This window comes from Paenibacillus sp. 22594 (assembly GCF_052044425.1).
Taxonomy (GTDB): Bacteria; Bacillota; Bacilli; order Paenibacillales; family Paenibacillaceae; genus Paenibacillus_AQ.
The window spans coordinates 804,072-861,742 of sequence record NZ_JBQENA010000002.1; the positions used below are offsets into that span (position 1 = coordinate 804,072).

Consider the following 57,671-nt stretch of genomic DNA (forward strand, 5'->3'; position numbering starts at 1 on the left):
TGGACTTTCGCCTGTAGCCGCACTAGCCAGCCTTAACAAAGTAGCGGCAGCCAAGGCAACAGATATGCGTTCGAACAATTACTTTTCCCACACGTCTCCAACGTACGGATCACCTTTTGACATGATGTCTTCATTCGGTGTGACTTACCAGTATGCAGGTGAAAACATCGCCATGGGACAGAAAACACCTCAGGAAGTCATGACCGCTTGGATGAACAGCACCGGGCACCGGGCTAACATTCTTAGTGCGAATTTCAATTATATCGGTGTCGGTTTTGACAATAACTACTGGGTACAAGAGTTCATCGGCAAGTAAGCTTCAATTATTGCAAAGCGCAACGGTTCCTGGTTCTATCCCAGGAGAAACCGCAGCAATCTCAGCAGATAACCGTTCTCCGGCACAGCCGGGGAGCGGTTTTTTATCTTTCTCGCTGAAACGGGTCCTGTCCATAAAAGGACGGAATAGCTGTTACTACTTGCAATCAGTATTTGCAAATTGAACATAGAAGAATTATGTTTATCTACATAGTTAAGAAGTTTGTAAAAGATGGAACAATACAGAATAGAACGGCACACGGAGGGATAGCTTTGAACGATTCCAAATGGACCTGGCGTGCAGTCAGCTTGATTTCCATAGCGGCTACAATCATTTTACTCGTCGGGTTTGTGTATGCGGTAAAAGATGTGCTGTACCCAAAAGGAGAAGCGACACTAACCATTCTCCCGGAGCAGACCGCTGCTCCAGTCTCCGCTACCGGAGAAGCGATCAGAATAGTGGCATTAGGCGATTCCCTGGCCAAAGGAACAGGCGATAATGAAGGCAGCGGGTACGTGAAGCGCACGTTAGACGGCTTGACAGCAAAAGGAAGCAAGACGAGTCTGATCGGCAATATGGGGATCAACGGTCTGACAACAGCAGGACTGCAGAGCAAGCTGCAGCAGGAAGGTGTGAAATATGCGCTTCGCCAGTCTAACGTGATACTTGTGTCCATAGGCGGGAATGACCTTTTCAGAGGGTCTGACCTTTTGGGAAGCGGCAGTGAAGGCCAGCAAATTGCGACACCGGATACGGAAAGTCCGGAAGTTGGAAGCATGGAGGACGGTACTCGTGAAAGTACAGGTGCTGGTATCGCAGAAGGGACTGAAGAAATAACTCCTGAATCCCTGCTGTCAGCATTGCCTGAAGCGGCTAAACGGCTTAATACCATTCTCGAACGTATTTCAGAGATTAATCCTGAGGCGCAGATCTATTATCTGGGGCTCTATAATCCATTTGGAGACGTTCCTGAGCTGCTCGTGCCCGGTAATCAAGCGGTAACAGCCTGGAATAACGCGGCGATGGATATTATTAATAAGCATAGCAACATGACGCTTGTTCCAACCTTTGATTTGTTCAACCGGCATCTGGGCAAGTATCTGTCGAGCGATCATTTTCACCCGAATGGCGACGGTTACCAGCGGATAAGTGAGCGGGTCATGCAGGCATTGCAATAAGAAAGGGGCTGCAAGGATGATGACGACAAACTCAGGAGACGGCTCCGGTACGGTAGTGCTGTCAGTCGACGGTGTCCGCAAAAAGATAGGTCGCAAATGGATTATTGATGATGTTACCTTTGATGTGCGTGAAGGTGAAATATTTGGTTTTCTCGGTCCGAATGGGGCTGGCAAAACGACGACTATCCGCATGCTGGTAGATTTGATCCGCCCCAGCGAAGGGAAAATCACCGTATGCGGCTACAACGTGAACCGCGAGCCCGAAAAAGCACTGCAATATGTCGGTTCCATTGTAGAGAATCCGGAGGTCTACACCTATCTGACCGGATGGGAAAACCTGCAGCATTTTGCCCGGATGCAGCCGGGTGTGGGTAAGGACCGTATCGCCGAGGTAGTCGATATTGTCCGGCTGGACCAGAGGATACACGACAAGGTAAGCACGTATTCACTCGGCATGCGCCAGCGGCTGGGTATTGCCCAGGCGCTTCTTGGACGCCCCCGGCTTCTGATTCTGGACGAACCCACGAACGGGCTGGATCCCAAAGGAATCAAGGAACTGCGTGAGTTCATCCGGCGGCTGGCCGATGAAGGTCTTGCCGTATTTGTCTCCAGCCACCTGCTGAGCGAAATTCAGCTGCTGTGCGACCGGGTTGCGATTATCAGCAAAGGGCGGGTGCTCGCCGTGGGCGGAGTCGATGATCTGGTTGCCCAGAGCTCGCCATATGTGCTATGGGAACTGGATCCGCTAAGCCGAGCCAAGAAGCTCCTTGGCGGCCGCCCGGATATTTCAATACTGGAGCTGGATGAAGTGACTCTGGATGATTCCGTTATTGCCGGAATGGGGGCGAATTCCCTGATCACTGTGATGGAAGAGGATTTGATTCCGGAGATTGTAGCCGTACTCGTTACAGATGAGGTGGAAGTACGGGCCGTGCATAAAATCAACCCTACACTGGAACAGCTATTCTTGAAGCTAACGGAAGGTGAAACTATTGACTAACCTGATGCCGCTCATCCGCAATGAGTGCCTGAAGATTATTAAAAAGAAGCGTTTCTACATTATTCTGCTCATTCTGCTTGTCCTTGTGCCTATGTTTACCTACGCGCAGATGCGGATTGCCGAGCGCAGCCGGGATAAGTTTAACTCGGACTGGAGGCTGGAGATTCAGCAGCAAATCACAGATAATCAGAATTCACTCGGCAGTGATCGGATACCCGAGGAGTGGAAGTCTTACCGGAAAATATTTGTCCAGCAGCTGCAATATTATCTGGATCACGATGTGAATCCGAATGAGCCTAGCGGAGTTACCTTCACCCGTGAGTTTCTGGACAATTCGGTATCCTTGTTTATTCCGCTGCTGATTATGGCTGTAGCCTCCGATTTGGTCTCTGGAGAGCGGACCACCGGAACCATCAAAATGCTGCTGACCCGGCCGGTGAAGCGCTGGAAGGTGCTATTCAGCAAAATGGCGGCGCTGCTGATGTTTGTCTCGCTGATTGTGCTCTCGACTTTTCTGATCAGCTATCTCGTTTCGGGCCTTGCTTTTGGCTATAAGGGATTTAATGTCCCTGTTTTTACGGGGTTTCAGCTGAATGGAGATACAGTGGATATGTCTACCGTGCATGCAGTGCCGCAATGGAAATATTTGCTGATGCAGGGCGGGCTGATCTGGTTCGTGAGTGTAGTTGTTGCGCTCCTGGCTTTCATGGTATCGGTACTCGTGCGAAGCACAGCCGCGAGTATTGTAGTGATGATGGCGGCACTGATTGCCGGCACCATATTGACAAATATGGCTTCAGCGTGGACTACGGCCAAATATTTATTTATGGTCAACCTGGGCTTGACCGGCTATTTGTCCGGATCGCCCGCCCCTATTGAGGGGATGACACTGTCCTTTTCGATGGGGGTGCTGGCCGTTTGGGGAGTTCTTTCGGTGATCATTTCATTCGCCGTCTTTACGAAACGGGATATTTTGAATTAGAATGTACAAAGTGAACCAAAACGTTTGTTTGCATTTCGCAGATAGAGAAAGAAGGAGGAGCATGAATGCTCGAACAGATCGATATGTTTGCAAAAGTCTCCAAGAACGGCGATACCGCCCGGACTGGATACGATGCTGACGACATTCAGGTGCTCGAAGGTCTGGTTGCAGTACGCAAACGGCCCGGCATGTATATCGGCAGTACGAGTTCCTCGGGACTACACCATCTGGTATGGGAAATCGTTGATAACGCCGTAGATGAGCATTTGGCCAAATTTTGCTCGAAAATTGATATTACACTCCGCAAGGACGGCTCGGTGACCGTAATCGACAATGGACGCGGAATTCCGACCGGCATGCACAAGACAGGAGTGCCCACACCGCAGGTGGTATTCACTATTCTGCACGCGGGGGGCAAATTCGGAGGCTCAGGCTACAAGAAATCCGGCGGTCTGCACGGCGTGGGAGCTTCAGTAACCAATGCCTTGTCCGAGTGGCTGGAAGTAGAAATATACCGGGATGGCAAAATTCACCGGCAGCGCTTTGAATATTGGGTGGACAAAAAAGGCAAGGAACATGTCGGTGAGCCAGTGACCGGACTTGAGGTTTTGGGGAATACAAATAAGACCGGATCGAAGATCACCTTCAAGCCGGATATTCGTGTCTTTCCAAACGGTATAGCCCTGAACTATGATACGCTGGCAGAACGGGTGCAGGAGATCGCTTTTCTGAACTCCGGGCTGCGCATTAATCTGACGGATGAACGCAGCGGACGGCAGGATGAATATTTTTATGAAGGCGGGGCCAGCCAGTTCGTACAATTCCTCAACGAGGGCAAGGACGTACTGCATGATGTGATCCATTTCAGCTCGGAAAAGGACGAAATTGAGGTTGAAGTGGCACTACAGTACAATGCCGGGTATACGGAAACTATTGCTTCTTTCGTGAACTCGATTCCTACCCGCAGCGGCGGCACGCATGAGACAGGCTTCAAGACCGCCTATACCCGGGTTCTGAATGATTATGCCCGCCGGACTCAGCTGCTTAAGGAAAAGGACAAGAACCTCGAGGGTAATGATCTGCGCGAAGGCATGATGGCAGTTATCAGTGTCAAGATGTCCGAGGTGGAGTTCGTCGGCCAGACGAAGGACCAGCTCGGAAGCGCGTCTGCCCGCAGTGCTGTAGATTATATTGTATCTGAGAATATGGCACGTTTTTTGGAAGAAAATCCGCAGGTGGCACAGAGCCTCCTGAAGAAGTCGATTCAGGCCTCCAGGGCGCGCGAAGCTGCGCGCAAGGCACGCGATGAAATTCGCAGCGGCAAGAAACGCAGTGAAAGCTCGAACCTTGGCGGCAAGCTGTCGCCTGCACAGTCCAAAGATGTGACACGTACTGAACTGTTCATCGTCGAAGGTGATTCTGCCGGTGGTTCGGCCAAGCAAGGACGGGATTCCAAGATTCAGGCGATCCTGCCACTGAAGGGCAAACCGATGAACTCGGAGAAGGCCAAGCTGCTGGATGTGCTCAAGAACGACGAATTCAAGGCCATCATTTCCACCATCGGTGCGGGAATCGGACCGGAATTTGCCGTAGAAGACAGCAATTATTCCAAGATTATTATCATGACCGATGCCGATACCGACGGTGCACATATACAGGTGCTGCTGCTGACCTTCTTCTACCGGTATATGAAGCCGCTCATTGATGCCGGCAAAGTTTTTATCGCCCAGCCGCCGCTGTACAAGCTGACGCGCAAATCGGGCAAACTTGAGACCGTGCGCTATGCTTGGAGCGACGAGGAGCTGGCGAATTACCTGAAGGAATTCGGTAAGAATTTCGAGCTGCAGCGCTACAAAGGACTTGGCGAAATGAACCCTGATCAGCTGTGGGAGACCACGATGAATCCGGAGTCACGCAATTTGCTCCAGGTGCAGATCGAGGACGCTGCTAAGGCGGAGCGCCGTGTATCCACGCTGATGGGTGACAAGGTCGACCCGCGCAAGCGCTGGATTGTGGAGAACGTCGATTTTACTGAGATTGAGGAATAGCAAGAGCGGCAGGATATCTAAGAGGTGCTGCGATTTGCGCGGGATTGGTTATGTATAGCGGTAGGTGACGATTACTTCCGCTGTTTTTATTTTTTGGTGATCCTTTTATGCGAAGCAAAAGGGAACATTCTCTGGTTTTGTCAATGCCAGGTTCTACAGAGTAAAGCGAAGCTTATTGGGTGGAAAGTAACGGAGGGGAAGTTTGGAACTGGAGGAGCGCTAGCGTCCGCCTTTATGTTTGGATTTCTACCGCTTAAAGCGGTTAAAAATCAGGAAATCCAAACCTAACAGCGGCCGTAAGTCCAAACATTCTCCGTAGTTACGCCGGACACCAATCAGCCCAGGTTTACCTTTGAACATTTCAGGCAACAAATCCTGAAGAATTTCCAGCAGCGTAGCAGACAGGTATCACCAATAATTAAAACACGGACAGATTGAGGAACAGAAGGTGAGCGAATGAGCAGTTTATCAGAACAGTTTTTACCGGCTTTTCTGGAAGAGGTCGTCGGTGACCGATTTGGCCGGTATTCCAAATATATTATTCAGGACCGGGCGATTCCGGATGTTCGCGACGGGCTGAAGCCTGTACAGCGCCGGATTCTGTATGCCATGTATGATTCCGGTAATACCCCGGACAAGCCGTACCGCAAGTCTGCTAAGACGGTTGGGGACGTTATGGGGAATTATCATCCGCATGGTGACTCTTCCATCTACGAAGGTATGGTGCGGATGGCTCAGCCCTGGAAGATGGGCCACGTGCTTATAGACGGCCACGGGAACTGGGGCTCGATGGACGATGATCCGGCAGCAGCGATGCGTTATACAGAAGCGCGGCTATCGCCAATCGCGATGGAGATGATGCGCGATATCGAGAAGCGTACAGTGCTGTTCAAGGATAACTTTGACAACACGGCCAAAGAGCCGGTGGTGGTTCCATCCCGTTATCCGAATCTGCTGGTTAATGGGACCAGCGGCATTTCGGCCGGCTTTGCGACGGAAATTCCTCCGCATAATCTGCGCGAGGTGATTGACGCGTGCATCGCAGTCATGCAGAAGCCGGATATTGAACTGGAGGATATCATGACCTTTATCAAAGGCCCTGATTTTCCGACAGGCGGCACGATTATGGGCGGTGACGGCATCATGGATGCTTACCGCACTGGCAAAGGGCGCATTTACTTACGCTCCAAGACGGAGATTGAGACACTTCGGGGCGGGAAGCAGCAGATTGTGATTACCGAGGTACCGTTCCAGATCGTCAAATCCCGGCTGGTCACTTCAATGGAGAATATCCGGCTGGAGAAAAAGATCGAAGGCATCGCCGAAGTCCGTGATGAGAGCGGACGTGATGGCCTGCGGATCGTAGTCGAGCTCAAGAAGGAGGCGGATGCCCAGGGTATCCTTGCCTATCTGCTCAAAAAAACAGACCTTCAGGTCACTTATAATTTTAACATGGTGGCTATTGTCAACAAGTCTCCACAGCAGCTTGGTCTAAAAGCCATCCTGGAGGCTTATATTGCCCACCAGCGCGAGGTGGTTACCCATCGCACGCGGTTCGATCTGGAAAAAGCAGAGGACCGTGCCCATGTGCTGGAAGGGCTAGTTAAAGCGCTGAACATTCTGGATGAGGTCATCGCCGCCATCAAAGCGTCGAAGAACCGCCAGGATGCCCAGAACAATCTGGTCTGGATGTTCGGTTTCAGTGAAAGACAGGCAGACTCCATTCTCACCTTGCAACTGTACAGATTAACCAATCTGGAGATTCATTCACTCCAGAAGGAGCTGGACGAGATGCACGCGCGCATCGCTGTTCTTCAGGGTATTCTGGACAGTGATAAGAAATTGATCGCTGTCATCCGGAAAGAGCTTATCGAAATCCGCGACAAATACGGTATAGACCGCCGCTCCCTCATTCAGGGTGAAGTCGAGGAGCTTAAGGTCAGCCTTGAAGTGCTCGTGAACGCCGAGGATGTCCTTGTAGCTCTTTCGGCTGACGGGTACATCAAGCGTACCGGTATGCCATCCTTCACACGTTCGGGCGGTGAACGACATGCTTCGGGCGTGAAGGAAGGCGACCATATCATCAAGCTGATGGACCTCAATACCCGGGACAGCCTGCTTGTGTTCACCCGTAAAGGGCAATATTTCCTGTTGCCGGTGCATCAGATACCGGAGTTTAAGTGGAAGGATCCCGGAACAGCGATTGTGAACGTGATAGCTCTTGCCAAAGGCGATGGAATTGTCAGCATTCTTCCAGTCGGCAATATGGAGGATACCCAGGCCAGCCTGGTCTTCATCACCCGTAAGGGGCAGGTGAAGCGTACCGAGCTCAAGGAATACTCCACGAGCCGTTCAGGGGCCGTTGCAGCATGCAAAGTGGCTGATGGGGATGAGATCATCACAGTGGCGCTAAGCAGCGGTGACAAGGAGATCGTGCTGGTGACCCGGGAGGGCATGAGCATCCGCTTCCGTGAGAGTGAAGTGAACCCTATGGGCCGTGTCGCCAGTGGGGTAAGAGGAATTCAATTACGTGAAGGAGACGAAGTGGTCTCTTGCTTCTGGGTCAGTGAAGATGAAGGCGAAATCCTGTCGATAACCGAAATTGGCTATGCCAAACGTACCCTGCTGCTGGATTACCCATCGCAGAGCCGTGGCGGAAAAGGGATGCCAACCTTTGAATTCAAAGAGGGCAAGCGAGTCCGTCCGAACGGCAGCAGAATCTCAGGTGCCTTCTATTGCCGCGAACCGCTTGAACTGGTGGCAATAACCCGCGATGGATCGACGTATACCTTCTCCTCTGAATCGGCTCCGCTCAGCGAACGGCGTTCGATAGGCAAGCAGCTGGTAGCGATTGAGAAAAAGGACGAGATTGTCAGCCTTTTTCCGGCAATTAAATAACTATATACTTCATGATGACTGCAAGTTATGAAGAAATAAACGGTGTCCCGAATCTCCTTGTGGAGTAAAGGGGCACCGTTTTATGATAGATAGGTCATACCCTGATCCTAGTTCAAAGGATGCATTTCTGTATGGCTTTGGGCTATTTATTTTTCCCTTTTGCAGGAAATGGAATTTTTCTCGCGAAAATGTAGATATGGCGAACCGAAAAGATACCATTCTTATTGATCAAGTTGAAACGGCTTCACCGTCCTTTTAAGGGCGGTATCCGTTTCAGCGAGAAATATAAGGATCATTTATTGTGTGAAACATATAAATTCTTATATTTCAAGAAAGGAAGGAATACGTGTGCACTCCACTGAATTCAGTAAGATCTGGCATAAAATATTAAAGGATTATAAGTTACATATGGACAGCAAGCTTGCCCCTACACTTACAGACGCCCAACTCACTGTACTGGAATTACTGCAGGAACGTGACGCGATGAAGCCTTCTGATCTGGCTCCGCATCTGGCTACCAGCCCGGCAGCGGTAACGATGCTGCTGGACCGGATGGAGAAGCATGCTCTGATAGTCCGGGAGCGTGACGCTGCTGACCGGCGGATTGTATGGGTAAGCATTACGGAGACGGGGAAGAAAGAGACCGAACGCGGACTTCAGATTCGCAGTGATTTTTTTGCTGAGGCGCTGGACCCCATCTCCTCCCATAATCAGCAGCTCCTCCTGTATCTGATGGGGAAGATGGTGGTGGCACCAACACCAACACCAATACCGGCCCCGGCACCAGCTACAGCTCCAGAAGGCTCAACGCCCTGACGCCGGCAGCGGGTCGAGAAGAAGGTTAATATATTCCCTTGAATTAGACCAGTCAGGGTTTTAGAAAATCGAAAGCTCTTTTTCTAAGATGTTGCTGCCCCATGTAACTTCTCCTGACCGCTACGGACCGTGCAGCCTTAATTCTCGCTGTAGTGTAGCTAGACTAACGGACCGTAGCGCGCTTAATGCCCCTCCATCAAGCCTATTTCAGGTGATTGTCCGTACATAACTGCAGTGGAGTCCGTTAGCTTGGCAAAACCATGACCTCCACATGAAATAAGAGCTGCCCAGTCCGTTGCAAGGCAATTGGAACTTTCCCAATACCTTTTACATGATAAGAAAGGGCAATCAGCGGTGTAATGCCTATATGCACATACAAAAAGCAGGCCTCCGTTACCGGATGGCCTGCTTTTGAGTATGCTGTGTCCACAAGCTCCAGGGATGAGTCTGCGGCGGCAGTGAGATTAATTCAACTTCTTCCTTGGTGACGGGATGCGGGAAGCCGACAAGTGTGGACCACAGAGCAATCTGCTGGCCGGGCTTGTTTACAGCGGCCCCGTATTTCTGATCACCGTACAGGGGACAGCAAATGCCGCTGAGTTGTACACGGATCTGATGGGAACGTCCGGTGAGCAGGTCGATCTTCAGCAGACTGTAGCCTTCGTTACTTCCAAGCACCGTATAATCCAGAATGGCTTCCTTGCCGCCGGGTGTACCCTGTCGGACAATCGTCACTGTATTGGTCTTGGCATCCTTGAGCAGTGTATGGACCAGGCGGCCTTGCGCAGCCGGAGGTTTGCCGTGAACCACGGTCAGATAGACTTTATGGAAGCTGTGGGAGCGGACGCTCTCGGACAGCCGTGAAGCGGCTTTGGAGGTCTTGGCGAAGATCATGGCTCCTCCAACCGGACGGTCCAGCCGGTGAACCAGGCCCATATATACATTGCCCGGTTTATTGAAGCGCTCCTTCACATCCTCCTTGAGCAGGCTGAGCAGATCAGGATCACCTGTTGCATCTTCCTGTACCGGTATATTGACGGGCTTGACGATGCCAAGCAGATGATTGTCTTCAAACAGGATCTCAAACCGTGAGTTCCCGCTGCTGGATTCCCCGATTGAACCGGGTGTCATTCCTGACATGGCTTACGCCTCCCAGCGGCCCAGAATACCGCAAGGCAGGTTCATTCCGGAGGCAGTGATCGGCAGGCCAATTTCACCGGAGGTCAGCTTGCCGCCGTAGCGTTTGCCCATCGTCATCGAGAGCATGTTGCGCAGAACGGTTGGTGAAATACCGGTCGTGTAGGAGTTGATCAGCATGAACAGCGGTCTGTCGCTCATAATCTCCATGCAGCTCTCCAGGAACGGATACAGGCTCGTCTCCAATTTCCACATTTCACCGCCGGGGCCTCTGCCATAGGAAGGAGGGTCCATGATGATCGCATCGTATTTGCTGCCGCGGCGCTGCTCGCGCTGAACGAATTTGAAGACATCGTCGGTGATGAACCGGACCGGACGTTCTGCCAGGCCGGACAGCTGCACATTTTCCTTTGCCCATTGGACCATGCCTTTGGCAGCATCCACGTGAACGACAGAAGCTCCTGCGCTGGCGGCAGCAACAGTAGCCCCGCCGGTGTAGGCAAAGAGATTGAGCACTGAAATCGGACGGCCCGCTTCAGCGATCTTGTCCATCATCCAGCGCCAGTTGGCCGCCTGCTCGGGGAATAGTCCGGTATGCTTGAAGTTGGTGGGACGCAGGTGGAACTTCAGCTTCCCGTAGCTGATTTTCCAATCGTCAGGAATAGTCTTCTTCATTTCCCATTGCCCGCCTCCAGCGGAGCTGCGGTGATAATGCCCATGCACATCGCGCCATTTCGCTGTTTCATTCGCAAGCGGCCAGATGATTTGCGGGTCCGGACGGCGCAGGATGATATCTCCCCAACGCTCCAGCTTTTCTCCGCCGCCAGTGTCGATTACTTCGTAGTCCTTCCAATCACTTGCTATATACATGATTAATCCATCCTTCAAAAAGTCATTTAGCCTTTATTGTACAACATTTTGCCTTGCAGCTACAATCAAAATGGTTGCAGAGCTTCGACTCTTCTCATTTTGCACCAATACTTCTTTGTGTATAATATTTCCAAATATGCTGAGAAATATGAACGGCTGTAATTCTGGCGCTTCTGGCAGTGATTGTGTATGATCAAAAGAATAACATGAATGGAGGCGGAATCGGATGTTCGACCTTTCGCAGCTGTATTATCCGATTACGGCAAAACCCGCCGGAGCCGGTGAGGTACTGCCCTGCAAAGCATTGCGGCCATATATCCGCTGCTTCTGGGGAACTGCAGCCCTGCCAGAGACGAGTGGACTCGTACCGAAGACCGCCCTAAATGGCGAGCCAATTTCTTTATCTCCAGAGCCGGAAGTGATTATACCGGATACGTGCATGGATATTATTTGGGAATGGGATGAGCGTTCGGGGGAATCCGAAGGGTTTTTTTGCGGGATCAATGATACGCCGTTTGAAGTGGGACAAGCTACGGAGTCAACCGGCAGAGTGTATTTCGCCATCCGTTTTCATTTCTGGGCCGTGCATTTGTTCGCGGATGAGCACCTCAGGGATGTTCTTAATGTTCATGTTCCGGTGGAGCAATATTTTTCCTCTTTTAGCAGAGAACTGGGTTACAGGCTGGGCGCTCCCCTTACATACGCAGAACGTATCGCTGTGGTGGAAGAGTATCTGCTTAAGCGTCTGGAACGGACTGTGCATAGCCGGGATAGTCTGCTGAACGCCGTCTACAGTATTCTTAAGCAGAGAGGTGTCGTTGATGCCAGAGCGCTTGAGAGCACTGCAGGGGTAAGCAGCCGTCAACTGGAGAGGCTTTTCCGTGAGTACATTGGCCTCTCTCCGAAAAAGACAGCAGATCTGGTCCGCTTTCAAAATGTATGGCTTGATTTATATCGTTCACCTCCGCCAGCAAGGGCGATGCAGGATATGGTATACGATTACCGCTACAGCCACCAGTCGCATATGATCAACAGCTTCAAGAAATTTGCCGGCAGAACACCGCTGGAGGCTTTGGCTTATGCGCGGAGGTAGATGTCGTTTTTTTGCAATACAAAAATGGCAGCAGCGGGTACACTGTTGTCAGCGGGCCAATGTGCTGCTGGAAAATAATCTTGAAGGAGAGCGATTCAATGATTTCTTCTTTTGAAGGCATTAACCTGTATACTAAAGATACGGCCGCTTTGGCCAAATTTTATGCTGAACTGCTGGGGGTTCCGGTTCCTTTTGAGGGATTTGGCAATTATGACGGCGCAAAGATCGGTTTTGACCGGGGTCTGCCAGGGCTGATTATCTGGGATGAGAATAAATGGGGCAAGCACACCACTGGAGTTGTTAATCTGGTGTTCTCCTGCAGTAGTCTGGACGAGACCTATGAGCAGCTGAAAGCCCGGGGTCTGGATTGTCAGCCGCCGGCCACCATGGAGTATGGGGGAAAAGAAATGAACTTCCGTGATCCGGACGGCAACGGGATTACCTTGCTGGAAGGCGCTTATTGAGCATGACGTACCAATTGTGAAAAATATACGATCGAAACGTTGAACGCGGGCTCTATCCGGTAAGGGAACCGGAGGGCCCGTTTTTTTGCGTGTTTAATATTGACAATGAGAATCATTATCAAATAGAATGAAGTAAGTAATACTTGGTTTAAATTTTAACTTGTAGTAATCGTATATACATTGTGTTTATTTTGGGAGGAAACCATACATGGCTAAGGTGCTTGTAGCATATGCCAGTTTGACTGGCAACACGGAAGAAATGGCTGAACTGATTGTGGAGGGGATACGCCAGGCCGGAGGTGAGGCTGTTCTGAAATCGGTCACCGACTGCAATGCGGATGAGATCAAAGCCTATGAGGCTGTATTGCTGGGGGCATATACCTGGGGAGATGGCGAGCTGCCGGATGAATTTCTGGATTTCTATGAGGAGATGGATGACCTGGATTTGACAGCCTGCAAGGCTGCAGCCTTCGGAAGCGGAGATACGGGCTATGAAATTTACTGCGGTGCCGTGAATCAGATTGAGGAGAAGCTGAGGGAGCGCGGAGCAGAGATTATTCAGGAAAGCCTGAAGATTGAATACGGGCCTAACGCAGCGGAAAAAGAAGCCTGCCGCAGCTTTGGCCGCCAATTTATCGAAACCTGCGCGGCGGTATCTTAAGAATGGGCGGCGCGGCGGGAAGCAGGACAGCAGGGAAACGCGATGCATGTGCCTTGCAATACAGCCGGTTGAATGATTTTCGTATGGAGCATATTATGCTGGGAGGAGCGGAAATTTCCGGCAGCGGGCCATCCACCGGGCTGCCGCGCTGGAGGCAGCAGGTACAGTATGCGGTGGGACACACGCTTAATGATTTCTACAGTCTTGCACCCGAAGTGCGCAGGGAAACGCCGATTCAGTTCCTGCTGGAGCGGCGCTGGCCGCCCAAAGGGGATGCTTTTCCATCGTTGCTGCACTATTGGGACGTTAAGACGGCCGTCGCCGATGAACTGATGCGGATCGTCAGTGTGAATCATCTGCAGGAAGTCCCGGTGCTGCTCTATGAGCAGTGGCATGTACCAGTACCGGTGCTTGGTATCGAGCTGGCGATAATTTTTCAGCTGGCCTGGAATTCGGCTGTTCCGGGACGTTGCCTCAGCATCCAGAAATTCATGGTGAACGGAAATGAAGAAGTGATCACCGGATTTTTGCATATGGCCAATGTGTTCTGCCATCAGGCTTATGGAATGCCGGCCGAGAAGGTGGAGGTCTATTCTCTCCTGGACAGCCGCCGGCATATATTTGATGGTGCGGGAATCCCGCTCCAGGAATCCATGGATTATGTGCGTTTGTTGTCCGTGTTCCTGGGGCGGGAGGAATCTGCTGCGAAGCTGCTGAAATACGGAGAACGCAGAAGCGAACAGGAAGAGCTGGTTCACCGGGGGTATGGGCTGATGTGAGCGGAAGTCTGCCTACGGTATAGCCTGCGCTTGCAAGCAGACGGCCATAAGGAACGGTGAGTTCATGAGCCTGATGCCTGTCATTACCCAGAAGGAGCTGGCTCAGCCGCAATCGAAAGAATATAGAAGCCTGACCCGGTAGGATGGGGTCAGGCTTTTCACGTTGTTTAGGGCATCATGAATTTGGAGGTTACAGGATGACTTTGCGTGAACCCCATGAAGAAAAGTCTTGGTAGCTGTTCGAATCCAGCCCGTATTTCTCTACCATGCCATCCCAGAGTTGTTCCTTACCTGAAAGTAACAATGAATCCTTCGATGATTGTGCGGATACCAAAGCTCATACGTAAAAGCACCCTTCCTTAAGGCACTGTGCCAAAAGAAAAGGTGCTGTTCAGATTGCCATATGCTTTAGCCGATATAGCGGAAATAATCCTGTTTGTTCAAAATAACGAAGCCGCAGCTTTCATACAGCTTCAGCGCATTAGGATTGTCGAGAGCCACTTCCAGATTCACGCCGTTATAATTGTGCCGTTCCCGTTCAATCGTCTGCAAAAGCGCGCTCCGGCCTATGCCCAGTCCCCGCAGCTTCTTGTCCACCGTAAACCCGTAGATCCAGGTTTCGTTGTTTTCAGTCCACAGCCGCATCTTGCCGGCGGGCTGTCCATTCATTTCAATCACGATCTGCTCCTGCTGATGGTCATTCATCTGCTGCGCATAGACCTCGGCGGCGTCCTCCCGCGACATATCGAACCCTCCGCAGTCCAGCTCGACCAGAATATCAGCATCTTCCTGGCGCGCAGGCCGTAGGACTATGGTTCCAGCGGCTGAACTGGCTTCCACTGAACCTTTCGGTACAGATGCCCCATCCCACTTCATCTGATATTCCGCATGGTTGAATGCCAGGGGCAGGGTCTTCAGATAACCGGTTGCCGAGGCCGAACTTGCCGGAGCATTGAGCAGCAGCGTTTTAATATTATTACGTTTGATGATGCTCTGTGCCCGTTCCCATAGCGAGGTGAAAATGCCTCTGCGCCGGAATCCCGGCCGTACCATTCCACATATTTCCATTTCGCTGGAGAATCCGTACAACCCTATAAAACCAATCAGTTCTTCTTCCTCATAAGTTACCAGCCATTCGGCTCCGCCGGATTCTGGAGACATACGCAGCATGTCCCAATTCAGCTTCAGGCTAATCCCTTCATATTGCTCGCAGCGCTGCTGCAATTGCTCTATATCCTTTAATGTATCAGCTGTAGTCAAACGCATATCCTCCTGAAAATTTAATCCCGCAATGGTCTCAAAAACCGGGTTCAGCTGCTGAGAACATCCCCGTATTCCGCATGTTTCTTGAATTGATGTGCAGCATAAGGGCACTGGGGTACAATCTTAACCTGTTCGGCGCGGGCTTTATCCACAACCGCACGCACTAGCTTCTCACCGGCACCTTGGCCTCGCAGATCTTCGGAGACAAAGGTGTGGTCAATAACCCAATTCCCTGTGGCCTCTTCCGTTCTGTATGTAATCTCGGCAAGGTCCTTACCGTCACCTGCAATATAAAAACGTCCTTCTCCCTGTTCAATCTGTCCCATATTCTTCACTCCAATCAGGTTATTGTGACTATATTTTACTACCGTGATCTGGAAAAAGCGAGAACGTGGACATGCGAATATTTGCAATTAGGATACTCCTATACAAGGTTACGAGTGAGATAATCTATAATAACTTGCGCATGCTCTGTAAAATACCATAAGATTACACTAACGCTGTGATGAAGAGAAGTTGCATCAGGGGGAATGGACATGGAGTATGAGGTGGAGGTTCAGTTTGAACCGGTTTTTGAACTGGTATGCAGTATACATACGTTTATATGCAAGAAATCCAATAAAAAGATGGATCTGGGGGCCTCATGGTCCGCTGATGTGGCAGGCAGGCTTAGCCCGGAGCTGCTGTCCGCTCTGGACGAGACAGACCTTGGTATGGACTGGAAGCTGCTGAATCTGCTGATTCACCAATGTCCGGTGAAGGAGAGCGTAGATCAAGTGCTGGAATGGCTGGAGCATTTGCCTGTAGGAGACATGTACGAGACACTTGCAGAATACGTCAGCGTGTTCCCGGTGCAGATGGATCAATTCCGCAGCCGGATGCATTTTCTGCTGTCCGAGTGGAACAGGCAATATTTCAGGGACTGTAGTCCGGAGATCAGCGGCAGACTGCGTCAGCACGCTAACGAACGAAGACTGGAGCTGGACAAGAGTGCTGTGTCTGATTTTGTGAACAGGACAACGAACGGATTTTACTTTCTTCCGGTGGACGGACTGCGCAAGCTGGTGCTGATTCCGCAGTTTCATTTTCAGCCTGCCAATATTATTTACAGCTTCGGTCCGCTGACGATTTGCCATTATTCGGCAAGAGTCTCGGTAACAGACGAAGAGATTTCACCTTTTATGTACAGAACTTTGCGCAGTCTGGGAGAAAAAAGCCGTCTTAAGATTCTACAGTCGCTGGGCGGCGGACGCAGAACCTTTACCGAAATCGCCAAGCAGGCCGGTATCTCCAAGGGGATTGTGCATGACCATATCTTCAGCCTGCGCTGTGCGGGCCTGCTGAATGCCTACATCGAGGGGGAGAGCGTTACCGCCTACAGTCTGCGTCTGGAAGGAATCCACCGGATGAATGAGCAGCTGTTCGAATATTTAAAATAAGCTTACACCCGTTTGAGCGGTAAATACATCAAGTCAAAGTGTTCCCTTAGGGGAGAGAATGCTTTGGCTTTTTGTTTTGCAGGTTTTCGTATAAATTCTGTTTGTGAAGAAAAAATCTTGAGTTCTCTCTTTACAGAACCACAATAAATTCCTATAATGTGAACTATCGGTCTTAAACATACTTAGTGGGTAGGAATTGTGAGTATTAAAATTCAGTGAGAAAAGAGATGATTTTTTATGAGAAAAAGTACGCTTGTATTGTCCGCGCTGCTGATTACAGGTTCAATGCTGCTTGCGGCCTGCTCGGACAATAACAACAGCAATTCGGCGTCGGGGAATAGTCCGGCCTCTGCAACCGCTGATTCCGGCGGGGCGGCTGGAACGGAGGCGACAGCATCCCCGGCACCGTTACCAGCGGGCGCGCTAAGCGAACCTTTTACGGCAACGGATTTATCCAAGCTTCCGGCTGTGGCCCAGAACCGCACAGATACGATTATTGTTGGCCTTACGGATCCCAGCGGGGCATTTACGCCTTATTTTCAGGAGAGCGGCTATGACGGCAATGTATCCTCTCTGCTGTATGCTTCCCTGGTAACTGTGGATGACAAAGGGGTCCCAACGCCTGAGCTTGCCGAGAACTGGGATGTATCGGATGATCAGCTTACATACACCTTCCACTTAAGAAAAGATTTGAAGTTCAGCGATGGCTCGCCGCTTACAGCAGATGATGTAGCCTTTACCTGGACGATTCAATACGACAAAGCCTATGACGGCGGCTCCTCATTGCCTTCTCTGAATGTAAAGGGCGGCAAAGCCTACAAAGAGGGCACGGCCAAAGCAGTCGAAGGCATCAAGGTCATTGATCCGCAGACGATCTCAGTGACACTGGAGAAGCCTAATGCGACGGCGCTGGTGACACTCGGCTCTAACGTGCTGTCCAAGGCTTATTATGGCAAGGACTATAAGTTCGGCCAACTGGACTATATCAAGAAGCTGCATGAGTACCCGCTCGGCGACGGACCTTACAAGCTGGAGAAATTCCTGCCTGGGCAGGAAGTGCGCCTTACCGCCAATGAGAATTATTTCAAAGGCAAACCAAAGACGGAGCATTTTATCTACAAAACATCGGAAGGCGATGTCTGGCAGTTCCTGGAGACCGGAGAGGTTGATTATGCTTCTTTCAGTGCCTCTGAGGAGAATATTGAGAAGCTGAAAGCACTTGGCTTTGTGAACATCATTCCGTATACACCAAGCACTTATGGCTACATGCAGGTCAACCTCAAGCATGAGCAGCTTAAGGATAAAGAAGTCAGACAGGCGATTATGTACGGGCTTGATCGTCAGAGCATTTTTGTGGATGCCCAGCAGGGGGCAGGCGCCATTGCCAATATTCCGGCTTCGCCAATCTCCTGGGCCTATACCGAGGAAGGCATTAATCCTTACAAATATGATCCGGAAAAAGCCAAACAGCTGCTGGATGCAGCCGGCTGGACCGTAGGTGCAAATGGAATCCGCGAAAAAGACGGCAAGCCGCTGTCCATCCATTATCTCGGCTCCAAGAGCAAGAACACCGATATTTTCATTGCTGTAGCCAAGGAGAACTTTGAAGCGCTTGGCATTGAATTCCAGCCGGAGGTCTTTGCAGACTTTAACTCACTGGTGTTCAAGGTGGAAGGCGGAGACTATGATCTGGTATCCTTCTCGACCAGTATGCTGACCGATCCGGCGGACGGGTTCATGCAATTCTTTGATGGGGAAATCACTGACTATGACAATCCGAAATTCCTAGAGCTATACAACAAAGCGCTTGCTACAACAGATATTGAACAGCGCAAGGCCGTATACAAGGAGCTGTACCAGCTTTTCAATGATGAGCTCCCGATTCTGTTCACCAGCTACAAAAAAACAGTCTATGCCTACAACGGCCGTATTCAGAACGTAACGGTCAGCCCGTTCATCGGGCTTGCCGGAAGCCTGCCGGAGTGGACGCTGAAATAATTACACATTCGTCCCCTGCTTCAGCTGTCATGGGCAGGGGACGATCCATAAGGAGCGGGTCATGAGTACCTATCTGACGAAAAGACTGCTGTACATGCTCGTTATTCTGTTTGCGGCCTCACTGCTGATCTTCTGTCTCTATGCCTCGACTCCGGGGGATTTTATTACTGGGAATATCAAGCTGACAGCGGAACGCAAGGCAGAACTGCGGGAAATCTACGGCCTCAACAAGCCGATGCTTGAACGCTACGGCATCTGGATGAACAATGCTTTTCACGGGGATTTCGGGTATTCGCTTGCCCAGCAGAAGCCGGTGCTTCAGTTGTTCAATGATTATATCTGGAATTCTTTTTTGCTGGCCGCCGTGTCCACCTTCTTAACCTGGGTGATTGCGGTCATTGTAGGGGTGGTCTCGGCCTATAAGCAGTATTCCTGGTTCGATACACTGGTGATGGTGGCTATCTTTGCCGCAATGTCGCTGCCGTCCTTTTTTATCGGCTTATTTCTGATCAAGATTCTGGCTGTGGATCTGAAATGGCTACCGCCGGGCGGGATGATTACAACGGGCAGCAATGCCACAGGAATGGCGTATCTGAAGGAAGTGGTGCGGCATATGGCACTTCCGGTTGTGGTGATGACCTTGCTCGGCTTGGGCTCGCTAACCCGTTATTTCCGCAGCAATATGATTGATGTGCTGAAGCAGGATTATATCCGTACAGCACGGGCCAAAGGGCTGAAGGAGCGGAAGGTGCTGTTCACCCATGCCCTGCGCAATGCCCTGCTGCCGGCGATTACATTAGTCGGCTTCGAGCTCCCGGCACTGTTCGGCGGCTCGCTGATTATCGAGCAAATCTTCAACTGGCCGGGGATCGGACAGCTGTATATGAAGTCCTTCGGTCTCCGCGATTATCCGCTGCTGATGGGCTTTACCATGTTTATTGCCATTCTGACCGTCATCGGAACGCTGCTCTCGGACATTTTGTACCGGGTTGCCGATCCGCGCGTCCGGTTATAGGGAGGAGGATGCCATTTTGGAAGCAAACAGCAGGATGACTGAGCTGCGTGAACCGCGGGTACAGAGGCAGAAGTCCTCACTGTTCAGACAGTCTCTGAAGAGGCTGATGAAGAACAAGCTGGCGGTTGCAGGTTTTGGAGTGGTTGTGTTTATGTTTGTCTTATGTTTCATCGGCCCGTTCTTTTCACCTTATACGGATAACAAAATTAATATGGCGATGATGAACAAGGCGCCCAATCTGCAGCATTTACTGGGAACAGATGCACTTGGAAGGGACATTCTCACACGGGTGATGCAGGCCGGACGGATTTCGCTGACGGTTGGCTTGGCTTCAATGGTGCTGTCCGTGTTCATTGGCGCTCTGCTCGGGGCAATAGCCGGTTATTACCGCGGTATTGCGGATCAGGTGATTATGCGGATCGCCGATCTGTTGATGACGATTCCCAGTCTGCCGCTGCTTTTTATCTTCGGAGCGCTGCTCTCGGAATGGAAGGTTCCGACGGATTACCGGATGTATATCGTCATGCTGATGCTCAGCATTGTGAATTGGCCGGGACTTGCCCGGATGGTGAGGGGGCAAATGCTCAGCCTGAGGGAACGCGAATTTATGCAGGCGGCAGTTGTACTGGGCCTGCGGGACAGCCGGAAGCTGTTCCATCATCTCTTGCCGAATGTAATTCCGCTGCTGATCGTCATGGCTACACTCAACATCGGCGGAGCGATATTAAGCGAATCCGTGCTGAGCTTTTTCGGGATGGGCGTCATGCCGCCAACGCCGACCTGGGGCAACATGATTGATGCCGCGAACAATATGATTGATTTTCAGGATCATCCGTGGCTGTGGATTCCTCCAGGATTGTCCATTTTTGCTACAGTGATTGCCATTAATATATTTGGTGACGGCCTCAGAGACGTGCTTGATCCCAAACAGAAGAGGTAGGTGGCCAGCAGCTGATGAAGCATTTAATGAATATAGAAGGTCTCAGTACCGTTTTCTATACAGAAGAAGGGAAAGTAGCTGCCGTTGATCATGTAAGCTTTCAGGTCCGAGAAGGAGAAACGGTATGCATTGTTGGTGAATCCGGCTGTGGCAAAAGTGTAACCGCCATGTCGATAATGGGTCTTGTGGAAGCACCAGGCGGGAAGGTGGCTGGAGGGAAGATCCATTTTGCGGGCGAAGATTTGCTGCAGATGGACCCGAATACACTGCGGGCGATCCGGGGCAATGAGATTGCTATGATCTTTCAGGAGCCAATGTCATCGCTGAATCCCGTGATGAAGATCGGGGAGCAGATCATGGAGCCGCTCATGGTGCATCTGAGGCTGAACAAGAAGCAAGCACGTCTCCGGGCCATAGAGCTGATCACGCAAGTTGGCATTGCGCGCCCGGATCAAATCGCTGACAGCTATCCCCATGAGTTAAGCGGAGGCATGCTTCAGCGGATTATGATTGCCATTGCCATCTCCTGTAACCCGAAGCTGCTGATTGCCGATGAGCCGACCACAGCGCTCGATGTAACCATCCAGGCGCAGATTCTCGATATGCTGCGGGAATTTAAAGCAAGCAGACGGATGTCTATTCTGCTCATCACCCACGATCTCGGTGTTGTAGCCGAAATGGCCGATTATGTAATCGTGATGTATTCCGGCAAAGTCGTTGAAGAGGGCGGAGTCGTGGAGCTGTTCAACAATCCCAAACATCCCTATACAAAAGGGCTGTTGAAATCCAAGCCGGTGGTGGGCCAGCGTCTGGAGGAGCTGTATTCGATTCCGGGCCAGGTGCCGAATCCGCTGGAGCTTGAGCCCTCCTGTTATTTCCATGACCGCTGCGAGCATTGTCTGCCCGTCTGCCGCAGCCGCCAGCCGCAGCTTAAGGAGCTGGACGGCGGACAGAAAGCAGCCTGCTGGCTGTATGAGGAGGCGGAAGTCCATGTCTGAGGCATTACTTGAAGTTAATCATCTGAAAAAATATTTCCCGGTTACAGAGGGGCTGCTGAACCGCACGGTCGGACAGGTGAAGGCCGTGGATGACATCAGTCTTACCCTTCTACCTGGTGAGACCTTCGGACTGGTCGGTGAATCAGGCAGCGGCAAAAGTACGGTAGGACGGACAATTCTGCGTCTGACCGAGAAGACAGCGGGTGAAGTGAAGTTCAAAGGGCAGGATATCCACAGCCTCTCCTCTGCAGAGCTTCGCCTGCTCCGGCCACAAATGCAGCTGATCTTCCAGGACCCTTACAGCGCGCTTAATCCGCGTGTACGGGTGGGCGATGCGATCGGTGAAGCCCTGCTGGATCATGGATTATGCTCCAGGCATGAGGTGCGGGAGCTGGTGCTGGAATCACTTGATGCCTGCGGCTTATCCGCTTACCACATCGACCGCTTCCCGCATGAATTCTCCGGAGGGCAGCGGCAGCGGATCGGCATCGCCCGGGCACTCATTCTGAACCCGGATCTGATCATTGCCGACGAGCCGGTTTCGGCGCTGGATGTGTCGATACAGGCCCAGATTATCAATCTGTTCAGCAAGCTGCAGAGAAGCAAGGGAATGGCCTACTTGTTCATATCCCATGATCTGAGTGTGGTCGAGCATTTATGCTCCCGGATCGGTGTGATGTACCTCGGTTCCATGGTGGAGACCGCTTCCCGGGACGAGCTGTTCCACAGCCCGCTGCATCCCTATACTAAGGCGTTGCTGTCTGCAGTACCTGTGCCGATTCCTAGACTGAAACGGGAACGGATTGTGCTGAAGGGTGATATTCCCAGCCCGGCGAATCCGCCATCCGGCTGCAAATTTCATACCCGCTGCCCGTTTGCCGCGGAGATCTGTAAGGCGCAGATCCCCGTTTTCCGTGATGCCGGAGGCGGACATTTTGTGGCTTGTCATTTGGTTTAGTTACTTTAAATTTGGATTAAAATTGAAATTCACCCTATTTTGACTTGCTTTGTACGCAGTGCTATACTGGTTCCAATGTAGGCAAATATGGGTAATAAGGGACTGATTAGACCTACATGTCTAATCGGTCTTTGTTTTTTTGTTGGAGGAACTATCCAATGCAGCTAAGCTGACAAAACTAAGATTATGCTTCCTAAGCCAGTTTTGTTCCAAGCTGAACTGTGGGTAGGTCGCTCAAAAAACTTTTAGGAGGAATTATCATGAATACCACAGTACGTTTGACAAAAAGATCAGGCTCGACCTCTTCACAGCGGAGCAAAGGCTTTGTACCGGTTGTCGTCTACGGTGCAGGTTCAGATAGCCAGTCCTTTACAGCAGATGCGAAGACATTGAACGAAATTCTGGGCAAAAACCCACATGCTATCCTTACGGTGGAATTGCCGGACTCCGGCTCGAAAAATGTGATGATCCAGGAAGTGCAGCGCCAGCCATTGTCCCGCAAGCTGATCCATGTGGATCTCCACCAGATTGACATGAAGGCTGAACTCCACACCAAGGTTCCTTTCCACTTCAGCGGAGAGCCTGCCGGCGTGAAGAACGGCGGTATTCAGCAGGTAGAGCTGTATGAACTAGATATCCGCACCTTGCCGGACAAGCTGACCGCGACATTTGAAGTGGATATCACCGGCCTCGACATTGGTGACCAATTGCTGGTCTCGGATCTGCCGAAGCATGAGGGCTGGGAAGTGCTGACCCCTGAGGACACGCTGATTATCCGTATTGCGCCTCCAGTAGCACTGGAAGAATCTGCAGATACAGAAACGGGCGTGCCGGCAGCTGCTGAAGCTTCCGGGGAAGCGAAGACTGAGGAATAAGCCTAATCAAGATCACATGGGCGTACAAATATGCGTAGCTAACAGGAGCAGACATATCCTTTCCAAGGAGCTGTCTGCTCCTTTTTGTTGGCATGTACAGGCCATAGAATCGTCTGGAAGAATGAGCGGAAATCCTCCTGAGGGCGGAGGTCCGCTTTATTGTTGTGGAATACAATCGGAAGTACAGATGGGGATTTGAGGCATTCGATTAATCATTAGAGGGGGGTCAGGTTATGGATCAGGCAACGGCGGCAGATTTAGTGATTGCCGGGATAGGCGGAGCAGCTGGAGGAACATACCATCATGTTAATCTGGAGGGAGTGAGCCGGATCGGCGGTCCGGTGTGTGCCCGAACTTTCAAGGGGAACGGCCTCATGAGGCTGGGAGGAAGCCTTACCGTAGATGAAATGGAGACGAACGGTGATCTCAAAATAGGCGGAGGCCTACAGATTGGAACGATGAGACATGACGGGCTCCTGAAAATGGATGGCGGCCTGCGGGGAGAAAACTGTACGCTGAACGGGGTAATCGGTATCAAAGGAGACTGTGAGCTGGGGAATTTCACGGTTGAGGGTTCAGTTACCATTAGCGGCTTCCTTAGCGCAGTGCATGTGGAGCTTGCGCTGCAAGGGCAGACCCGAGTGAAGAAGATAGGGGTAGAGAGCCTGGTGGTCCGCAAGGCGGGCTCGGGGGTCTGGAGTAAGCTTGCGGGTGGCGTTATACCAAAGCTCAGGGCAGAGCTTCAGACGAGTGTAATAGATGGTGATTTTATTGATTTGGAGTATACGACAGCGGATGTGGTAAGAGGGGCTATAGTTATTATCGGAGAAGGCTGCAGCATCGGCCGGGTGGAATACCGTGAAGGATTAACTATACACCCTGGAGCCACAGTAGGGATGGAGGTGAAGACCGGTGAATGAAACAGAAGAGCGGACGAATCTGAAAGTTCTGGGGAATTCAACCTCAGCGGGTGGAGACTTCCTGGATGTGAAGGTTACAGGGGAATGCACATTTAATGGTGATGTGGATTGCCGGAAATTCACGCTGATGGGCGAAACTGAGGTCAATGGCAGCCTGGTTATGGAGAGTATGAAGCTAACTGGTGAATGTGCCGTGAAGGGTAGCATTGAGGGTGAATCCATGCGTGGACAAGGGGATATCAAGGCTGCAAGTATTCATGTGGAAGGCATTAAATTCACTGGAAATCTTAGCGTCTCAGGCGATTGCGATGCAGAGGACATGCACATTAGCGGTGCATTCCAGGTAGATGGACTGCTGAGCGCAGAGACACTGGAGATATCGCTGTTCGGTCCTAGCAGGGCAGCCGAAGTCGGAGGCGGAAGCATCAAGATCAAACGCAGTCTTGGCGGGAAGCTGATTCGTCCGGGACATCCGGGAAGTCTGCGGTTTACCGCTGGCCTGATTGAAGGGGATCACGTGGAACTGCAGGGGACGACAGCGGGAACGGTCAGAGGCGGAAGTGTCATCATTGGTACCGGCTGTGAAATTGAGACAGTGGAATACCGTGATTTTCTGGACATTCATAGGAATGCTACAGTAAGGAACCAAGTGAAGCTGTAAAGAATCAATTAGAATCAATTAGAATCAAGGGATAAGGAGTGGAACCTGTGAGCTCAGCCTCAAAAACACCCAATCTGGGCATTGTCATTGCCGGTTTGCTGTTAGGTATACTTATGGCTTCTATGGACAGCACGATTGTCGCCACGGCGATGGGCAACATTGTCGGCGAGCTGGGCGGGATGGACAAATTTGTCTGGGTCACCTCGGCGTACCTGGTTGCCGAAATGGCAGGAATGCCCATCTTCGGCAAGCTGTCGGATATGTACGGCCGCAAAAAGTTTTTTATCTTTGGAATTATTGTATTTATGGCCGGCTCGGCCTTGTGTGGTACTGCTGAGACCATTACCCAACTGGCTGCTTACCGGGCCATTCAGGGAATAGGTGGCGGCGCGCTGGTGCCGATTGCCTTTGCCATTATGTTCGATGCGGTCCCGCTGGAGGCACGCGGTAAGCTTGGCGGCGCTTTTGGAGCGGTGTTCGGTCTTTCCAGCATCTTCGGTCCCTTGCTTGGGGCTTATATTACGGATCATATTGCCTGGCAGTGGGTCTTCTACATCAACTTGCCGCTGGGATTAGTTGCTTTGGTTATGGTCGTGGGCTTTTACCGGGAATCGGTGGAGCATTCGAAGCAGCCCATTGACTGGCTGGGTGCAGGAACACTGCTTGGTGCAGTGATCAGCTTAATGTTCGCTCTGGAGCTGGGCGGCAAAGAATACGCCTGGAGCTCCGGGCTGATTCTGGGCTTGTTCGCAGCGTTTGCCGTCCTGACGGTGCTGTTTCTATTCGCAGAGACGAAGGCAAAGGAGCCTATTATTTCTTTTGCCCTGTTTCGGCAAAGACTGTATGCAACCAGTATTCTGTGCGCCTTATTCAGCGGTGCGGCCTTTATCGCCGCCTCAGTCTATATCCCCATCTTCATCCAAGGTGTGCTTGGCGGATCGGCTACGAATTCGGGGCTGGTGCTGCTGCCGATGATGGTCGCCTCGGTCATCACAGCCTCAACTGGCGGTTTCCTGATGGCTAAAACCAGCTACCGCAGCCTGATGGTGCCGACACTGGCCCTGCTTGTACTGGGTACGGGACTTGTAGCAACGCTTGCACCGGATGCCTCGCGCCTCCTCCTGACGCTGTATATGATCCTCATTGGACTCGGTGTCGGGGCATCCTTCTCGGTGCTCGGAACAGCAGCGATCCATGGCCTGACGCCGCAGCAGCGCGGTTCGGCCAGCGCAACCATGAACTTTATCCGTTCACTCGGCATGACCATTGGAATCACGACCTTCGGGATCATTCAGAGCCATTATCTCAGCTCAAAGCTGTTAACTGAGATAGGGTGGTGGAGCGGAGGAGATCCCTCAGGCGGCCCACTCAATTTTAAGGACCCGCATGCGCTGCTGTCCCCTGAGACCCGGGCTCAGATTCAACCGGAAATTCTGGACAAAATTACTAAGAGTCTGTCTTTCTCCATAACTACTACTTTTGCCTGGGCTGTCATACCGGCCCTGCTGGCGCTGCTGGCGGCATGCTTCATGGGCCGCCAGAGAATGGATGCTTCAGCGGAAGGGCAGGTGCCTTCCGGGCACTAAGACTGCCTGCGAAGCTAACATTCGGTGAATGTTCTTATAACAGGCTGCTACTCCTCCCGTGAAACCAGAAAACGCAGGACAGTCTTCAGCTTCTCCGGCTGCGTTCTGCGGGCATCCGAGATATATATTTCCCGGTGGGTCTTGGAGATCCGCCGAAGTCCTTGCTGCGCGCAATATTGCTCCATCTTTCTGAAGCTCGCCGGCTCATCATCGAAGGGTCCCAAATGCAGCATTTGTACACAAAGACCGTCTTCGTAGCTCCCGAAGGTGGCTCTATCCAGTAACGGCTGCGGCTTCGTGCGCTTAACCTTCTCCACAATTTCGCCGGCAAGGGCGGGTGTGACAAAGTCCGGCTGCCGGATCATTATTGTGTAGACCAGCTCGTCCTTGTCGAGTCCTGCCTTCAAGCGTCCTTGTTCACTGAGATCCCATACCCCTTCCAGGGGGAAGATGCTATATTCATGGTAGCCTTCGGGTGCCGGACCTTTTTTGGGCAGCATCTTGATGGTATAAGATAGGGAATACAGCACTCCAACCGCCTCAGCGAACGCTGCACTGTTCGGGTTGCCTTCACCTGACAGCATGAAGTATGGGTAGGCGGGCACCGTTATCAGCGTAGGTTCTGATGGGGGCAGATAGAATTCTTTTTCTTGCTTTTTCCACTCGTATTTCATGGATATCCCTCCGTAGTTTATAGCGGCTGGCCGCTATGATTCATGATTGCCTCCAGAATACCATGCTAAACTTGACAGATGTCTGTCATATTCATTGAAAGTGGATAATTAAACTCTGCGAAGGTAGAATGGAAAAGGAAGTGTCACATTCTGGAGTGAATGAGGAGGATATCCATTGAACATACAGGCTGAACTGGTGCTGAATGCCCAAGCGGAGCTTGGCGAGGGTGCCCATTGGGACCCTGAGGCAGGAACGCTGTTATGGGTAAATATTGAGGGGAAGCAGCTGCGGATTGTTAATTCCCGGACGCTGAATGAGAAGATCTATAGCTTCACGCAAATGATCAGTGCGGCTGTTCCATCCGTTGGCGGCGGCTGGGTAGTGGCCCTGCAGGACGGGATTTACAAATTTCAAGAAGACGGGTCTCTGAAATTATTGGCCGAGGTGGAGACAGAGCTTCCCGGGAACCGGCTAAACGATGCGAAGTGCGACAGCAAGGGCAGGTTGTGGTTCGGCTCCATGAGTATGGAGGACAAACGGGATGCGGGAAGCTTATATGTGATGGAGCCGGAAGGCGAAGTGCGTAAGGTGCTGTCTGGTATCGGCATTTCCAATGGCATGGCCTGGGACGATAGCCGCGGTCTGATGTATTACATTGATACCTTGACCCGGAGAGTCGATGTAATGGATTATGATCTGCAGAACGGCACTGTAACCGGACGCAGAACTGTGGTGGAGTTCCCGGAAGGCGCAGGCGGACCGGATGGAATGACCATTGACAGCGAGGGAATGATCTGGGTTGCCCATTGGAACGGCAGCTGTGTCTCACGCTGGAATCCGCACACCGGGGAGCAGATCGGGAAGATTGAAGTGCCTGCACCGTTCGTGACCTCGTGTGTTTTCGGAGGTGAACATCTGGACGAGCTCTATATTACCACTGCCCGGGTTGGCATGAGTGCTGAGGAACTGCAACGCTGGCCCTTAGCCGGCGGATTGTTCAAGGCGGACACGGGTGTGAAGGGAGTTAAGGGCAACCGTTTTGCAGGCTGAGGTGCACAGCGGGAAGCTGTCCGTCCGGCTTTCCTGCTGCTTAAGCATGAAACCGGGGATACATAGGTGTAAGATGAACTGAGCTTGGAACGATATTCTGAATTTAGGGGAGGGACGGATATGCAGCTTTTGAATTTTTGGGAATCAGGAACGCTGCGTCTCGGTGTGAAGCAGGCAGAAGGCATCCTGGATGTGGCGGAGGCACTGCATGCGGTGCCAGAGCGGACTGCGGAAGCTGTTCCGGCAACGCTGAGAGAATTGCTGGACGGAGGAGAAGCAGCGCTCGGCCGTTTGCGCGAATTCGTGCGTAACCTGCCTGTCCAGGGCGAAGGAGCCCAGGTTTTTTATAAAGAGGAAGACTCGCTTGAATTCGCGCCTTGTGTGACAGATCCCGGCAAAATCATTTGTATCGGATTGAACTACCGCAGACATGCCGAAGAGACCGGAATGCCGCTACCAGAATATCCGATTCTTTTCAGTAAATTTACGAATAGTCTGGCCGGACACGGCATGGAAGTTCCTCTTCCGGACACCACACAGAAGGTAGATTATGAAGCAGAGCTGGGCATTGTGATCGGTCGGACAGTCAAGAACGTAAGCGAGGAAGAGGCGCTTGATGCGGTGTTTGGTTATTTTGCTGCAAATGATCTCTCCGCACGTGATCTGCAGACGCGCACCAGCCAGTGGCTTGCAGGTAAATCGTGCGACCGGTTTGCTCCAGCCGGGCCTTATGTGGTAACGAAAGACGAGGTGGGGGATCCCGGTTTACTGCACATCAGAAGTTTGGTGAACGGGGAAGTCCGGCAGGACTCCAATACTTCGGATATGATCTTCAATTGCCAACAGATCATCAGCTATATCTCCGGGTGCATGACGCTTTCGCCGGGGGACATCATTCTTACGGGAACCCCGGAGGGTGTTGTGATGGGATATCCGCCGGAGCAGCAGATTTACCTGCAGCCGGGGGACGAGGTTACGGTGGAGATTGAGAAGCTAGGGAGCCTTACGAACCGCATGATAGCTGACAAGGCTTAGGTGAGGAGAGGTGATGCAGAGAGATAAGCGCTGCACCCTCGCGTTCGCATGGATATAGGATGTAAATAAGAAGGAGCTGTTCATCTGCAGAGCTTGCAGATGGGCGGCTCCTTTTTTGTGTGTAACGCGAAATTCGTCCATTGACCTGTGAAAATGGTCCGAAACTGTAGTACCGCTCTCGCAGAAGGCCTATCGGCCCTCTCTCCCGGCAAAGATTCGTTATGTAATAAGATGAAAGCGCAAACAAAAATCCGGGTAGAGGAGATTCGATATGGGGGTACCTTCAGGCGAGCTGCTCCGCGGTGTGGATCCGGTCCGGCCATCCCGCAGGAAGCTGCAGAATAAATACAAACTGTTTCTTATGGCGCTTCCTTTTCTTGTAGTGACCTTTGTTTTCTATTATCTGCCGGTTAGCGGGTGGATCTACGCTTTTTATGATTTCATCCCCGGCATTCCGCTGTCGGACACGCCGTATGTTGGGCTGAAGTGGTTCAGGACCATTGTTGCCAATCCTACGCAGACAGCAGAGGTACTTCGCGTACTGAAGAACACGGTAGCCATGAGTTCACTCGGGCTGGTGACCTCCGTCTTTCCTGTTATTTTCGCTATTCTCCTTACGGAGATACGGGCAGGCTGGTACCGCAAGTTCGTGCAGACGCTGACGACGATTCCGAATTTTATCAGCTGGATTCTGGTCTATGCCCTGGCCTTTTCACTGTTCTCTGTCGACAACGGAGTGGTGAATCACATTCTGATACAGCTCGGCTTCGTGAATGAGGAATTCAATTTCCTGGCCTCCAGCTCGCATATTTGGGTGACGATGATTGCCTGGTATTGGTGGAAGTCCCTGGGTTGGGGAGCCATTCTCTATCTGGCGGCCATTGCCGGCATCGATCAGGAGCTGTATGAAGCGGCAGAAGTAGACGGGGCCAGCCGGTTCCGCAAAATCTGGCATATCACCGTTCCAGGCCTCATTCCGACTTTCTTCGTACTGCTGCTGCTCTCCATCGGGAATTTTGTCAACAACGGCATGGAGCAATATTTTGCCTTCCAGAACGCCATGAACAAGGATGCGATAGAGGTGCTGGATTTGTACGTGTACAATATCGCGTTTGCCAACAATTTTCCGTTCGCCACGGCGGTCAGCATGCTGAAGTCGGTCGTCAGTGTTATTCTGCTGTTTGCGGCCAACACGCTGTCCAAGGTTGTGCGCGATGAATCGATTATTTAAGGAAGGTGATTCCAGTTGCGTAAAAAGATAAAACCCGGCGATGTCCTGTTCCAGGGAATCATCTATGTGCTCTTTGGATTGTTCACCCTGAGCTGCATCTATCCCTTCTATTACCTGTTCATTAACACCATCAGCTCCAATGATCTCAGCGCGGCAGGTTACATCAAGTTCTATCCGCAGCAGATCCATTTCGACAACTATTCCAAGGTGCTGCGGATCAGCGGGCTCAGCCATGCGGCGCTGGTCTCGGTCTACCGGACTGTAGTGGGTACCTTGCTCACGGTGGGCGCCTCGGCCTTTCTCGGGTATCTGTTCACGAAGAAGGAGATGTGGGGCCGTCAGGTCTGGTACCGCAGCGTCGTTGTCACTATGTATTTCAGCGCAGGGCTGATTCCCTGGTACATTACGATGCACAACCTGCATTTGACCAACAACTATCTGGCTTATATTTTGCCGACGATCATTACTCCGTTCAACATCATTCTTGTCAAAACCTTCGTCGAGGCGATTCCGCCCTCGCTGGAGGAGTCGGCAGCCATGGACGGCGCAGGGTATCTGCGGTCCTTCTGGAGTATTATCGTCCCGCTGACCACACCGATTCTGGCTACCATTACGATCTTCTCGGCGGTAAACCAGTGGAACTCCTTCATTGATACGGCATTCCTGATGACGGACACCAAATATTTCACATTGCAGTTCCTGCTCTGGAGGTACCTGAATGAGTCCAGCTCGCTGGCCGCACTCATCCGAAGTTCCCCGGATATGGCCGCCAGCGTACAGAACATGCAGACGCCAACCTCTGTGCGGATGACGGTGACGATGATCGTTGTGCTGCCCATTCTGATTGTATATCCGTTTTTCCAGCGTTTTTTTGTCAAAGGCATCATGATCGGGGCCGTTAAGGGCTGACCGGTCACTAAAAGCAGGTACGGCTGGAGTTCGGCTCTGCCGGCAGGCGGAGCTTTAACTTAGGAGCACTTTTCACATTTTACCAATTCATTAGGGGGTATGACGCAATGAGATTAAAAAAGCTGCCGCTTCTTCTGCTGAGCATGGTTATGGTGCTGGTCCTGGCATCCTGCGGCGGAGGGAACGGAAATTCGGGCAAGACGAATACAGTGGAGGCCACTGACAAGCCTACGGCTGAAGCAACCAATGCTGCAGCGGAAACGACAGCGCCTAGTGACGGGGCACCCGACCATTCCAAGCCGCTGAAGCTGACGGTATTCTCGACCACAGCCAACTATGCAGGTCCGCAGACCGGCTGGTTCGCCAAATTGATCAAAGACAAGTTCAATATTGAGCTGGAAATCGTAGCCTCCAATCTGACTGGCGGTGACACCAAAATCTCGGCAATGATGGCTTCCGGTGATCTCGGCGATATTATCATCTTCGGGGATGACAAGAACCACTATCCGAATGCCATTAAGGGCAACCTGCTGCTGGATTGGACCAAGGACGGGCTGCTCGACAAGTACGCCCCGGATATTGCGAAGCAATTTCCCAAAGCCATTGAGAAAGCAAAGGTTGCTTTTGGCGGCGGCAACGCGGTCTACGGGATGGGAAACAGTGTGGCGACGAACCCGTCTGGACCTTCCGAGGGCAAGGATATGACCTGGGGACCGGACCTGCGCTGGGATCTGTATCAGCAAATCGGAGCTCCGGAAATCAGCAAGATCGAGGACTATCTGCCGGTGCTGAAGAAGATGCAGGAGCTGGAACCCAAGAATGAGCTGGGTAAAAAAACCTATGCGTTCTCGCTCTGGTCCGACTGGGACGGCAACTATAAAATGACACTGGCGAAACAGTTCGCCAATATGATGGGCTATGATGAAATTCCTGACACTGCCCTATATGTCAAAGCGGATGAAGAGAAATATTATGATTTCCTCTCCGACGACAGCTGGTATATGAAATCGCTCAAGCTGTATTTTGAGGCCAATCAGATGGGACTGCTTGATCCCGATTCGCTGACACAGAAATTTGATGATGTGGTTGCCAAGTACAAGGATGGCCGTCTGCTCTTCTCCTGGTTCCCGTGGCTGGGTGCTGCCAACTACAATACACCGGAAAGAACGGCGGAAGGCAAGGGCTTCGCTCTTGTACCGTTCAAGGATGAACTGATGTATTCCACAGGCTTCAATGTCTATGGCGGCAACGGAATCATTTCCATCGGCGCGAAGGCCAAGGACCCGGCGCGGATTATGGAATTTATCAACTGGATGTACACACCGGAAGGCGCGATGATCTCGGCAGGCAGCGGAACGGCGGTACCGAACGGACCGAAGGGACTGACCTGGGATATCGACAGCAGCGGCAAGCCGGTCGTTACTGACTTCGGCTGGAAGGCGTATGCGGATCAGCAGAACACCAAGGTTCCGGATGAATATGGCGGCGGGGACTACTACTACGGCTCAAATCAGATGAACTTCTCGTTCGTGGTTCCGGCCATGGTGAATCCGCAGACCAGTGAGCCTTTTGACCATAATTTGTGGAAAACATCCCTGGAACGCAACCCGTCGAAGCTGGACAGTGACTGGAGAGCAAAGATGGGCGTGCTGACGGCGAAGGAATATTTTGAGAAAAATAATCTACTTGCCGTTGCCCCTCAGGGCTTCACCGGGAAAGAACCGTTGACGATGGATAAAACGTTGGAACAGAAGAATAAGCAAATCGGTACGGTGATTCAGCAAATTTCCTGGAAAATGGTCTTTGCCAAGAACCAGGCTGAATTCGACAAACTGAACAAAGAAATGCATGACAAAGTGAACGGATTAGGCTATGCCGATGTGATGGACTTCTCCGTCAAGAAAGCACAGGAGCTGTTTGAGGCCCGTAAAAGTGTAAAATAAGCCATTCTGACAAATAGGAGCAAGGCAGGGCGGTGATAAAGCTGCTCTGCCTTATTCTGTTCGAGTTAGCGTAAATCTGGTATTCTATCAGTATTGGATAAAACGCTTTCATTGGAGGAGAAAAAGGACGTGCGGATGCTCAAAAGGAACGCTGGTAGGCATGCTCCGGCAAGCCATTCCCTGCGGATGACCTTAGTAATCTACCTGCTGGTCGGAACACTGCTGCCGCTGCTCATTGTCGGAATAGTCTCGTATACTTCGATCTATTCCATTCTTTCCGGCAAAATCGGCAGCGGTATCAGCGCAAGTCTGCGGCAGGAAGCGCTCAGCCTGGAGAATGCCATCGATAATTTGGATTTCGCCTCTAAGCAGTTTGCGCTGGACGGTCAAATCGTAGCAGAGATGTCGTCCTTTCTGGAGGAGAAGCAGATCTACCGCAAATCCCAGATCATGAATTCCATCAATGAGAAGATCAATCTCGTGAACTTCACCAATCCCTACATCGGTCTGACAGCCTATATTATGCCAGGCAGCGAGGACCCGGTGCTGTTCACCAATATGAGCACAAGGCGGAATTTTGATATCAGCCGGCTCCCATCCTTTATGCGTTACAACGGGGCTGATTATTACGGGCCCCACGGGACGATGTATGCGGTTGGCGACAATGTTGTTTTTTCGGAGCGGAGAATCGTCCGGGTGAACGGCCAGCATGATCTGTACGTTTATCTGGAGACGAACTACAGTCTGCTGCGCAAAATTTTTAATCCGCAGGCTTACGGGATGCAGGTGAATCATCTGCTCGTCAACCAGGATGGCACGGCTACGAATATCATTGACGGCCAAGTGCCTGCACGGGTTGTGGATGCTGCTGGCACAAGCACAGAGGCTGCCCATGAGGAGCTTGATGGCTATCATCTGTTCCGTTACGAGAGTCCGCAAGGGTGGAAGCTTGTAGCTGTCGTTAAGAAATCAGTATTTAACAGCGAAATTTATACCTGGTTCTACAAAATGATTCTGCTCGCCCTGTTAACGCTGCTGTTTGCCGGAATGCTGGCCTGGCTGATCTGGAGAAGGATCTATGGCCCATTACGTAAGGTGAACCTTGAAATTATCCGTATGGCGGAGAATGTAACGGCTCCGGTAGCCTTCACCAATGTCGAGGAGTTCGACTTTGTGCTGACGAACTTTCAGCAGATGAAGGATCAGGTCAACGAGCTGATTCTGGCTGTAGCCCGCAATGAGAAGCAGAAAAGCCAATTTGAAATCGAGAAGCTGCTGAGCCAGATCAACCCTCATTTTCTTCATAACACACTGAATACAGTGCAATGGCTTGCACGGCTGAACGGCCAGAAGGAGATCGACAAGCTGGTCACGCTGCTGGTGAAGGTGCTCCATTATAACCTTGGCAAACAGAGTATCATTGTCACGATTGGCGAAGAGATAGAAGCTATCCGTAATTATATGGAGCTACAACGCATCCGTTACGATTATGAGTTTGAATTCAATGTGCAGGCAGATGAAGAAGTGCTGGGTGCAGCGGTTCCGCGCTTTCTGCTCCAGCCTCTGGTCGAAAACTCGATCTATCATGGACTCAGCGACAACGGCAGGGTAGATGTCATTATTACGGCCCATGGTCCGGGGGAAGTGCAGCTGTGTGTCAGGGATAACGGAACAGGCATGGATGAGGTCCAGATCGGGGAGCTGCTGGCCGACGGAGATGTTGGGAAGCGCGGGCTTGGGATTGGCTTCTCCTACGTCATGCGTATGCTGAGGACGTATTACGGAGAGCGGATGACCCTGCAGATTCACAGTGCAGTAGGGGAAGGAACCACCATCACCATTATCATTCCCATTAAAGGCAAGGAGGACTTCGATGATTAAAGCTGTTGTAGTCGATGACGAGCGCCTGGTGCGCAAAGGCTTCATCTCGCTGATTGACTGGTCGTCCTTCGGGGTGGTGATCGTCGGCGAAGCCGGTGACGGCAACGCCGCCTTGTCACTGCTCCTGGAGCAGGAGGCAGACCTTTTATTTGTCGATCTGACCATGCCCGGTATGTCCGGCTTTGAGCTGATTCGGCAAGTGCGCCAGCGCTTTCCGGCTATTCGCTGTGTGGTGCTGACCTGCCATCATGAATTTGATTATGTGCAGGAGGCACTGCGCCTCGGAGCCGTTGATTACATTGTCAAAACCCTGCTGGAAGTGGAAAATGCCGATGAGACCATCCGCCGGCTGGTTGAGCGCGTGAAATGGGAAGACAGCACGCGGGAACTGCTGGCACGTGGAGAGGGCCGGGTGGTGGCCGCTGACCTGGCGCTAATCTATCTTCCACGGCTGCAGGGTGGTAATGAAGAAGAACTGTTTCGGCTTGCAGTAACGAAGAATAATCCGCTGATCGCTATTCAGGACATGTGGATGACCCCGTTGCTCAGCCGTTTTACAGTGGATGAAGCCTGTCTGGAGTTCACAAGGGTACTAGGCGGACGATGGCGGGCGGCGCTGGTTAACGGGCTGAGAGACCGGCAGATTCAGGAAGTTGAGGATGTGCTGGGCAAGACGCTGCGGCAAGCGCTTTTTTATTACAGCGGGGCGGAGGAGCCTGCCCGACTGAACTTTGGTGAGCTGAAGCGAATGGCCGGTGGGCGGCATCCCGCAGGAGAAGAGATTTTGGCAGAAGGGCTGAATCTTAGATGGACGCTGGACCGTGAAGCTTGGGAAGTGTTCACCTCCAGGGTGCAGCAGCGGCAGCCGGGGCATGATCAGATTACGGCATTCAGCCAATCGCTGCTCCAGGACTGGAGCCAACTGATCCTGAAGGCAGACGAATCAGACCAACTGGAAACCTCGGTTAACGGGAACTTGAACTGGTATCAATGGAAAAACTGGCTCCGGCAGTTCTCCGGGTGTGTCCAGCGGCGGATGCTTGAGCTCGGACTGAGCAAAGAGGTCATGTTCTGTCTGATTCGTGCAGTCCGCTTCATGAGAGCCCATGCAGGAGATAAAATCAACCAAGGGGATGTAGCCACCGAGATCAATATGAGCAGAGGCTACTTCAGCCAGTGTTTTGCCCGTTTTGCCGGGGAGACTTTTGGAGAGAGCCTGCGAAGCATGCGTCTGGAATTGGCCAAAACTCTTCTGCTGGAGACCCATTATCCGGTATGTGAAATCGCAGGCAAATCTGGATTTGAGGATGACCGCTACTTCAGCAGGCTATTCCGTGAACATGTCGGCAAGCTGCCAAGCGAATATCGTGCGGAGGCGATGGAGAGGTGAGGAGATTGGTGAAATATGTTCTTGCTGCCGTGGCTCTGCTCTCCCTGACGGCTTGCCGGGGAGGCGGTATGCCGGTTGCCGGCTCAGCAAGCGCTGCAAATCCGGCAAATCATGCAGATGCGGCTGCTTACGGGAGATATGAGAATCCGGTAATGATGCGGATTGGCTTCAAAGTACCCGATTCCCGGCTCAATACGGGAGACAGCAATGACAATAATCCGATTTCACGTTATTTGGAGAATCTGACGAATATCAAGATCATTCATTCCTGGGAAGCGAAGGGTGAAGAAACTTTTACGCAAAAAGCACAGCTGGCGATCGACAGCAACGATCTCCCGGATGCGATGGTGGTCGACAGGGACCAGCTCAAAACGCTGATGGACAGCGATATGATTGCGGATCTGACCGAAATTTACAAGGAGTATGCTTCCGAGCTGATCAAGGATATGTATGATTCCACCCAAGGCGAAGCGCTTGGGGATGCATCCCGGAACGGCAGGCTGTACGGTCTGCCCAACGTGGCGATTAATGCGGATTCGCCGTCCCTGCTGTGGGTCCGTCAGGATTGGCTGGACAAGGTGGAGCTGCCGGCTCCGCGTACCTTTTCGGATATTGAAGCCATTGCCAAGGCATTTATCGAGAAAGACCCGGACGGAAACGGCAAGCGGGACACCGTAGGGTTAAGTGCCTATAACAATATCGTGTACGGCACAAAACCCCATGTTAACGGCTTAGATACCCTATTCAGCGCATTTCATGCTTTTCCCACCAATTGGATCAAGGATAGCAAGGGTCATATTGTTTATGGTTCGATTACGCCGGAGACCAAGGAGGCACTGGGCAAGCTGGCCGACTGGTACAAGCGGGGACTCATTGATCCTGACTTTGCCTTGTATAAGGAGACGCAGGAACCGATCATTTCCGGCAAAGCGGGGATGTTCTTCGGCCCGTGGTGGATGCCTTATTATCCGCTATCGGAGGCAGTCGCTGCGGATACCAAGGCGGAGTGGCGGGCCTATGCCGCCCCGCTGGATGCATCCGGCAAATTTGTGACCCATATGGCCCCGGTCACCGACCGCTATCTGGTGGTCCGCAAGGGTTATGAGCATCCCGAAGCCGTAGTGAAGCTGCTGAATGCCTTCACCCGGCTGGAGCGAAGAAGAGATCCGAATGAGGATGCGGTTCGAAGTCTGGATGATTTCTCGGCGCAGACCGGCATTCAGCCCCGGGCGTATTACCCGTTCGATCTGCTGATTGATTATGCAGACGCTATCGAGAAGCATTATGCGGATGTGCAGCAGGCGGTTCACGGCAAGATCGATCCGGATTCACTAGACCCAGACACCAGACTGCTCTATGAGCACTGGCTTGCAGAGGAGGAGCAGCCCAAAAAAAATTTGGAGGGCTGGAAAGCGGCAAATGCCTATAAATACGGAGTCGCTGTATTGTCCACGACAGCGATCGAGAGAGTACGCAGTGTCTATTACGGAAGCACACTGCATATGCGGAGTAAGTGGCCTGAACTGCAGAAGCTGGAGAGCGAAACCTTCCTGAATATCATCGTGGGTGATTCGCCCCTCAGTGATTTTGACCTCTTTGTAGCCAAGTGGAAACGTATGGGCGGAGAGGCCATAACCCAAGAGGTTACGCAGCTTGCGGGCAGCACTTCCACGAGCCGGTAGCGACATTCGGCACCAATCCGTTAATTGACGTTGGAGGGACTGAACACTGAAGTATGGTATCCCGTAGCAGAAGCACAGGCCGGAGTCCCCTATAAGGAGGATTCCGGCCTGTAGCAATACTCATGATGCGGCGCTGACGTTGCTTGCACTTGCGTTCAGAGTTTCTCTGAATTTTTATAGACCTTTTGCAGTAAAATAACGAGCTGGTCTACCTCATCCTCAGTGAAGTCGAGGGTAAGCTTGCGGTTCAGCTCTGCCAGGATCGATTGCAGAACCGGGGCGAACTCCACTGCCTTGGCTGTCGGATAGAGCAGGGAGGAACGCCGGTCTGTGGGATCTGTTCTGCGCTCAATGTATCCGGCTTCCTCAAGCAGCTTCACTGAGCGGGCGGTAGTGGCTTTATCGAATTTCATTTCACTTGTCATTTGATCCTGTGTGATGCCAGGATGATTCAGAATCAGCTTCAAAAAGCTATGCTGCCCGCCGCTGCCGATGCCATAAGGCAACAGTTCTTTGACCAGCCACTTTTGGTGCTGGCGATGAAGCTGGGAGATCAGCTTGCCGATGGGTTCTCTTTTCAAATTCAACATGCACACCTCTTTGGTCAATATCCTGCAGTCAGCAGGCTCAACTCAAAAATATAAGGATTTATAGGTTTCACGCTATAAATCATCCTTCTATTTCTCGCTGAAACGGATTCCGTCCCTTATAAGGACGGCGAAGTCGTTTCCACTTGATAGTACATTAATATAGTTGCGCATGCAACTAAATTGGGGTACACTAGGAAAGATCAAATTGTTGCGGACGCAACTATATAGCGAAAAATGTTCGAAGAGGGTGTTTTAGTTGAGTACAATCAGTGCAACCTATCAGGAGGATGCGGCGGTTCAGAAGAAGCGCTGGATAATATTAATCGTTCTGAATTTGTTCACCTTTATGTCCACGCTTGACGGAAGCATTGTGAATATTGCCTTGCCGGTGCTCGTAAAGAAGCTGCAGCTGCCGATGGCACAGGTCGAGTGGGTTACAACCGGTTATTTGATGGCGATTTGCGCAGCCATATTGTTCTTCGGAAAGCTGGGGGATATCGCCGGCAAGATCCGGATTTTCAAAATCGGAACCGTTATCTTCATCATCGGATCACTGCTCTGCGGCCTGAGTGCAAGCCTGCCGTTTCTGATCGCTTCCCGGGTCATTCAGGCAATTGGAGCTTCAATGACCATGGCTAACAGCCAGGGGATTGTCACGGACATTTTCCCGGCCACGGAGCGCGGCAAAGCGCTCGGGTTGATCGGGACCTTCGTTTCGCTCGGCAGTATAGCAGGTCCCAGCCTGGGCGGGATTATTGTCTCGGCATTGGGTTGGGAATATATTTTCTGGGTGAATGTTCCGATTGGCCTAATCGCTATTGTGCTTGGGTGGAAGGTCCTTCCGAAGGATCTGATCCGGGTAAAATCCAGAATTGATCTGCCCGGTAGCCTCCTGTTCGCCATATTCATAGTGTCCTTATTCGCAGGTCTGCTGCTTGGACAGCAGCTCGGGTATGGCGACAGCCGGATTCTCTCGGCACTGATTGCCGCTGCCGCTGCCTTTCTTGCGTTTATTATTGTGGAGCTGCGCCGGACCCAGCCGCTCCTGCAGCTGTCGCTGTTCAAGAACCCCTTATTTTCACTCAGCATCCTGTGTGCGTTTCTGGTATTCGTGGCGAACTTCTGCTTTAACATTATTGCCCCGTTCTATGCGCAGAACATGCTGAACCTGTCACCATTCTATGCCGGCTTCCTGCTCATGCTGTTCCCGATTTCCATGGTCGTTGTAGCTCCGCTGAGCGGGGCCTTGTCCGATAAAATAGGTTCAGAGTTCCTGACCTTCGCCGGACTGATTGTGATGGTCATCGCTCAATTCGGCCTAGCCCGTCTGCATGACGGTAGCGCGGTAGCCCTGGTGGGTGTGTGGATCGCCATGCTAGGAATCGGCAGTGGTCTGTTCCAGTCGCCCAACAACTCGCTGATTATGTCCAAAGTGCCGCGAACCCAGCTGGGCTCGGCAGGCAGCGTCAACTCGCTGGTCCGTAATGTGGGTATGGTGGTCGGGATCACCATCGCCACGACCATACTCTTTAATGTAATGAGCAGCAAAGCGGGCTACCGGGTAACCGGCCTGATTCCGGACCGTCCGGATATTTTCCTCTCCGGCATGCATGTCGTGTTCATGACTTCGTCAGCCATCTGTCTAGTTTCGGCACTGCTGACTGGCTGGCGGATGATCACGATCAAAAAAGCCAAGAGGGCAAAGAATGCCGCGGTCTGATATTCTGGCAGCCTGATACTGCAGTACTGGGATGCTCATTTCGTAAGTCATATTTAAGCAAAAGCCTTCCAGCCTGAGTCAGGCCGGGAGGCTTTTCCTAGTACGTCAACTTAGGCTCACCTATTGAGGGAGAAGTGGCGGAAGAGAAGTTTGGAACTGGAGGAGCGATAGCGACCGCCTTTGTCTGCGGATTTCACCCGTTATAAACGGTATACAATCAAGAAATCTGCTTGTTAGTTTAATTTATATAGTGGATTTTTGAAAGCACCGCTAGGGCACTACATGGTTGATTTTTATGTGTTTGGAGCGGTTTGTCACAAATCATCACGCCACATTGTCTTCATTATGTACACACATTATGGAGGCGATTAGAATGAGTTTAAGATTTAATTACAGAGCGGCAAATGAACAGGCTTTTCGGGCAATGATGGCAATGGAGCAGCATGCGGGCGGGCGGATCCAGGATAAGGTATTATATGAATTAGTGAAAATACGGGTCTCCCAGATCAACGGCTGCGCCTTCTGTCTGGATATGCACGCCAAGGACTTAATGAAGCTGGGCGATTATGCAGACCATATTTTACTGCTTAGTGTATGGCATGAGGTTCCGCTGTTTACAGAAAAGGAAAAGGTGCTGCTTGAGTTTGCTGAGGCCGTTACCCTTATCAGTCAAGGGGGTGTTCCCGTGGCACTGTACGACAAGGTTATGGAACACTTCAGCCAGGAGGAATATGTGGACTGGATTCTGGCGATCAATACGATCAACAACTGGAACCGGATCGCGATTTCTACCGGAATGTATCCGGGCTGTTTTAATTAAAATAGAAGCGGCGAGTCATTAAGCACTGGAGGGACAGCAGTGAAAGACCTGGGAAGCAAGGCGGGTATTCGAACGGGTCCGGAGACCATAGGGGGGAGCCGCATGGAGGAGCTGTACCGCAGTTATTATCGTTACGCCTTCTCAATTGCTTACAGAATGCTCGGAACCGTAGCCGATGCGGAGGATGCCGTACAGGACTGCTTTGCAGAGCTGCAGCGCCGGGAACCCGGCGGTATTCAAAATATAAAGGCTTATGTGGCCAAGGGCATCACTAACCGCTGCCTGAATATGCTTGGCTCGGCGCGCAGCCGCAGGGAGACATATGTTGGCGAGTGGCTGCCGGAGCCGGTAAGTGAGGCTGATGACGGGCCCGAAGCGTCAGCGGAACGGAAGGATACGCTGTCTTATGCTTTTCTGGTGCTGCTGGAGCGTTTAACACCAACCGAAAGAGCTGTATTTGTGCTGAGAGAGGCTTTTCAGTACGAATATGATGCCATAGCAGAAATGCTCGGCAAATCCGAGAGCAACTGCCGGCAAATCTTTAGCCGGGCGAAGCGGACGCTTCAAGCCAGACCGTCTTCGGCACCACAACCGGATGCCGGCAATGGTGCTTCAAGAGAACAGCTGCTGCGAAGGTTCACAGCGGCATTTACTGCATATGATGTTCACGGAATGCTTGAGCTGCTGGCCGAGCAACCGGTACTTATCGGCGATGGAGGCGGGCAGGAAGTGCATACCATTCTTAGGCCTATGGCAGGACGTAAGGGCGTGCTGGCTCTGCTGACCTCACGGCGGGTACTGAAACAGATGCGCGAATGGGAAATTGATATAGACTGGATCAACGGTGAGCAGAATCTTGTGTTCAGGCAGCAGGGAGTGGTTAGAGCAGTACTTTGCCTGGCACTGGACAAGAGTGGAGAGCAGATTCAGGAATTATATCTGATGATGGCTGCCAGCAAGCTGGGTCATATTTAACCGGTATCCATAGAAGCCTGTGATAAACATGAGCATTGGAGGCTTCTCCATTAACGTCAGGTCAAAAAAAAGCGCCGTCTCCCCGTTGCCCGGGCAGGCGGCGCTTCTTCATGGATCTAGTTCTTGAAGCTGTGTATTGGAGCGGGGATACGGCCGCCCCGGTTCACGAACCCCGAGCAGTCGAACTTGTTCACAGCCATAACTGGCGCATAGCCGAGCAGCCCGCCGAATTCAACCATTTCGCCGACTTCCTTGCCGATGACCGGAATCACGCGGACCGCTGTAGTCTTGTTGTTGACCATGCCGATAGCGGCTTCGTCAGCAATGATGCCTGCAATGGTTTCTTTGCTGGTGCTGCCCGGAATAGCAATCATATCGAGCCCGACCGAGCAGACGCAGGTCATCGCTTCCAGCTTCTCCAGCGTCAGCGCGCCGCGCTGCACCGCCTGAATCATGCCATGGTCTTCACTGACCGGGATAAAGGCGCCACTGAGTCCTCCGACGTAGGAGGAAGCCATAACGCCGCCTTTCTTGACATTGTCATTCAGAATGGCGAGCGCGGCTGTTGTGCCGGGTGCTCCCGCTTCCTCCAGCCCCATGACCTGGAAGATCTCGGCGATAGAATCACCGATCAGCGGAGTGGGTGCCAGGGACAGATCGATAATGCCAAAAGGTACGTTCAACCGTTTGGACGCTTCCTGGGCTACCAGCTGCCCCACACGGGTAACCTTGAAGGCGGTCCGCTTGATCGTCTCGCAAAGAGTCTCGAAGTCATGGCCCTTCACTTCCTCCAGTGCCCGCTTGATTACACCCGGACCGCTGACACCTACGTTGATTACACATTCGCGTTCACCGACCCCGTGGAACGCACCAGCCATGAACGGGTTGTCCTCAACCGCATTGCAGAAGACCACCAGCTTGGCACAACCGATGGAATCGCGGTCCTTGGTACGTTCCGCAGTCTGAAGAATAATATCGCCCATCAGCTTCACTGCGTCCATATTGATCCCGCTGCGCGAGGAGCCGACATTCACGGAGGAGCAGACTCTTTCCGTAACTGCCAGCGCTTCAGGAATACTGTCGATCAGAATCCGGTCACCTTTGGTACAGCCCTTCTGGACAAGAGCCGAGAAGCCGCCGATGAAGTTTACACCGACCTCTTTTGCAGCCTTGTCCAGAATTTCGGCCACCGGCACATAGGTGTCGGTATGAATGGCGCCAGCAGCGATAGAGATCGGGGTCACCGAAATCCGCTTGTTGACGATGGGTACCCCGAATTGCCGTTCCAGATCCTCACCGGTCTTAACCAGCTTCTCAGCGGAGCGGGTGATTTTGTCGTAGACATTTTGGTTGAACACGCGCATATCTGTGTGGGCACAATCCATGAGACTGATCCCCATTGTGATCGTACGGACATCCAGATTCATTTCCCGGATCATTTTATTCGTTTCCTGCACTTCGCCAATTGAAATCATAGGTTTAACTCCTTAAATTATATTCACATCTATTGTCCTCAGCCGTCTTAAATCCGGTGCATAATATTAAAGATATCTTCATGCTGGAGCTTAATTTCCACACCGATCTCTTCGCCCACATGCTGCAGATCTTCCACAATCTCTTCAAAAGATTTGCTAGGCGCGGAAATATCCACGATCATCATCATGTTGAAATAATCCTGTACAATCGTCTGTGAAATGTCCAAAATGTTCAAATTATGGCCTGCGAGATAGGTGCATACCTTTGCAATAATTCCAACTTTGTCTTTACCCAGTACTGTGATAATCCCCTTCAATGAAAAAGCCTCCTATTATTTATTTAATATTTATCTGGTGCTTTGTCCATCCGCCGCTTTAATGGAATGAACCGTTTCAATTATTATGGCAAAGGAAAGGGGAATCGACAACCGAAGTTTTTTTGTCCATCTGCTTACAGATTTGATCTTAAGCCTCATTTTACATAGAATACAGTTGACAGAGTTAAGAAGCTATGATTACTGGCTTGTATATATTAGCAGCTCGAAGGAGTTAAGATGACAACGAGAAAATACAAAGAGCTGGTCGAGCAGCGTACCAGACAAACCGTCCAAACATGGTCTGAACAAGAATTCGTAAGTGAAAAGGATATTTACCGTTTCCTTCATAATTTGAAGGGGACCGCCGGAACCGTAGGCCTTATCAAAGTCGAGAAGCTGGCAGACAGCACACTACTCTATTTCTCGGAGGATATCCACCGCAGCTGGCCGGAAGAGGAGTGGGGAGATTATCTGTACCCTCTTCTGGAGCTTTTTGGCGACGAAATGGATACAGATGTGGGGCCGCTGGGCTCCCGTTCGCAGGAGTCAGGGCATGTTCACGGGATGCCGATCCAACAAGAAATTCTGATCATTGATGACGATGTAGAACTGGTTGCTTTTTTGCGGGAATCCCTGGAGAAGCAGTCCTATTATGTGAGTATTGCCTTATCCGCCGAACGCGGATTGAAGATATTTTACGAGGGCAAACCGGATCTGATTCTGCTCGATATCCTGCTCCCGGACCAAAGCGGGATTGATGTGCTGAAGCAAATCATCGGTAAGGCAAAGAAAGAGCGGATTCCCATTATTATCGTCAGCGGTGAGTACGGCAAGGATATTCAGATGTATGCCTACTCACTGGGTGTGATGGATTATATGCCGAAGCCGCTGGATATCGATTTATTCCTGGTACTGATTAAGAACCGTTTTGAACTGAAGCGCGAATGGCAGGAATCGATTATCGTAGATGAGCTGACCGGAGCGTTCAACCGCAGATATTTCAACCAGACCATGAAGCAGCTGGTATCCGATTTCCGCCGGACCGGCCGGTTATTTTCATTGGCCCTTATGGACCTTGATCATTTCAAGCTGGTGAATGACACATACGGCCACCTGATCGGTGATGAAGTGCTGCAGACCTTTTCTGAAGTCGTGCGCCATTCGATTCGGGTAGAAGATACCTTTTGCCGCTTCGGAGGGGAAGAGTTTGCCTTGTTCATGCCGAATACGGATGCAGCTTCTGCATTGCTGGTCGTGGACCGGATCCAGCAGCAGCTTGCTGCAAGAACCTTTACCGCGAAAAAAGAGGAGTTTCAAGTGACCTTCTCCGGCGGCATTACGGAGGTCCGAGAGGAAGTGAATGAACCGGACAGACTGATCGGGGAAGCGGACCAGGCGCTTTACGTCAGCAAGAATACGGGACGGAACCGGACCACCCTGTATACAGACAAGCTGGACACAGGCAAAGCCGAATCCCTGCTGAATGTGATTGTTGTGGACGACGATGCGCTGATCCGGCGGATTGTGACTCATCATTTTTCATCCTGGGACCCGGCTGGTATCGACTCTGTGAAGGTCAGCAGCTATGCCAGCGGTCCGCTGTTTCTGGAATCAGACTGGTATGCGCAAGGCGGAAAATATATTATTTTGCTGGATGGAATCATGCCGGAGCTGGATGGTCTGGAGGTTCTGGAACGGATTCGCAGCAACTACCCGGAAGTGAATATTCTGGTAATCATGCTGACAGGAAGGAATAACCAGCGCGATATTATTCATGCTTTGCAGATGGGAGCCGATGATTATGTAGTGAAGCCGTTTCATCTGCCGGAGCTGTTGACCCGTATAGAGCGGTTGGCCCACAGATTTCTGTTCTAGAACAGAAGCCTACACAACATCAGGAGGAACAGAAGGGTGAGGATTGAATGCAAAAAATACTTGTAGTCGATGATGAAGAGGTCCTGCGTATGCTGATTGAAGATACGCTGGAGGATCTGGAGAATGTGGAGATCCATACTGCCGAGAATGGCGCCGAAGCACTGGCCAAGCTCTCGGAAGAGCTGTATGATCTGGTCATTCTGGATTATATGATGCCCGAGATGACCGGAATTGAAGTTCTGGAGGCGCTGGAAAAAGAACAAAAAAACGCCATGCCTATTCTGATGCTGACCGCCAAGGCGCAGGAGAACGACCGCAGTAAAGCCCGCGAGGCCGGCGCCCGCTATTTTATGCCGAAGCCTTTCAGCCCTATGGAGCTCCTGCAGATTGTGGAGGGCATTCTCAGTGAGAACAACGAAGCGCTCTAATACCAGCATCAAAACCAAATATTACCGGATTATTACGCTGTTATTCGTGCTCATTGTCCTGACAGTGAGTGTCCTCTTCTTATATATTAATACCCAGCAGAGCAGACTGAAGACGGAACGGGAAGTCCTGCAGACCAAAGCGAATATCATAGATGGGCTGGCCGGGACGCTGAATGAAGTGTTTTTCCGGGCCAGAGGGTATATCGCCTTGAAGAGCACCAGTGAGCTGGGTCTGCTGAATACGGCACTTGAGAATCTGGACGGTATTCTGGATCAATACGCCGGGCTGAATCTGTCACCGGAAGAGGCGGAGTATCGGGACGCTTTATCCGCTTTTTATACGAATTATAAGAGTCAAACGCTGCCAAAGGTAATGCGACTGGTCGGAAATGATGACTATGAAGGGATCCGAACCCTTTCGCAGAGCGGCAGTACGAAGTCCCTGAATGATTTTCTCGCCTATACGAAGGCCTTCAAGGAGAGCTCAGATCAGCAGCTAAGTGATATGGCAGACCGTTCTATCCTAAGAGCTGATAGCTATACCGTTGCGGCCTTCGGCATCTGCGCCTTTTTGTTACTGTTCTTTACCTTAATGATCTGGCGGGGGCTGAAGATTCTGATTGATCCGATTGTCCGGCTGGAGGAGGCTACCCATTCACTTGCTGCAGGTGAGGAGGTTCTGCTCGGAAAACTGGAAAAGCAGGATGAGATTGGACGCTTGTACGAGGCATTCCTGAACATGGCCCACAGCATCCAGGACAAGGAAGAAGAATTGACGATGCAGAACGAGGAGCTATATGCCCAGCAGGATGAGCTTCAGGACCAGCAGTTCAAGCTGGAGCGTTCTTTAAGCGAAATTGAAAGCATGATGAAGGCGCTCGATCAGACCTCAGCTGTCGGCATTCTGTCGGATAAAGGGCTGTTCACTTATGCGAATAACAATCTTAGCAGCTATACAGGCTACAGAAATTCCGAGATTATAGGCTACCCTTTCCGGCTATTCGAACTGCTGAATATGACTTCCCCCCAGATGGAGCAGATTATCAGTAAATTATCGACCGGCGGAAACTGGAGCGGGGAAATTGAAGTTCTGGTGAAGGATGGCCCGGAGTCTATATGGCTCCATATGACGGTCATGCCTTATTTGAACGATGAGGGCAAGGTTTACCAATATATTCTCATCGCGAACAACATCACCTCCCTGAAAAGTGTGCAGCAGCAGCTGGCGGTTACCCTCCAGAATACGGAGCAGACTACCTTCATGCTGGAGCGTTATAACCGGTTGAATCATGAGCTTACCTACACGCTGGACAAACAAGAATTTGCCGAGAAATTCAGCGGGTTCATGAATCAGATCTATGATTTTGATTCGAGTCTGTTTCTGCTTGTTCAGGATAAGATTACCGTTGTCAAAGGCGTGCCGCAAGCGAATGTGGAGCGGTACCTCGATCATCACCATTCCGAAATTCTGCACCGCCTGGGAGAAGAGCAATCCTATATTATCAAAAGAGTAGGCTCGCCGCGGGAACAGGGCATCTCTCCTGACGAAGTCTACTGTTATGATCTATACACTTCGGTAGTGGGCAGCAGTAATGAGATTCTGGCGGTCTTCTGCGGCAGCCGGATCGGCCGTACCTTTACCGAAGAAGAACTCAGCGAGATCCAGGGGCTGATGAGCCGGGTGGCGCTGGCGATCGAGCGGCTCATGATGTATGAGGAAATCGAACATGGGCGCAAGCTGAACCGGGATATCGTCAACAATGTCAATGAGGGTATCCAGTTCGTCAATACCGAAGGCGTAATGCAGCATATCAACAAGGCGCTCAGTGAGCTGTTCCGCTATAACGATTGGACCGAGGGTTCGCTGGTTCCTGCGGAGGATTGGCTGGAAGCATTCACCGGCAAGTCCAATGAATCTGCAGAGCTACGGCAATTCTACGAGCATGCGATATCGGAATCGGCTATGGATTCCAGCACGATGAAATATTCGCTGGGCACCGAGGAGATTCAGCATGTCGATGTCTATGCAATTCCCGTCCTCCGCCGTGAAGACCGGATCGGTACGCTGTTCGTTCACCGCGATATCACACGTGAATATGAGCTCGACCTGATGAAGTCTGAACTGGTCAGCACGGTCAGCCATGAACTGCGGACTCCGCTGTCCAGTGTTCTTGGCTTCACCGAGCTGCTGCTGTCCAAAACCATGAAGCCGGAGAAGCAGCTGAAATATCTGGAGACGATTCACAAGGAAGCAAAACGTCTGACCGAGCTGATTAATGACTTTCTGGATCTGCAGCGAATGGAATCGGGGACACAGCAGTATAATGTCGAACCGGCACACCTGAGTGAAATTGTGCTCGGCGTTATTGACCAATATAAGCTCAGCAGCACTCATCATATCCTTTTGGAAGACGACGCGGTACTTGATGAGGTGGCTGTTGACAAGGACAAGATCGTCCAGGTGCTCACCAATCTGCTGAGCAATGCCATCAAATTCTCACCGGGAAGCCATGAAGTCAAGGTGCTGCTCCACAATGAGCCGAACCGGATTATAGTGCGGGTCCAGGATCAGGGGCTGGGTATTCCCAAGAATCAGATTGGCCAGCTGTTCCAGAAATTCAGAAGAGTGGATAACAGCGCATCCAAGCGTATCGGAGGAACCGGACTGGGGCTTGCGATCTGCAAGGAAATTATTGAAAAGCACAAAGGGGCCATCGGCATCGAGTCGGTGGAGGGTGAAGGCACTACCGTTTGGTTCAGCTTGCCTATGGAGTTTGCAGAAGACAGCAGGCATTTGGAAGAGTCCGCCAAGTGGGGCGCTGATAAGGAACAGAAGCCCAATGTAATGATTGTTGAAGATGATTACAGCCTGTCGCTGCTGCTCTCGGAAGAGCTGAAGGGCAAGGGCTTCCGGGTCACCCATCATTACCATCCGCAAAAAGCATTCGACCAGGCGCTGAAGTCATCTTTTGTGGCTATTGTCGTAGATCTGATGCTGGGAGTGGAGCTGGACGGGTGGGATCTCATCCGTATGCTCAAAAATGACCCCCGGACCGAACAGGTGCCGATTGTGATCTCCTCGGCGCTGGACAAGACGGATAAAAGTATGCTTGAGAACGTAAAGACCTATCTGACGAAGCCGTATCCGCCAGGAGAGCTATCTAACACACTGCAGGAAATTGTGGAGATTCAGCTGAAGTCGGGAGAAGTCCTCTTTCCGGATAATGACTGCTAATATGGCTTGCCTTACAGTAGACTCTAAGGTATATAGTGATCTTGCAGCAGACAACCAATCAGGAATGAAAGGGAGGAAATGCGAGTGAAATACAGTTATTTAGGAAAATCCGGTTTAAAGGTCAGCCAACTATGTCTGGGCACCATGAATTTCGGTCCGGAAACCGAGGAAAAGGAAGCCTTCAGAATTATGGACGCCGCCTTGGATGCGGGCATCAACTTTTTTGATACAGCCAATGTATACGGCGGCAATGACCGGCGCGGCTGGACAGAAGAAATTATCGGCCGATGGTTTCAGCAGGGAGGCGGCCGGCGCGAGAAGGTTGTTCTGGCTACCAAAGTCTACGGTGACATGTTCGACGAGCAGGACGGTCCCAATTCAGGTGCAGGTTTGTCAGCTTACAAGATCAGACGTCATTTCGAAGGCTCACTGAAACGTCTGCAGACGGATCACATTGAGCTGTATCAAATGCATCATATCGACCGGATAGTCTCTTGGGACGAGCTGTGGGGCGCTTTTGAAATTCTGGTCTCCCAGGGCAAAGCCGATTATATCGGGTCCAGCAACTTTGCGGGCTGGCATATTGCCGCTGCCCAGGCTAAGGCCAAGGAACGTCATTTCCTGGGGCTTGTCTCCGAGCAGCATCTGTACAACCTGCTGGAGCGGACACCGGAGCTGGAGGTCCTTCCGGCCTCACAGGAGCTGGGTCTGGGAGTGATCCCGTGGAGTCCGCTGGCTGGCGGCCTGCTGGGACGCAATGCGTTGTCTAAGACCGGCGTACGCAGCGCCCGTTCGGCCAAACTGGAGCAGCACCGGAGACAGCTGGAACAATTCTCCGCGCTCTGTAAGGAGCTTGGGGAGCATGAAGACCAAGTGGCGCTGGCCTGGGTACTGGCCAATCCTGCCGTCACCGCGCCGATTATTGGGCCACGGACGATTGAACAGTTCGAAGACTCGCTGAGAGTCACCGAGATCGTGCTAGATGCAGATACGCTGAAGAAGCTGGACGAGATTTTCCCGGGCCCGGGACGTCCGGCGCCGGAAGCCTACGCCTGGTAAATGTTCTGGCGGGAATCAATATAGGAAACCGGCTGCCGTAAGTTTAATACTGGAGCTGGACAGCGCGGGAGCATCCTTTGGGATATTCCCGCGTTTTTTTTATTGTATTAAAAATTATACTGTGTAAAAACTGTGGATCACTCCGATTGGAAAGTAAGAAGGATAAACGTGAAGAAACAGACCGGAGGAAACGAAATGAACTAAACGGGTCTAAGAGGAAATACCTCTGATCTCACTGAAAACGGGCTAGCGGGCAGAATGAGAGGTAGAAATACCTCTGATCTCGCCGTGAACGGGCTAGCGGGCAGAATGAGAGGTAGAAATACCTCTGATCTCACTGGAAAACGGGCTAGCGGGCAGAATGAGAGGTAGAAATACCTCTGATCTCACCGTAAACGGGTTAGCGGGCAGAATGGGAGGTAGAAATATCTCTGATCTCACTGGAAACGGGTTAGCGGGCAGAATGAGAGGTAGAGATACCTCTGATCTCGCCGTGAACGGGCTAGCGGACGGGATGAGAGGTATAAATACCTCCGATCTCGCCGCGAAGATGGCGTAAAGTAAGTTGTGTACCAGGATTTGGAGCCTAGTCAGGCACCAAAAAAGTAGAGTATCCTCGGGATTGCGAAACCACCAAGGAGGAACCCTACTCGATGACTAATATACCCGAAAACCAGCTGAATAATCTATTTGAAAATCTTGTCACTCCATTTATAAAAGACAACATGGAATCCATTATGCGTGCTGAAATCCAGGTGTTTATGTCAGCGATGAAGCGGGTACGCGCAATAGCTGCAACGGATACTACACGCGATACCTGCAACCTGCGGCAATGAGATACTGGATTCACCCGTTCGGGTGAGTTTGTTCTTTTCATCGCTAAGGCAGCGCTGTCCTTAAAAAAAGCGGGTGTAGCCGTTTCTACTTGTTGAACGTAGTCATCACCGGGATTCGCTTCAAAGACCAGGTTTTTTTTGCATAGGCTGTCAAGGATGAATCCAGGGTCTTCCTGTGATAAGCTGAACAGTAGGAATGAACAGTATCGCTATTTTTGCCGGATGCAGAGGGGGTGGCCATTACGCTTTTTTATTTAATATCCATATTGGTCGTTATAGCGGATCAGGCCGCCAAATGGGCGGTACGCTCCAAGATGCAGCTGGGGGAAACCATTCCTGTGTGGAGCGGGCACCTGCAGTTCACGTATTATGAGAACAGTGGCGCAGCGTTCAGCTCTTTTCAGGGATTCGGCCCGTATTTCGCCATTGTTGCGGTAGCCTTTGTTGCTGCGGTGTTCTATTACAGACGAAAGGGAGAACTGAGAGGGCCTTTACTGGAAGCGGCGAGCGGTTTTTTGGTAGGCGGGGCAATCGGCAACGCCATTGATCGTGTCATTTACCATCAGGTAACGGATTTTCTGGTCTTCGGCAGCCGTGGCGGCATTCTGAACCTTGCAGACTTGGCGATCAACGCCGGGGGGCTGCTGGTTATGGTACATCTATTAAAGGAACCGCTAAAGCGTTTTTCTTTTAAGAGATAGGACCTTCGGGCTGGAATGTCCCTGGAATGAATATTCGGCATATCATTTTGGCCGGTTTGGTGAAATTCTTGCTGCTTTTATCGATTATTAATTATCATTTTATCTAATAGAAGTTATCACTAAATGTAATGAAGCTGGTTAAATCAGAGCTTTTTACTCTGATTTAAGCGGCTTTTGTGCGTTTAATTGAATATAATGGTTTATTAGTGTTAATTTAGCAGCTTTGTGTCTCGTTGATCGTTTCATATAATTGTGATAGCCTGAATTTATGTTGTTAAGAGGGAAGCAGATTTCATGCGAGGAGAGGTCGATAGTGTTGCAATTACATGTTACGAACAGTCCTTTTAACGAGGAACAGGTTGAACTTCTAAACCGCCTTCTGCCGTCACTGACGCAGACACAGCAGATTTGGCTCGGCGGCTATATATCTGCAATAACACTGCAGGGCATATCCGTTAACTCCACTACTGCGCCGGCTGTGCTTGCAACACCCGTTCCGGGTGCTGCAAATGCTTCGTCTGCTTCAGCTGCGATTGCCCAGCCGTCCTTTTCCCGCGATATCACGATACTCTTCGGATCGCAGACCGGCAATTGCCAACGTCTCGCCTCCAGCCTGTCAGGCAAGCTGAAGGAGCAGGGATTCGAGGTCATCGTATCTGCGATGAACAGCTTTAAGCCGAATACACTGAAGAAGGTGGAGAACCTGCTGATTCTGGTCAGCACTCATGGTGAAGGTGAACCGCCGGATAATGCGCGTTCGCTTCATGAGTTTCTCTATAGCAAAAGAGCGCCCCAATTGAATCATTTACGGTATTCGGTGCTGGCACTCGGGGATACCTCTTATGAATACTTCTGCCAGACGGGCAAGGATTTTGACCAGAAGCTGGAAGAGCTGGGCGGCCAGCGTCTGAGCCCACGTGCAGATTGCGATCTGGACTATGACGAGCCGGTCGCTGATTGGATGGAACAAGTGATTTCCGCCCTTAACGGTGCCCAGAGTGCCCCCGCTATTGCTGAAGAGGCTGTGCTTGCGGCCGAACACGCGGAATCGCTGCAATCGGAATACTCCCGTAATCACCCGTTTCAGGCAGAAGTACTGGAGAACCTGAATCTGAACGGACGCGGCTCGGACCGTGAAACCCGCCATCTGGAGCTGTCGCTGGCAGGTTCTAACATGACTTTCGAACCTGGTGACTCGCTGGGAGTCTATCCCGAGAATCACCCGAGGCTGGTAGAGGAGATCATTACCGCCATGGGCTGGAATACCGGAGAAGCCGTTCCCCTGAACAAAAAAGGTGAAGAGGGAACCCTGCATGAAGCGCTTCTCCGCCACTATGAAATAACCGTCCTGACCAAACCGCTGCTGGAGCAGGCAGCGAAGCTGTCAGCAGCTCCAGCGCTGCATGAGCTGCTGCTGCCGGACCGTTCCAAGCAGCTGAAAGAATATATCCAGGGTCGCGATCTGCTCGACCTGATTCAAGATTTCGCACCATGGGATGTACCAGCCCGCAGCTTCGTAACCATTCTGCGCAAGCTGCCGGCAAGACTATACTCCATCGCCAGCAGCTATAATGCCAATCCTGAAGAGGTTCACTTCACCGTGCGGGCGGTTCGCTATGAGTCCCATGGACGAGAACGCTATGGTGTCTGCTCGGTTCACTGCGCGGAGCGTGTACAGCCAGGTGACACTTTGCCGATATATATCCAGAACAATCCGAATTTCAAGCTTCCGGCAAATCCCGATGTGCCAGTGATCATGATCGGACCCGGTACGGGAGTCGCGCCGTTCCGCTCGTTCCTGGAGGAACGCGAGGAGCAAGGTGCAGAAGGCAAGACGTGGCTGTTCTACGGAGACCGTCATTTTGTGACGGACTTCCTCTACCAGACAGACTGGCAGCGGATGCTGAAGGACGGCGTGCTAAATAAGCTGGATGTGGCCTTCTCCCGGGATACAGAAGAGAAGGTCTATGTGCAGCACCGCATTCTGGAGCATAGTCAAGAGCTCTATGCCTGGCTGCAGGAAGGCGCTCATATCTATGTATGCGGTGATGAGAAGCATATGGCCCATGATGTACATTCCGCGCTGATCACCGTGATTCAGGAGGAAGGCGGACTAAGTCCCGAAGCAGCAGCAGCCTATCTGGACAATCTGCAGCAGGAGCAGCGTTACCAGCGCGATGTGTACTAAACCTTAACAAACAGTGAATGCGGGAGGAGACTTGCAGCAATGGCGAATTATGAATCAGTGGTGAAGCCCATCGGCGGCCCGCCTAGTGATGTTGAACATATCAAGCTTGAGAGCAATTACCTGCGGGGAGCCCTTGTGGAGACGTTGAAGAACCCTGTCACCGGGGGTCTGCCTGAGGATGACAACCGGTTGCTTAAGTTCCACGGCAGCTACATGCAGGATGACCGGGATTTGCGCAGTGAACGGGAACGTTCGAAGCTGGAGCCGGCCTTTCAGTTCATGCTGCGTGTGGTCGCACCGGGAGGTGTGGCTACCCCTGCACAATGGCTGGTTATGGATGAACTGGCACATAAATACGGCAACGGCACTTTACGGCTGACGACAAGACAGGCTTTTCAAATGCACGGAGTGCTCAAATGGAATTTGAAAAAGACGATCAAGACCATCAACGATACGCTGATGACTACCCTCGCCGCCTGCGGTGACGTTAACCGCAATGTCATGAGCGGTCCCAATCCGTACCAGTCTGAGGTTCATGCCGAGGTCTATGAGTGGGCACGCAAGATCAGCGATCATTTGGCACCGCGTACCCCTGCATACCATGAAATTTGGCTGGACGGTGAAAAGGTAGTGGACAGCAAAGACGGAGCAGAAGTCGAACCGATCTACGGCCCGGTCTATCTGCCCCGCAAGTTCAAAATCGGCATCGCGGTCCCTCCATCTAATGATGTGGATGTATTCTCCCAGGACCTTGGCTTTATCGCAATTCTGGAAGATGGCAAGCTGGCAGGATTCGATGTTACGGTTGGCGGCGGCATGGGGATGACTCATGGGGATACAAGCACATATCCGCAGCTTGGACGGGTGATAGGCTTCTGCCGGCCGGAGCAAATGATTGATCTGGCGGAGAAAACCGTTACGATTCAGCGCGACTTCGGCAACCGCTCAGTCCGCAAAAATGCCCGTTTCAAATACACTATTGACCGCCATGGTCTGGAATGGTTTACCGGTGAATTGCAGAACCGGTTAGGGTGGGAGCTTGAACCGGCAAGAGGTTTTCACTTCGACCATAACGGCGACCGTTACGGCTGGGTGAAGGGTGTGAACGGCAGATGGAACCTGACGCTGTATATCCAGAGTGGACGGATTCATGACACAGAGAGCAGCAAGCTTATGACAGGCCTGCGGGAAATCGCCAAAATCCATGACGGAGATTTCCGGCTGACCCCCAATCAGAATCTGATTATAGGTAATGTCAGCAGTTCGAAGAAACGCAAGGTTACGGAACTCGCCAAGCAGTATGGACTAACAGAGGGTGCGCATCATTCGGCTCTGCGGCGCAGCTCGATGTCCTGTGTAGCGCTCCCGACGTGCGGACTGGCCATGGCCGAGGCAGAGCGTTATTTGCCGCTGCTGCTGGATAAGCTGGAGCTGATCATCGACGAAGCAGGACTTCGGGATGAAGAAATTGTGATCCGTATGACGGGCTGCCCGAATGGCTGCGCCAGACCGGCACTGGGGGAGATCTCGTTCATCGGGAAGGCTCCGGGCAGATATAATATGTATCTGGGAGCAGGTTTTACCGGGGACCGGCTGAATAAGCTGTATAAGGAAAATATCGATGAACAGGAAATTCTGGCAACGCTTGAACCCATCATCCATCACTACGCCAGGGAGCGCCAAAGCGGCGAGCACTTTGGGGATTTTGTAATCCGCAGCGGATACGTCAAGGCGGTTACCTCAGGACTTCATTTCCACGCTTGATTCATAAACTTAACGAGCCCTTTTCCTTCTATGAAGGTAGGGTTCGTTTCTTTTTTTGAAAATATAAGAATTTATATGCTTTACGCAATAAATTATCCTTCTATTTCTCGCTGAAACGGTGCCATCCTTAAAAAAGGACGGAAAAGCCGTTTCTGCTTGTGAATTCAGATTAAATTTGGATTTTCGGCGAATATCTTTCATAATATAGAGAAGAACGACCAAACCATAACCAAGAGCCATTATTGTAAGTAATGTGTTCTGTACAGAAGAGGCGAAACTAATGATCATCATGAAAACGATGGAAGAGATCGAGAAAATGCGGGCAGCCGGCAAAATTCTTGCGGAATGCCACCGGCAAATCGCTCAAATCATTAAGCCCGGAATCACAACCTGGGAAATTGACCAGTTTGCAGAGAAATTCATTCTCTCCCAAGGAGCTACCCCGGAGCAAAAAGGCTATCACGGCTATCCTTACGCGACCTGCGCATCTGTAAATGATGTGATCTGCCATGGATTTCCGAAGCATGAGGAGTTGAAAGACGGCGATATCGTAACCATTGATATGGTTGTGAACCTGAATGGCTGGCTGGCAGATTCAGCCTGGTCCTACGCCATCGGCAATATTAGCGAACAGGCGGAGAAACTGCTGAATACGACCAAAGAGTCATTGTTCAAAGGTATCGAGCAAGCGGTCGCTGGCAACCGGATTGGGGATGTTGCCCATGCGATACAGGTCTATGCCGAGTCGAACGGCTTCTCGGTAGTACGTGATTTCATTGGTCACGGCATTGGTTCTGAAATGCATGAAGCACCTGAGGTACCTCACTATGGACCCGCAGGGAAAGGACCAAGAATCAAAGAAGGCATGGTATTTACCATTGAGCCGATGCTGAATACCGGAAGCTACCGTACGAAAGTAGATGCGGACGGGTGGACAGCCCGCACTATCGATGGAGGCCTGTCAGCCCAGTATGAGCATACGCTGGCCATCACTCCA

48 protein-coding genes and 1 pseudogene (2 of these 49 cut by a window edge) are annotated in these 57,671 nt (G+C 51.5%); 41 read left to right on the plus strand and 8 right to left on the minus strand.

The annotated features are described in order from the left end of the window. The 7 genes from ACTJKB_RS10415 to ACTJKB_RS10445 all read left to right on the plus strand — a co-directional run. Nucleotides 1-316, plus strand: the 3' portion of a protein-coding gene (locus ACTJKB_RS10415; RefSeq protein ID WP_440833733.1) for a CAP domain-containing protein. 431 nt of this gene lie to the left of the window's left edge; the window shows 316 of its 747 coding nt (coding positions 432-747); its start codon lies beyond the left edge, outside the window; the stop codon is at nucleotides 314-316. A gap of 272 nt (nucleotides 317-588) precedes the next feature. Then, nucleotides 589-1,494 (plus strand): GDSL-type esterase/lipase family protein, encoded by a 906-nt coding sequence (locus tag ACTJKB_RS10420; RefSeq protein ID WP_440833734.1) that lies wholly within the window; start codon nucleotides 589-591, stop codon nucleotides 1,492-1,494. A gap of 16 nt (nucleotides 1,495-1,510) precedes the next feature. After that, nucleotides 1,511-2,494, plus strand: a complete 984-nt coding sequence (locus tag ACTJKB_RS10425) for an ABC transporter ATP-binding protein (RefSeq protein WP_440833735.1) — start codon at nucleotides 1,511-1,513, stop codon at nucleotides 2,492-2,494. After that, nucleotides 2,487-3,476, plus strand: coding sequence for an ABC transporter permease (locus ACTJKB_RS10430; protein WP_440833737.1), 990 nt, complete (start codon nucleotides 2,487-2,489; stop codon nucleotides 3,474-3,476). Before ACTJKB_RS10425 ends, ACTJKB_RS10430 begins: the two co-directional genes overlap by 8 nt. A 65-nt stretch (nucleotides 3,477-3,541) precedes the next feature. Next, on the plus strand, nucleotides 3,542-5,524 hold the full coding sequence (parE, locus tag ACTJKB_RS10435; RefSeq protein ID WP_440833738.1) for a DNA topoisomerase IV subunit B: 1,983 nt from the start codon (nucleotides 3,542-3,544) through the stop codon (nucleotides 5,522-5,524). A gap of 456 nt (nucleotides 5,525-5,980) precedes the next feature. Further along, on the plus strand, nucleotides 5,981-8,422 hold the full coding sequence (gyrA, locus tag ACTJKB_RS10440; RefSeq protein WP_440833740.1) for a DNA gyrase subunit A: 2,442 nt from the start codon (nucleotides 5,981-5,983) through the stop codon (nucleotides 8,420-8,422). A gap of 348 nt (nucleotides 8,423-8,770) precedes the next feature. Beyond that, nucleotides 8,771-9,238, plus strand: coding sequence for a MarR family winged helix-turn-helix transcriptional regulator (locus ACTJKB_RS10445; RefSeq protein WP_440833741.1), 468 nt, complete (start codon nucleotides 8,771-8,773; stop codon nucleotides 9,236-9,238). Between the two features lie 393 nt (nucleotides 9,239-9,631). Here the strand turns inward: ACTJKB_RS10445 and ACTJKB_RS10450 are convergent, their stop codons facing one another. Continuing rightward, complete coding sequence (locus ACTJKB_RS10450; protein WP_440833893.1) at nucleotides 9,632-10,369, minus strand: RluA family pseudouridine synthase; 738 nt, start codon at nucleotides 10,367-10,369, stop codon at nucleotides 9,632-9,634. A 12-nt stretch (nucleotides 10,370-10,381) separates the two neighbouring features. Next, nucleotides 10,382-11,245, minus strand: a complete 864-nt coding sequence (locus tag ACTJKB_RS10455; RefSeq protein ID WP_440833742.1) for a class I SAM-dependent methyltransferase — start codon at nucleotides 11,243-11,245, stop codon at nucleotides 10,382-10,384. Nucleotides 11,246-11,471: 226 nt separating this feature from the next. Here ACTJKB_RS10455 and ACTJKB_RS10460 point away from each other — a divergent pair, with 226 nt between their 5' ends. From ACTJKB_RS10460 to ACTJKB_RS10475, 4 genes are all read left to right on the plus strand, one after another. After that, entirely contained in the window at nucleotides 11,472-12,338 is an 867-nt protein-coding gene (locus ACTJKB_RS10460) for a helix-turn-helix domain-containing protein (protein ID WP_440833744.1), read from the plus strand. Between the two features lie 98 nt (nucleotides 12,339-12,436). After that, the gene (locus ACTJKB_RS10465; protein ID WP_074101356.1) at nucleotides 12,437-12,802 is read left to right on the plus strand and encodes a VOC family protein; all 366 of its coding nucleotides are present in this window, start codon (nucleotides 12,437-12,439) and stop codon (nucleotides 12,800-12,802) included. Between the two features lie 208 nt (nucleotides 12,803-13,010). Further along, nucleotides 13,011-13,463, plus strand: a complete 453-nt coding sequence (locus ACTJKB_RS10470; protein WP_440833746.1) for a flavodoxin — start codon at nucleotides 13,011-13,013, stop codon at nucleotides 13,461-13,463. Between the two features lie 68 nt (nucleotides 13,464-13,531). Further along, nucleotides 13,532-14,242 (plus strand): hypothetical protein, encoded by a 711-nt coding sequence (locus ACTJKB_RS10475; protein ID WP_440833747.1) that lies wholly within the window; start codon nucleotides 13,532-13,534, stop codon nucleotides 14,240-14,242. A 408-nt stretch (nucleotides 14,243-14,650) separates the two neighbouring features. On the opposite strand, the gene ACTJKB_RS10480 is transcribed toward ACTJKB_RS10475, so the two are convergent. Beyond that, the gene (locus tag ACTJKB_RS10480; RefSeq protein ID WP_440833749.1) at nucleotides 14,651-15,502 is read right to left on the minus strand and encodes a GNAT family N-acetyltransferase; all 852 of its coding nucleotides are present in this window, start codon (nucleotides 15,500-15,502) and stop codon (nucleotides 14,651-14,653) included. 50 nt (nucleotides 15,503-15,552) lie between these two features. Then, nucleotides 15,553-15,831 (minus strand): GNAT family N-acetyltransferase, encoded by a 279-nt coding sequence (locus ACTJKB_RS10485; RefSeq protein WP_074101364.1) that lies wholly within the window; start codon nucleotides 15,829-15,831, stop codon nucleotides 15,553-15,555. Nucleotides 15,832-16,041: 210 nt separating this feature from the next. Between ACTJKB_RS10485 and ACTJKB_RS10490 the strand changes: the two genes are divergently transcribed. From ACTJKB_RS10490 to ACTJKB_RS10535, 10 genes are all read left to right on the plus strand, one after another. Then, entirely contained in the window at nucleotides 16,042-16,944 is a 903-nt protein-coding gene (locus tag ACTJKB_RS10490; protein WP_440833751.1) for an ArsR/SmtB family transcription factor, read from the plus strand. A gap of 237 nt (nucleotides 16,945-17,181) precedes the next feature. Beyond that, nucleotides 17,182-18,942 (plus strand): ABC transporter substrate-binding protein, encoded by a 1,761-nt coding sequence (locus ACTJKB_RS10495; protein WP_440833752.1) that lies wholly within the window; start codon nucleotides 17,182-17,184, stop codon nucleotides 18,940-18,942. 61 nt (nucleotides 18,943-19,003) lie between these two features. Then, complete coding sequence (locus ACTJKB_RS10500) at nucleotides 19,004-19,957, plus strand: ABC transporter permease (RefSeq protein ID WP_440833753.1); 954 nt, start codon at nucleotides 19,004-19,006, stop codon at nucleotides 19,955-19,957. Nucleotides 19,958-19,991: 34 nt separating this feature from the next. Further along, on the plus strand, nucleotides 19,992-20,897 hold the full coding sequence (opp4C, locus tag ACTJKB_RS10505; protein WP_440833894.1) for an oligopeptide ABC transporter permease: 906 nt from the start codon (nucleotides 19,992-19,994) through the stop codon (nucleotides 20,895-20,897). 14 nt (nucleotides 20,898-20,911) lie between these two features. Then, a complete protein-coding gene (locus ACTJKB_RS10510) occupies nucleotides 20,912-21,895 on the plus strand; it encodes an ABC transporter ATP-binding protein (protein ID WP_440833755.1) in 984 nt (327 codons plus the stop codon). Then, on the plus strand, nucleotides 21,888-22,853 hold the full coding sequence (locus tag ACTJKB_RS10515; protein ID WP_440833756.1) for an ABC transporter ATP-binding protein: 966 nt from the start codon (nucleotides 21,888-21,890) through the stop codon (nucleotides 22,851-22,853). The genes ACTJKB_RS10510 and ACTJKB_RS10515 overlap by 8 nt, the downstream gene beginning before the upstream one ends. Before the next feature lie 260 nt (nucleotides 22,854-23,113). Continuing rightward, nucleotides 23,114-23,728 (plus strand): 50S ribosomal protein L25, encoded by a 615-nt coding sequence (locus ACTJKB_RS10520; RefSeq protein WP_440833758.1) that lies wholly within the window; start codon nucleotides 23,114-23,116, stop codon nucleotides 23,726-23,728. 233 nt (nucleotides 23,729-23,961) lie between these two features. Beyond that, nucleotides 23,962-24,648: a hypothetical protein gene (locus ACTJKB_RS10525; protein WP_440833760.1), complete on the plus strand. Its 687-nt coding sequence runs from the start codon at nucleotides 23,962-23,964 to the stop codon at nucleotides 24,646-24,648. Beyond that, nucleotides 24,641-25,309, plus strand: a complete 669-nt coding sequence (locus ACTJKB_RS10530; protein ID WP_440833762.1) for a hypothetical protein — start codon at nucleotides 24,641-24,643, stop codon at nucleotides 25,307-25,309. The genes ACTJKB_RS10525 and ACTJKB_RS10530 overlap by 8 nt, the downstream gene beginning before the upstream one ends. A 47-nt stretch (nucleotides 25,310-25,356) precedes the next feature. After that, entirely contained in the window at nucleotides 25,357-26,895 is a 1,539-nt protein-coding gene (locus ACTJKB_RS10535) for an MDR family MFS transporter (protein WP_440833764.1), read from the plus strand. A 47-nt stretch (nucleotides 26,896-26,942) separates the two neighbouring features. On the opposite strand, the gene ACTJKB_RS10540 is transcribed toward ACTJKB_RS10535, so the two are convergent. Next, on the minus strand, nucleotides 26,943-27,569 hold the full coding sequence (locus ACTJKB_RS10540; protein ID WP_440833765.1) for a GyrI-like domain-containing protein: 627 nt from the start codon (nucleotides 27,567-27,569) through the stop codon (nucleotides 26,943-26,945). A gap of 175 nt (nucleotides 27,570-27,744) precedes the next feature. On the opposite strand from ACTJKB_RS10540, the gene ACTJKB_RS10545 reads away from it, so the two are divergent. The 8 genes from ACTJKB_RS10545 to ACTJKB_RS10580 all read left to right on the plus strand — a co-directional run bounded on the left by ACTJKB_RS10545 (nucleotide 27,745) and on the right by ACTJKB_RS10580 (nucleotide 38,691). Continuing rightward, the gene (locus tag ACTJKB_RS10545) at nucleotides 27,745-28,620 is read left to right on the plus strand and encodes an SMP-30/gluconolactonase/LRE family protein (RefSeq protein WP_440833766.1); all 876 of its coding nucleotides are present in this window, start codon (nucleotides 27,745-27,747) and stop codon (nucleotides 28,618-28,620) included. A gap of 120 nt (nucleotides 28,621-28,740) precedes the next feature. Continuing rightward, complete coding sequence (locus ACTJKB_RS10550) at nucleotides 28,741-29,655, plus strand: fumarylacetoacetate hydrolase family protein (RefSeq protein WP_440833767.1); 915 nt, start codon at nucleotides 28,741-28,743, stop codon at nucleotides 29,653-29,655. Between the two features lie 271 nt (nucleotides 29,656-29,926). Further along, entirely contained in the window at nucleotides 29,927-30,886 is a 960-nt protein-coding gene (locus tag ACTJKB_RS10555; protein ID WP_440833769.1) for an ABC transporter permease, read from the plus strand. Nucleotides 30,887-30,901: 15 nt separating this feature from the next. Beyond that, entirely contained in the window at nucleotides 30,902-31,795 is an 894-nt protein-coding gene (locus ACTJKB_RS10560; RefSeq protein ID WP_440833770.1) for a carbohydrate ABC transporter permease, read from the plus strand. Between the two features lie 107 nt (nucleotides 31,796-31,902). Further along, nucleotides 31,903-33,738 (plus strand): ABC transporter substrate-binding protein, encoded by a 1,836-nt coding sequence (locus ACTJKB_RS10565; RefSeq protein ID WP_440833772.1) that lies wholly within the window; start codon nucleotides 31,903-31,905, stop codon nucleotides 33,736-33,738. Nucleotides 33,739-33,873: 135 nt separating this feature from the next. Beyond that, nucleotides 33,874-35,619 (plus strand): sensor histidine kinase, encoded by a 1,746-nt coding sequence (locus ACTJKB_RS10570; RefSeq protein ID WP_440833773.1) that lies wholly within the window; start codon nucleotides 33,874-33,876, stop codon nucleotides 35,617-35,619. Then, on the plus strand, nucleotides 35,612-37,009 hold the full coding sequence (locus tag ACTJKB_RS10575; protein ID WP_440833774.1) for a response regulator transcription factor: 1,398 nt from the start codon (nucleotides 35,612-35,614) through the stop codon (nucleotides 37,007-37,009). The genes ACTJKB_RS10570 and ACTJKB_RS10575 overlap by 8 nt, the downstream gene beginning before the upstream one ends. Then, entirely contained in the window at nucleotides 37,006-38,691 is a 1,686-nt protein-coding gene (locus ACTJKB_RS10580) for an extracellular solute-binding protein (protein ID WP_440833776.1), read from the plus strand. The genes ACTJKB_RS10575 and ACTJKB_RS10580 overlap by 4 nt, the downstream gene beginning before the upstream one ends. 155 nt (nucleotides 38,692-38,846) lie before the next feature. Here ACTJKB_RS10580 and ACTJKB_RS10585 read toward each other — a convergent pair whose 3' ends face one another. After that, nucleotides 38,847-39,272 (minus strand): MarR family winged helix-turn-helix transcriptional regulator, encoded by a 426-nt coding sequence (locus ACTJKB_RS10585; protein ID WP_440833896.1) that lies wholly within the window; start codon nucleotides 39,270-39,272, stop codon nucleotides 38,847-38,849. Nucleotides 39,273-39,537: 265 nt separating this feature from the next. Here ACTJKB_RS10585 and ACTJKB_RS10590 point away from each other — a divergent pair, with 265 nt between their 5' ends. The 3 genes from ACTJKB_RS10590 to ACTJKB_RS10600 all read left to right on the plus strand — a co-directional run bounded on the left by ACTJKB_RS10590 (nucleotide 39,538) and on the right by ACTJKB_RS10600 (nucleotide 42,796). Then, complete coding sequence (locus tag ACTJKB_RS10590) at nucleotides 39,538-41,001, plus strand: MFS transporter (RefSeq protein WP_440833778.1); 1,464 nt, start codon at nucleotides 39,538-39,540, stop codon at nucleotides 40,999-41,001. Nucleotides 41,002-41,374: 373 nt separating this feature from the next. Further along, nucleotides 41,375-41,821: a carboxymuconolactone decarboxylase family protein gene (locus tag ACTJKB_RS10595; protein ID WP_074087741.1), complete on the plus strand. Its 447-nt coding sequence runs from the start codon at nucleotides 41,375-41,377 to the stop codon at nucleotides 41,819-41,821. Between the two features lie 102 nt (nucleotides 41,822-41,923). After that, complete coding sequence (locus ACTJKB_RS10600) at nucleotides 41,924-42,796, plus strand: sigma-70 family RNA polymerase sigma factor (protein ID WP_440833897.1); 873 nt, start codon at nucleotides 41,924-41,926, stop codon at nucleotides 42,794-42,796. Between the two features lie 116 nt (nucleotides 42,797-42,912). Here the strand turns inward: ACTJKB_RS10600 and ACTJKB_RS10605 are convergent, their stop codons facing one another. Together ACTJKB_RS10605 and ACTJKB_RS10610 are read right to left on the minus strand one after the other, a co-directional pair. After that, nucleotides 42,913-44,268 carry a PFL family protein gene (locus ACTJKB_RS10605; protein WP_440833899.1) on the minus strand — a complete coding sequence of 452 codons (1,356 nt, stop codon included), beginning with the start codon at nucleotides 44,266-44,268 and terminating at the stop codon, nucleotides 42,913-42,915. A gap of 50 nt (nucleotides 44,269-44,318) precedes the next feature. Then, nucleotides 44,319-44,588, minus strand: a complete 270-nt coding sequence (locus ACTJKB_RS10610; RefSeq protein ID WP_074087745.1) for an ACT domain-containing protein — start codon at nucleotides 44,586-44,588, stop codon at nucleotides 44,319-44,321. Nucleotides 44,589-44,825: 237 nt separating this feature from the next. On the opposite strand from ACTJKB_RS10610, the gene ACTJKB_RS10615 reads away from it, so the two are divergent. The 9 genes and pseudogenes from ACTJKB_RS10615 to map all read left to right on the plus strand — a co-directional run. Next, nucleotides 44,826-46,463, plus strand: coding sequence for a GGDEF domain-containing response regulator (locus ACTJKB_RS10615; RefSeq protein ID WP_440833781.1), 1,638 nt, complete (start codon nucleotides 44,826-44,828; stop codon nucleotides 46,461-46,463). A 47-nt stretch (nucleotides 46,464-46,510) separates the two neighbouring features. Beyond that, a complete protein-coding gene (locus ACTJKB_RS10620) occupies nucleotides 46,511-46,891 on the plus strand; it encodes a response regulator transcription factor (protein WP_440833783.1) in 381 nt (126 codons plus the stop codon). Beyond that, on the plus strand, nucleotides 46,869-50,126 hold the full coding sequence (locus tag ACTJKB_RS10625) for an ATP-binding protein (RefSeq protein WP_440833785.1): 3,258 nt from the start codon (nucleotides 46,869-46,871) through the stop codon (nucleotides 50,124-50,126). Before ACTJKB_RS10620 ends, ACTJKB_RS10625 begins: the two co-directional genes overlap by 23 nt. An 84-nt stretch (nucleotides 50,127-50,210) precedes the next feature. Then, nucleotides 50,211-51,185: an aldo/keto reductase gene (locus tag ACTJKB_RS10630; RefSeq protein ID WP_440833787.1), complete on the plus strand. Its 975-nt coding sequence runs from the start codon at nucleotides 50,211-50,213 to the stop codon at nucleotides 51,183-51,185. Nucleotides 51,186-51,838: 653 nt separating this feature from the next. After that, nucleotides 51,839-52,005, plus strand: a pseudogene (locus tag ACTJKB_RS10635) (IS256 family transposase); the annotation flags it as partial. Nucleotides 52,006-52,236: 231 nt separating this feature from the next. Beyond that, nucleotides 52,237-52,722, plus strand: coding sequence for a signal peptidase II (lspA, locus tag ACTJKB_RS10640; RefSeq protein WP_440833789.1), 486 nt, complete (start codon nucleotides 52,237-52,239; stop codon nucleotides 52,720-52,722). A 316-nt stretch (nucleotides 52,723-53,038) separates the two neighbouring features. After that, on the plus strand, nucleotides 53,039-54,910 hold the full coding sequence (locus ACTJKB_RS10645; protein WP_440833901.1) for an assimilatory sulfite reductase (NADPH) flavoprotein subunit: 1,872 nt from the start codon (nucleotides 53,039-53,041) through the stop codon (nucleotides 54,908-54,910). 39 nt (nucleotides 54,911-54,949) lie between these two features. After that, nucleotides 54,950-56,674, plus strand: coding sequence for an assimilatory sulfite reductase (NADPH) hemoprotein subunit (gene cysI, locus ACTJKB_RS10650; RefSeq protein ID WP_440833791.1), 1,725 nt, complete (start codon nucleotides 54,950-54,952; stop codon nucleotides 56,672-56,674). A gap of 280 nt (nucleotides 56,675-56,954) precedes the next feature. After that, a protein-coding gene (map, locus tag ACTJKB_RS10655) for a type I methionyl aminopeptidase (RefSeq protein WP_074087755.1) crosses the window boundary here: on the plus strand, nucleotides 56,955-57,671 show its 5' portion. 30 nt of this gene lie beyond the right edge of the window; the window shows 717 of its 747 coding nt (coding positions 1-717); the start codon lies at nucleotides 56,955-56,957; the stop codon falls past the right edge of the window.

Bases quoted from the DNA above. Each gene is read 5' to 3' on its own strand.
- ACTJKB_RS10425 (WP_440833735.1), top strand. From the start codon at position 1,511: ATGATGACGACAAACTCAGGAGACGGCTCCGGTACGGTAGTGCTGTCA.
- parE (WP_440833738.1), top strand. From the start codon at position 3,542: ATGCTCGAACAGATCGATATGTTTGCAAAAGTCTCCAAGAACGGCGAT.
- gyrA (WP_440833740.1), top strand. From the start codon at position 5,981: ATGAGCAGTTTATCAGAACAGTTTTTACCGGCTTTTCTGGAAGAGGTC.
- ACTJKB_RS10450 (WP_440833893.1), bottom strand. From the start codon at position 10,369: ATGACACCCGGTTCAATCGGGGAATCCAGCAGCGGGAACTCACGGTTT.
- ACTJKB_RS10455 (WP_440833742.1), bottom strand. From the start codon at position 11,245: ATGTATATAGCAAGTGATTGGAAGGACTACGAAGTAATCGACACTGGC.
- ACTJKB_RS10460 (WP_440833744.1), top strand. From the start codon at position 11,472: ATGTTCGACCTTTCGCAGCTGTATTATCCGATTACGGCAAAACCCGCC.
- ACTJKB_RS10465 (WP_074101356.1), top strand. From the start codon at position 12,437: ATGATTTCTTCTTTTGAAGGCATTAACCTGTATACTAAAGATACGGCC.
- ACTJKB_RS10470 (WP_440833746.1), top strand. From the start codon at position 13,011: ATGGCTAAGGTGCTTGTAGCATATGCCAGTTTGACTGGCAACACGGAA.
- ACTJKB_RS10485 (WP_074101364.1), bottom strand. From the start codon at position 15,831: ATGGGACAGATTGAACAGGGAGAAGGACGTTTTTATATTGCAGGTGAC.
- ACTJKB_RS10490 (WP_440833751.1), top strand. From the start codon at position 16,042: ATGGAGTATGAGGTGGAGGTTCAGTTTGAACCGGTTTTTGAACTGGTA.
- ACTJKB_RS10495 (WP_440833752.1), top strand. From the start codon at position 17,182: ATGAGAAAAAGTACGCTTGTATTGTCCGCGCTGCTGATTACAGGTTCA.
- ACTJKB_RS10500 (WP_440833753.1), top strand. From the start codon at position 19,004: ATGAGTACCTATCTGACGAAAAGACTGCTGTACATGCTCGTTATTCTG.
- opp4C (WP_440833894.1), top strand. From the start codon at position 19,992: ATGACTGAGCTGCGTGAACCGCGGGTACAGAGGCAGAAGTCCTCACTG.
- ACTJKB_RS10510 (WP_440833755.1), top strand. From the start codon at position 20,912: ATGAAGCATTTAATGAATATAGAAGGTCTCAGTACCGTTTTCTATACA.
- ACTJKB_RS10515 (WP_440833756.1), top strand. From the start codon at position 21,888: ATGTCTGAGGCATTACTTGAAGTTAATCATCTGAAAAAATATTTCCCG.
- ACTJKB_RS10520 (WP_440833758.1), top strand. From the start codon at position 23,114: ATGAATACCACAGTACGTTTGACAAAAAGATCAGGCTCGACCTCTTCA.
- ACTJKB_RS10525 (WP_440833760.1), top strand. From the start codon at position 23,962: ATGGATCAGGCAACGGCGGCAGATTTAGTGATTGCCGGGATAGGCGGA.
- ACTJKB_RS10540 (WP_440833765.1), bottom strand. From the start codon at position 27,569: ATGAAATACGAGTGGAAAAAGCAAGAAAAAGAATTCTATCTGCCCCCA.
- ACTJKB_RS10550 (WP_440833767.1), top strand. From the start codon at position 28,741: ATGCAGCTTTTGAATTTTTGGGAATCAGGAACGCTGCGTCTCGGTGTG.
- ACTJKB_RS10555 (WP_440833769.1), top strand. From the start codon at position 29,927: ATGGGGGTACCTTCAGGCGAGCTGCTCCGCGGTGTGGATCCGGTCCGG.
- ACTJKB_RS10565 (WP_440833772.1), top strand. From the start codon at position 31,903: ATGAGATTAAAAAAGCTGCCGCTTCTTCTGCTGAGCATGGTTATGGTG.
- ACTJKB_RS10570 (WP_440833773.1), top strand. From the start codon at position 33,874: ATGCTCAAAAGGAACGCTGGTAGGCATGCTCCGGCAAGCCATTCCCTG.
- ACTJKB_RS10575 (WP_440833774.1), top strand. From the start codon at position 35,612: ATGATTAAAGCTGTTGTAGTCGATGACGAGCGCCTGGTGCGCAAAGGC.
- ACTJKB_RS10595 (WP_074087741.1), top strand. From the start codon at position 41,375: ATGAGTTTAAGATTTAATTACAGAGCGGCAAATGAACAGGCTTTTCGG.
- ACTJKB_RS10600 (WP_440833897.1), top strand. From the start codon at position 41,924: ATGGAGGAGCTGTACCGCAGTTATTATCGTTACGCCTTCTCAATTGCT.
- ACTJKB_RS10615 (WP_440833781.1), top strand. From the start codon at position 44,826: ATGACAACGAGAAAATACAAAGAGCTGGTCGAGCAGCGTACCAGACAA.
- ACTJKB_RS10620 (WP_440833783.1), top strand. From the start codon at position 46,511: ATGCAAAAAATACTTGTAGTCGATGATGAAGAGGTCCTGCGTATGCTG.
- cysI (WP_440833791.1), top strand. From the start codon at position 54,950: ATGGCGAATTATGAATCAGTGGTGAAGCCCATCGGCGGCCCGCCTAGT.